The sequence below is a fragment of the Streptomyces sp. NPDC051677 genome (genome assembly GCF_044453465.1).
Lineage (GTDB): Bacteria > Actinomycetota > Actinomycetes > Streptomycetales > Streptomycetaceae > Streptomyces.
In genome coordinates, this window is the sequence record NZ_JBITCT010000001.1 from 2,732 (window position 1) to 59,209 (window position 56,478).

A 56,478-nucleotide genomic window follows, 5' to 3' on the forward strand; every position below is an offset into this window, starting at 1 on the left:
CCTGCCAGTCGTCCCCGCCGCGCCCAACGCATCCGCCGTCCCGACCGCGCCCGCGGCGCCCGTCGCATCCGCCGCGCCAGTCGCACGCACCCTGCCAGTCGTCCCCGCCGCGCCCAACGCATCCGCCGTCCCGACCGCGCCCGCGGCGCCCGTCGCATCCGCCGCGCCAGTCGCACGCACCCTGCCGACCGCACCCGCCGCGCCCAACGCATCCGCCGCGCCGACCGCATCCGCGGTGCCCATCGGATCCGACGGTCCGGCCGCCCGCGTCGCGCCGCAGTGGCACCGCACCCTTGAGCACGCGGGGCACGCCGGGTGCGACGGTCGTGAGGGGTGGACACGGACGCCCGGACGCTCCGCCGACGCCCTCCAACTCCCGCTCCAGCTTCCGCTTCAGCTCCCCTTCCAGCCCGTCCGCGAGCGGGGACGGACATGAGCACCGTGCCCGGTCGGGCTCCGGTGCTGACACTCGACACGCTCGTACGCCTGAAGCGCGGACCGGCCGGCGCGTCCGGCGCCGCCCCCGAACCCGTGCACCGGCTGGCCGTGCCCGACGGCATGACGGCCCCCTTGGGCTGTGACGCCGTCTCCGTGCCGGCCCATCTCGGCCCGCTGCTCATGCCGCGTCTGCCGCGCGTGGGCTGTGTCTACGCCGACGACGCGCACTGGTGGTGGCTGGTCCCCGCCGACTCCGACTACGCCCTGGAGTGGCCCGCCCCCGCTCGCTACGCCACGGGCGCGGTCCTCCCGGACTCCCCGCGCCGCCCTGGCCTCATCCACCGACCGGACGGCACGCTTCCCTACACCCCGCCGATCCCCCTCTACCTGGCCCTGTGCCGCCTCACGGGCACGACGCCCATCTGGTCGCGGCCCATCAGCGCATAGTCCCCGCCTGCCTGTGGGACAGTCCGGCGCACCGTCCCCGGCGCACGCCCGCGCGTCCCGGCTTCCCCGTCCCACGCCCTGCCCTCACGCGGCTCGTCCCGCGATAGTGGCCGTCGTCCACGACCACTTGGGGAGGCCGACGGTGGGGCAGGCGCGGCGGGCGGAGAGCGCGGATGAGGCAGACAAGGACCAGAAGGCAGAGCAGGCAGAGCAGGGAGAGAAGGCAGCGAAAGCGGAGCACGCGGGAACGGCGGAGAAGGCCGGCAAGCCGCAGAGTTCCGACGAGCGTGACGTGTCCGAGTCGGAGCGGCTGCTGTTCGGCGGCCCGCTCCGCTACGACATGGGGTGGAACCAGCACCGGGACGCCTTCCTGGAGCTGAACTTCCGCGCCATGATCATCCGGCTGCCCTCCCTGCTCTCCACGAGTCTCAGGCTGGCCCGTCAGGCCGACCCGCGCGCCGCCCGGATCGTGCTGGCCGCGGAGGCGGGCCGGGGCGTGACGCAGGCGGTGAGCCTGCTCGCGGTGAACAGCGTGCTGGGCCGGCTGGTCACCGGCGGCTCGATCGAGGACCGGCTGCGCGACGCCGCTCCCGCGTTGGTCGCGATGGCCGTCGTACTCCTCTTCGGGGCGCTGTTGCGGGCCGCGTCGACGTATGCCACCGGGCGGCTGGAGCCCAAGGTGGAACGGGTGGCCACCGAGTTGTACCTGGAACGGGCGGCCGGGGTGGAGCTGGCCGCGATCGAGGACCACGCCTTCCACAAGCTGCTGGACACCGCGCAGTACGGCGCCCGGTCCGCCTGCCGGATGATCACGTACGGCACGCGCGTGGTGAACGCGCTGATCTCGCTGGCCGCCGCGGCCGGCGTGCTCACTGTGCTGCACCCGCTGCTGCTGCCGCTGCTGGTCACGATGACGCTGCCCAGCGCCTGGAGCGCGCTGACCAACGCCCGGCGCCGCTACGAGTCGTTCCACACCTGGGTGCAGCACGCGCGCGCGGGTCATCTCATCGCGAGTCTGCTCACCGAGCCCGCGGCGGCGCCCGAGATCCGTGTGCACGGCGTCGGCCCGTTCCTGCTGCGGCACTTCCGCTCGATGTCGGAGACCGCGGAGGCCGAACAGGCCCGGCTGGCCCGGCTCGCCGCCCGCACCGGTCTGATCGCGGCCGCCTGGACGGGTCTCGCGACCGTGGCGACCTACGCCACCCTCGGCGCCCTGCTGCTCACCGGGACGATGGCCCTGGCGGTCGCGGGCACCGCGGTGATCGCGATCCGCAGCGGCTCCGCGAGCCTGAACACCCTCGTGCTGGAGGTCAACCAGCTGCACGAGGAGGCCCTGTTCGTGGGCGACCTGCAACGGCTGTACGTCGAAGCAGCCGAACGGGCGATCCCGGAGGGCGGCGCGGCCCTGCCGGAGGAGCCGCGCGAGATCCGCTTCGAGAACGTCACGTTCGGCTACCCGGGCGAGTCGGCGCGCCCCGCCCTCGACGACGTGACCCTCACGCTCCCCCTCGGCCGGATCATCGCGCTCGTCGGCGAGAACGGCTCCGGCAAGACGACCCTGGTGAAGCTGCTGGCCGGGCTGTACAAGCCGGATCGGGGGCGGATCCTGTGGGACGGCGTGGACGCGGCGGGCGCGGACCGGCGCCAGCTGGCCGAGCGGGTCGCGATGGTGGCGCAGGACTTCAAGCGGTGGCCGTTCACGGCCCGGGTCAACGTGGCCATCGGCCGCAGCGCCGCGGCGCTCACCGAGGAGCGGCTGTCCGCGTCGGTCGCCGAGGCGGGCGCGCAGGAGGTGGTCGCGGATCTGCCGCGCGGTCTGGACACCCTGCTGGCCCGGCATTTCAGCGGCGGGCACGAGCTGTCCGGCGGCCAGTGGCAGCGTCTCGGCATCGCGCGGGCGGCCTACCGGCGCGGGCGCATCCTGATCGTGGACGAGCCGACGGCGGCGCTGGACGCCCGGGCCGAGCTGGAGGTGTTCGAGAAGATCCGCGCGCTGGCCGGCAGCGGTCAGACGGTCGTCCTGATCACGCATCGGCTGGCGTCGGTCCGGCACGCGGACCTGGTGCACGTCCTGGACCAGGGCAAGCTGGTGGAGTCGGGGACCCCGGACGAGCTGCTGGCGGGCGGGGGCGTCTACGCCGAGCTGTACGCGCTGCAGGCCGAGCAGTTCACGGCGCGGGTGCCCGTGCCCGCGCCGTCGCAGGCGGGCTGACGGTTCACCGTGCGGGGTCGCCGCCCCGGACGACCACCAGGAAGGTGTCCGTGGCGAGGTCCATGACGACCTCGGCGGGCAGCCCCTCCATGCGTCGTGCGTGCGCGAACTCCTCCGCAGGCCACGACCCGCGCGGCCCGCCCGCGGGAAAGCGTTCGAGCACGGTTCGCCCGTTCACCATCTCGCACCTCCGATAAGCGTCTCAGCGTCGTGACTTGTAGGAGTTAACGCTCATCGGACCGCGAAGGCCTCGCTCAGTTGCGGTACTGAGACGTAGTTGACACGGGTCCGGCACGGACCGTGAGGATTCGGTCACTTTGCGAACGCACCGGACACTGTACGTGGCTGGTCGTGTACGAGTCTCGTCTTACGTGTCGTACTCCTGGATGCGTCCGCCGTGGCTGCGGTCGAGGAGTGCGGGCATCCGGCGCTCCAGCTCCCGCAGGACCTCCGGTACGTCGATCGTCAGCAGCTCGCGGTCGCGCATCAGGACGCGTCCTTCGACGATCGTGGTGCGGACGTCGGAGGAGCGGGCGCTGTGGACCAGGGTCGCGGCGAGGTCGTGCACGGGCTGGGTGTGCGGTCCGGTGAGGTCGACGAGGACGAGGTCGGCGCGCCGGCCGGGGGCGACGGCGCCCACCCGGTCGTCGAGTCCGACGGCCTTCGCGCTCTGCAGGGTGGCGTGGTGGAGGGCCTGGCGGGAGGTGAGCCAGCGGGGGTCGCCGGTGGTCGACTTCTGGAGGAGGGCGGTGAGGGCCATGGACTCCCACACGTCGAGGGAGTTGTTGGAGGCGGCGCCGTCGGTGGCGAGTCCGACGGGGACGCCGATCTCGCGCAGGGCGCGGACGGGGGTGGTGGTGGGCCAGGCGAACTTGAGATAGCCGCGGGGAGCGCTCGCCACGGCCGTACGCCCGCGCGCGCGGGCGAGGACGGGAAGGTCGCGTTCCAGGATGCCGGTGCCGTGGGCGATGAGGACGTCCGTGTCGAGGATGCCGGTGCGCTCCAGGACCTCGACGGGGGTGACGCCGTGCCGGGCGAGGCTGGTGTCGGTCTGGTCGCGGTTCTCGGCGGCGTGCAGGTGGACGGGCAGGCCGTGTTCCCGGGCGAGTTCGGCGGTGGCCGCGAGATCGGCGTCGGTCACGGTGTAGGGCGCGTGCGGGGCGAGGGCGGTGGTGATGCGGCCGTCGGCGCCGCCGCGGTGGCGCAGCGCGAACTCCAGGGACTGCGCCCGGCCTTGAGGCCCCTGGGAGGAGAAGTACGCCTGGCCCAGGTGTGCGCGGATCCCGCACTCGGCGACGACGGCGGCGACCGCGTCCATCGCGAAGTAGTGGTCGGCGAAGCAGGTGACGCCGGCGCGGATCATCTCCGCGCAGGCCAGCCGCGCGCCCAGTTCGACGTCCTTCGCGGTGAGGTTGGACTCGACGGGCCAGACGACGTCGTTGAACCACTCCTCGGTGGGGAGATCCTCGGCGAGGCCGCGCAGGGCGACCATCGGCGCGTGCGTATGGCAGTTGATCAGCCCGGGCATCGCGACCTGTCCGCGCGCGTCGATGCGTTCACGGGCCGAAAGCCCGGCCGCCTCGGCGGCGCTCGTGACGGCGTCCACAGCCCCGTCCCGGACGACGATCGCGGCGTCCTTTCGGAAGGCGACGCGTTCCTCGCCGCCGGGTCGGTCGGGCTCGTCATGCACGAGCACGGTGCAGCCGGCGATGACGAGGTCGGCTGCGCCGACGGCAGGAGAAGGCGTCATTGCGTCAACGTACGACGGTGTCGTGCCGTGGCGTGAGCCGTGGCGCGCATCTTGTCCCGGACCTGTCGCAGGCCCCGGCCGACGGGCACCCTGGCGCCACGACACCTCCTGGAGGGAGCCCGGCATGCTCCTCGGCACCTGGAACCTCGAGAACCTGTACCGGCCCGGCAGTGGGTTCGGCCCGAAGGACAAGGCCGCCTACGAGGCGAAGCTCGCCGCGCTCGCCGCCGTCCTGACCGTGCTCGACCCGGGTCTGCTCGGCGTGCAGGAGGTCGGGGAGCCGGAGGCGCTGACGGACCTGCTGGAGACGGTGGGCGGCGCCTGGCATGCCGCGCTCTCGGCGCACCCCGACGGCCGGGGCATCCGCGTCGGCGTCATCAGCCGTACGCCCCTGGAGGTGCTGGCCGACACGCGCGCGTACCCGGCGCAGCTGCGCCCGGTGCAGACGGACGACTCGGGGGCGGCCTCGGACGGGACGGGCCGCGGCTTGCTGGCGGTGGAGACGGTCACGGCGACGGGGCCGCTGCGGGTGGCGGTGGCCCATCTGAAGTCGAAGCTGCTGACGTATCCAGGGGATCGTTTCTTCCCGCGTGACGAGGGCGAACGGGCCCGCTACGGCGCCTACGCCCTCTACCGGCGGGCCGCCGAGGCGGCGGCGCTGCGCGCGCTCGCCGACGACCTGTTGGCCGGTGACGGCCGCGAGCGGGACGTGGCGGTGCTGGGCGACCTCAACGACGAGGTGCAGGCGGCGACCACGCAGATCGTGCTCGGCCCGCCCGGTTCGGAGATCGGCACTCCCGGTTTCGAGGCCCCCGACAAGGGCGACGCGGACCGCCTGTGGGACGTGGCGCCGCTGATCCCCGCCGACCGGCGCTACTCACGCGTCGACTCCGGCCGCCGCGAACTGATCGACCACATCCTGACCAGCCACCGCCTCACCCACCGTCTGTCGGCGGCGGGAACGGGTTCGGGGGCGCGGGAGGAGCTGCGGCTTCCGTCGGTGGGCCCGGACCCGGCGACCCGCAGGAACGAGCCGGGGTCGGACCACGCGCCGGTGTGGGTGCGGATCGACTGACGGGGGGCGAGGGGCGGGCGGGACCGGGGCTATACGGCCATCGGCAGGACCGGCGGGGGCAAGGGCAGGCCCACCCGCTGCGTTCGTGCGGCGAGTTCGGCGAGGAGCTCGGCGAGTCGTTCGCGGTGGCGGGGGGTGAGGCGTCCGGTGTCGTCGAGGTGGACGGCGCAGGCGGTGGTGGTGTCGACGAGGCGTTCGAGGAGGGCGGCGACCTCGTCGGCGCCCTCGGTGTGCCGGGCGAGGGCGGGCAGTTCGTGCGCGGCGAGGGCGATGGCGGTGCGGGCCTCGGCGAGGGTGCGGTAGGCCTCGCGGCGCAGGGTCCAGCGGGCGGCGCGGTCGTCGAAGCCGCCGTCGGAGCCGTCGTCGGAGCCGTCGTCGGAGCCGTCGAGGACGTGGGTGAGGTAGGCGTGTGCGGCGTCGGCGGCCGTGGCGAGCCGGGCGCGGACCTGGCCGCCCCGCTCCCCCGGCATCGGCAGATGGCCGACGATCAGGACGATCGCGCAGGCCAGCAGGGTCTCCGTGATCCGGCTGACGGAGGCCTGGGGTTCCCCGCCGACCATCACCAGCGACAGCACGAGCACGGTGGCGACGGCCGTCTGGGCCGCGAAGTGCCGGGTGGAGACGGGGATCAGCGCACCGCACAGGGCGACCAGCGCCACGAGCCCCTCCGGGCGGGGCAGCACGGCGGCGAACCCGGCGAACAGCAGCGCCCCGAACACGGTCCCCGCGGCCCGGCACAGCACCCGCGACACCAGGGGCCCGAGGTCGGGCTTGACCAGGAAGACGGCGGTGGCCGGCAGCCAGTACCAGTGCGTGTGCTGCCCGTACCAGTGGGAGTGGTGCAGGGCCTGCGCGACGGCGGCGCTGGCCCCGAAGGACAGGCCGACCCGCAGCCCGTACTCCCGCCCGCCCGGACCGAACGCAGTGCGCAGCAGGTCGCGGGCGCCGCGCCGACGGGTGTGCAGGTCGCCCCCGTCGCCCTGGTCGAAGGCGTCGGCGGCGTGCAGCAGGGCGTCGTCGAGGGCGCGCAGCGCGGGCGCGGACCGGGAGGGCGCGGGCAGCGGCCCGGTGTGCGTGTTCTCCCGTACGGCGGCGGCGAGCCGTCGGGGCCCGGCCGAGGCCCGCTCGGCGACGGGCTCCCCGTTCCAGGCGAGCGCGGTCGCGGCCTCGGCCAGGGGCAGCGCGGCGGCGTACTGGGCGTGCAGCCGCCGCTCGGCCGCGGAGCTGGCGTAGCGCCGCAGCCGGGGTCCGGCGAGGGCGTCCTGGGCGTGGTCGAGGGCGGCGGTGAGCGCGGCGCGGCGGTCGGTGGCGTGCTCCGCGCCGACGGCGTCGAGCAGTTCGGCGACGGCGTCGTAGACACCGGCCACCGCGTCCCGTTCCCCGTCGAACCGGAAGTCGCCGGTCATGGCCCCGGGCGTGGGCAGCACGAGCCGCAGCGCGAGCAGCCATCCGGCCCCGGCGAGGAACGCGAGGGCGAGCAGCCGGCCCGGTTCCGGCACCGGCATCCCGGCCCCGATCGCCGCGGCGACCAGCAACTGCGTGCCCGCCCCGGAGGCGACGGGCCCGACGGCGCTCATTCCGCCGGCGACGAGCCCGAGACCGGTGAGGACGAGCGTCAGCGCGACGGCCCCGAGGTGGCCCCCGGCGTACGTCCCGACGAGCAGCCCTCCCGCTCCCACGAGCGCGGGCGCCCCGAGTCGCCGGACGGACGCCCGTCGGCTGCCGGGCCGGTCGTTGATCCCGGCGAGCATGGCGGCGATGGCGGCGACGACCCCGAGAGACGTCCGCCCGACGTGCACCGCGACCAGCAGAAGAGGCCCCGCGGCCAACGCCCCTCGCGTGACCGCGCTCCAGGGCACGGGCCCACGCTGGGCCCGCAGAGCGTGGGCCAGCCAGGGCGGCAGAGCGGTGGAGGCGCGAGAGCGAAGGGAGGCGGACGAGCGCGGGGACACGAAGCTCCTGTCGTGACGAGGGCGGGGGTGTGCCTTCGGGCGACGGTGGCCGGGGCGGTCGGGGCGGTCGGGGCATTGGTCAGCTGTGGTGAGCTGCGGTGTCCACGCTACGGGGCGGTCTTGGAGAGGTTGGGACGGTTGCGTTTCAGCGAGGTGACGTCCGACCCGAATCCCGCTTTCTTTATGAACGCAAGGCCGGAAGAGCCGGAAGAAGGCGGATCCCGCTTGACCATGTGCCGTTGCCGAAGGGTCATGCCCCGGCGTCCGTCAGCTGCGTCACGGCGAAGTTCAGATGCTGGATGTGCCCCGCCTTGATCCACGTCTCCGCGTTGCCCGAGCCCCGGGACGAGGTCCACAGCGGCGCGATCCGTCTCCGTACGAGGGGATCGAGCGCCTCGTAGGCAGTCCAGGCGTCCCGCCGCGTCGGCAGGACCGGTACATAGATCGGCTCGACCATCGCGGCTCCCCCTCGCCCCGCCGAATGCCCTGTCGCCCCTGGTCACAGGGTGATTGGGCATTCTTGGTAACGAAAGAGTGCATTTCCTGCCAGAAGCGAACGACGGCCCTGCTACCACAGGTTCTGGTGACGGTGACGGGTCGGCGGGTGGTCCAGTTCCTCGGCCGCGGAGAGGAGAGCGCCGGGCGCGGCCGCGCGGAGGCGGTTGCGGGCGGTCGAGCGGAACACGGACAGGGCGGCGCGCGCACGGGACTCGTACGGGCCGTCGACCTGGGCGTTCAAGGACCGGGGATAGGTGTACGCGCAGAACGTGTGCGTCAGCCGGACGGGGCACGGGCGACGCCGCTCGCGCCGCGCACGGGTCAGTTCCTGCGCGCTGTAGCGGAGGGCGACGAGACGGTGGCCGGTGTCCAGGTTCAGGCTCTCGGCCGGCCAATGAGCAGGGTTGACGCGGTGTCGGGGGCGGACGTGGTGGACGGTTCGGGACATGGCAGACCTCCGGGGCCCGCCGGGACTTCCGGCGTGGCCCATAAGAAGTCCGCCGCCGTGAAACGGCCCAGACGCTTGCTCCGCACGGGAGGAAGCCTGGCGAAGGCGGCGCGGGACTGTCCAACGGTTATCCGTCGCGAGGCGATTGCCAGTGGCGCGCGCCTCGCCCTGCGGCCCCGCCTGCCCCGTCTACCCCGTCCGCCCCGTCCGCCCCGTCCGCCCCGTCCGCCCCGTCCGCCCCGTCTGCCCCGTCTGCCCCGTCTGCCCCTGCGGATGCTTCACCCCTCGCCCCCTCCCCGCTCCCCTCGCTTCACGGCTCTGTGCTACTCGGGGCGCCACACGCGCCGTTTCGGTACCGGCTTTGCGAAGCTTCCCGCGCGGCTGGTCGTCAGGCCCAGTCCCACCAGTGCCTCCGCCAGCTTCACCGCCGCCCCGACGCCGTCGACGACCGGAAGACCGAGTTTGTCTCCCACCGCCTGCTGCAGCCCCGTCATGCCGGCGCAGCCGAGCACCAGTACTTCGGCCCCGGCTTCCCGGGCCCGCTCGGCGGCCGCGAGGAAGGCCGCCTCCGTGCGGTCGGCGTCGCCCAGGTCGAGAACGCCGAGACCGGTGCCGACGACGGCTGCGCAGTTGCGGCCCACCCCGGCCAGTTCCAGGCTGTCCTCGATCTGGCCGCAGGACCGTTCCAGGGTGGTGACGACGCCGTAGCGGCGGCCCAGCAGACAGGCCAGATGGGCCGCGGCCTCGGTGATGTCGACGACGGGCACGTCGACCAGCTCCCGCACGCCTTCGCGGCCGTGCTCGCCGAAGCCGGCCATGACGACGGCGTCGTAGGGCGGGCCGTCGTAGGTGCGCAGACGATCGATGACGGCCGCGGCCGAGAGATAGCTGTCGAGCCAGCCCTCGGCCGACTCGGGTCCCCAGTCGGGGGTCAGGCCGATCACGGCGGTGCCCGGGCCTGCCGCGGCCCGGGCACCTCGCACGATCTCCTCGGTCATCTCCTGCGTGGTGTTGCAGTTGGTGACGACGATCCGTACGTTCCGCACGCTTCTCAGACCTCCACGGGCTTGTCGGGAGCGGCCGCCGAGGACCCCGCCGTCCGCTCGCTGCGGCACAGCAGCAGGTACAGGCCGGCCCCGAGGGCCGTCCCGATGAACCAGGAGTACGGAGCCACGTCGCTGAACGTCTTCACCAGCGCGAGCACCGCCGCGACCGCCGCGGAGGGCAGGAACGCCCACAGCGCCTTGGGGTTGACGCCCTTGCGGTAGTAGTAGCGGGAGCCGGGGGTGGCGTCGAACAGCTCGTTGGCGTCGACGCGGCCGCGCTTGACCCAGTAGTAGTCGACCATGATCACGCCGAACAGGGGGCCGAGGAACGCCCCGAGACCGCCGAGGAAGTAGTTGACGACGGTCGGGTTGGAGAAGAGGTTCCAGGGGGTGACGACGAGCGCGGCGACGGTGCTGATCATGCCGCCGACCTTGAAGCTGATCTTCTGCGGCCAGACGTTGGCGAGGTCGTACGCCGGCGACACGAAGTTGGCGACGATGTTGACGCCCATGGTGGCGATGGCGAAGGTGAGCGCGCCCAGGACCAGCACCCAGGTGTTGCCGACCTTGGCGACCAGTTCCGCCGGGTCGGTGATGGCCTCGCCGAACACCTCCAGCGAGCCGGCGGTGACGATCACGGAGACGACCACGAACGCCGTCGAGTTGAGCGGCAGCCCCCAGAAGTTGCCGCGGCGGACCGTCTTGTAGTCAGGAGCGAAGCGGGAGAAGTCACAGAAGTTCAGCATCAGCGTGCCGTACGTGGCGAGGATCAGTCCGATCGCGCCGAACCACTGCCGCCACTGCTCGCCCACGGAGACAGGGTGCGGGGTGGAGGTGAGCGAGATGGTCCAGCCGGCCTTGGCCAGGACCCAGATCGCCAGCGCGATCATCACCAGCCAGATAGCCGGGCCGCAGAAGTCCTGGAACTTGCGCACCGACTCCATGCCCTGGCTGATGATCAGCGCCTGGATCAGCCACAGGGACAGGAAGGAGACCCAGCCGAGGGCGTCGAGGCCCAGGAAGGAGCTGTGCGTCCAGGACTCCAGGCCCGGCCAGGCCGCCAGCAGCATCACGTTGACGGCGACGGAGGCGAGGTAGGTCTGGATGCCGTACCACATGATGGCGATCACGGCGCGGATGAGGGCCGGGATGTTGGCGCCCCAGACGCCGAAGCTGATGCGGCTGACCACCGGGAAGGGCACACCGTGGCGCTGGCCGATCTTCCCCATCCAGTTCATGCCGACGTAGATGAGCACGAAGCCGACGAGCAGGGACGTGAAGATCTGCCACACGTTCATGCCGAGGACCAGCAGGCCGGCGGCGAAGGTGTAGTTGCCGAGGTTGTGGACGTCCGACATCCACATGGCGAAGAGGTCGAAGACCTTCCAGTTTCGCTGCTCGGCGGGCGCGAGGTCTTCGTTGGTGAGCCGGGGGTCGGGGACGAACGCTGGTGCGCCGGTGGCTTCGGCGCTGTCGGCGAGGGACACGGGGCCTCCATGGGCAAGGGGACGGAGGAGGACTACTGGGCCGATCGTTTGGTATACCAAACTGCCGACATGGTCCCGCCGTCAAGCGTTCTGACCGATGTCCTTCCTGTTACACCTCCGTAAAAGCCCCCTCCCATCGGAGAGGATGGGCCCATGACGAAGATCGAACCGATCGGAGCGGTGCGCGAGCGCGTCCTGGTAACCCTGCGACAGGAGATCATCTCCGGTCGACTGCGTCCCGGCGACCGGCTCGTCGAACGAGAGCTGGCCGACCGGTTCGGCGTCTCCAGGGTCCCCGTCCGGGAGGCCATCCGGGCCCTGGTCGCCGAGGGCTTCGTCCTGTTCGAGACCCCCCGCCGCACCGTCGTACGGCGACTGAGCCCCACGGACGTGAAGGAACTCTTCGAACTGCGCGAGGCGTTGGAGGTGTACGCGGCCGGACTGGCCGCCGCCCGCGCCACCCCGGAAGACCTCGCGGACCTACGGGAACTCCTGTCGAGCGCGGCCCACGCCACCGAGGCCGGGGACGCCGAAGCGATCACCGACATCAACACGCGCTTCCACGACCGCCTCCTCGCCATGGCCGGCAACACCCTGCTGATCTCCGTCATGGAACCCGTCGGCGGCCGCCTGCAATGGCTCACCCGACGCAACGAGGAATGGCCCCAACTCCTCACCGAACACCAGGAGCTCTACGACGCCATCGCCTCCGGCGACCCCGAGCGCGCCCGCGCCCACGCCCTGAACCACGTCCAGGCCAACTACCGCTCCACCGTGCGGCACCTCTTCGGAACGCCGGCCGACCCCGCGCCCGCACAACCGTCCGCAGCACAGCCATCAGCCCAACCTTCCGCCCAGCCTTCCGCCCAATCCTCCGCCTAGACTCTGCCGACGCTTCGGACAGGTGTCCGACAGGGGGAGACAGTTCTACGCCTCCACCGCGACCGGAGAGTTCTCCCGCTGCCGGTGGAGCGTCACCACCGACCGGGACGGCTCCCACCCGGTCTCGGCACGGCCGCTCGCCGCGGCCCGCATCGTCTGACCCTGGCGGCGTCAGCGCCGGGCGTACCCGTCGGTGGCCGCGACCAGCGCCTCCGCCACGCCCGGCGCCCCCGCATCGTGGCCCGCCTCGTCAACGACCACCAACTCGCAGCCCGGCCAGGCGTGATGGAGCCGCCAGACGGTGCCGAGGAGGTTGCCGAAGTCGAGGCTGCCCTGCACAAGAGTGCCCGGGACGCCGTCGAGGAGGTGCGCGTCACGCAGCACGGCGCCCTCGCCGGCCAGGAAGTGACCGTTGCCCCAGTAGTGGGTGACGGTGCGGGCGAAGCCCATCCGGAACACCGGGTCCTCGAACCGCTCGACGGACCGCGGCGGCGCCGGAATCGTCGCCGTCTCCCAGTCCGTCCACGCCCGCGCCGCCCGCTCCCGCACCCCGGGATCGGGCGATTCGAGCAGCCTGTTGTATGCAGCCGCCAGGTTGCCGATCCGCGCCTCACCCTCCGGCAGCCCCGCCGAGAACCCCTCGAACGCCTCCGGGAACACCTTCCCCAACCCCCTGGTCAACAGCTCCACTTCGGCATCGGACCCCGTGGCGACCCCCGTCAGCACCAGCTCGCTCACCACCCCGGGATGCGTCTGCGCATACCGCAGCCCCAGCACCGACCCCCACGACACACCCCACACCAGCCACCGCCCGATCCCCAACCACCGCCGCAGCGACTCCAGATCGGCGAGGAGGTGAGCCGTCGTGTTGACGCTCATATCGGTGCCGTATGCACTTGCGTGCGGTGTGGACCGCCCACACCCGCGCTGGTCCAGCAGCACGATCCGGTACGCGGCCGGGTCGAAGAGCCGCCGGAAGTACGGCGCACTCCCGGAACCCGGCCCACCGTGCAACACCAGCGCAGGCTTGCCCCGCGGGTTCCCACAGGTCTCCCAGTACACGCGATTGCCGTCCCCGACGTCGAGCATGCCGTGGTCGTACGGTTCGATCTCCGGATACAGGCCCATCGAGGCACCGTACGATCCGCCGCGGCCTACGTCGCCCCGATTTCGCCCGTCGTCCCAGCCAGCCCCGCCGCCCCAGCCGCCGTGCGCAGCACGTCCCGCAGCATCTCGGGGGTGAGCCGGCCCGTGAACGTGTTGCGCTGGCTGACATGGAAGCAGCCGAAAACATCCAGGTCGGGGCCGTCGTCCGGGCCGGCGAGCGGCACCCGGGTCCCGTGCGCGAAGGCAGGTCGCGGTCGGGGCACCGCCCAGCCCGCCTCCGCGAACGCGGGCAGCGCGGCCTGCCAGCCGAACGCGCCGAGCACCACGACCGCGCGCAACGTCGGCCGCAGCAGCCGCAGCTCCTGCCCCAGCCAGGACCGGCAGGTGTCCCGCTCCCCCGGGGTGGGCTTGTTGGCGGGCGGCGCGCAGTGCACGGGCGAGGTGACGCGCACGCCGTACAGCTCCAGCCCGTCGTCGACGGAGACGGAGGTGGGCTGCGAGGCGAGTCCCACGTCGTACAAGGCCTGGTAGAGCACGTCCCCGGAACGGTCACCGGTGAACATACGGCCCGTACGGTTCCCGCCGTGCGCGGCCGGAGCGAGCCCGACGATCAGCAACCGGGCGTCGGACGGCCCGAACCCGGGCACGGGCCGCCCCCAGTACGACCAGTCGGCGAAGGCCGCCCGCTTCGTACGAGCCACCTCCTCACGCCACTCCACCAACCGAGGACACGCCCCACAGCCCACGACCCGCCGGTCCAGCTCGACGAGGGCAGCGCGGGCGGTTCCGGGGGTGCGGGCGGCGAGGCCGGAATCGGAGGCGGCGTCGGGGCCGGAGGGAGCGTCGGGGGCGGCCATGTCCCCCACGGTACGACTCCACCGAACACATCATCCTGGGGAGGGGCCCCTCCCCCCTCCCCCCTCCCCCTCCCCGCCCTCCCCCTTCCCCGCCTACTCCTCCACCGGCACAGCCCTCACCCAGATCCGGTCTTCCGTCAGGTACCGGTCCACCCTCAGGCCTGCCTCCGCCAAGGCCTGCTCGAACTGGTCCTTGGTGAGTGCGCGGGTCCGAAAGGTCTGTGTCCATACCGCGTCGGGGAACTCGTACTCCGCACGCACGGAGCTGACGCCGTTCTCGACGGGGCCGGCCGAGGACATCCGTACGGTGAAGCCGCTCGGGTCGACGCGTTCGCGTGGCAGGTTGGTGTGGTAATCCTCTCCTTCCCGTTGGATCAGCAGGAATCCGCCCTTGGCTATGTGGCGGGCGCAGGCGCGCAGCATCCTTTTCCGTATCTCGTCGTCGCCGTTGTGCACGAGGAATGATGCGAGCATCACCACGTCGAATGTTTCGCCGAGGTCGAGGTCTTCGATCGGGCTGCATATGGTGCGCGCCCTGTGGACGCGCTCCAGCATGTCGGCGGATTCGTCGACCGCTGTGACGGTGAAGCCTCGCTCCAGCAGGGCGTGGGTCACTCGGCCGACTCCGCTGCCCAGCTCCAGGATGTGGGCGCCGGTGGGCACTGCCGCGGAGATGATGTCGGGCTCGTCCTTCACCGGGAGGCGCGAGTAGAACTCGACCGCGCAGCCGTCCGGGGTGATCGCGCCGGGGCCTGTTCCTTCGTATCCCTCTCGCATGTGTCGTCGCATGCCCGTTCAACGGGTGGGCTGTGTTGGGGCGTTCCCTGTGCGGGCGGGTTCACTCGTTCGAGGGGTAGGCGTCTGTTCGGGCAACCTCGGAGGCGACTGGTCCGGCTCTTCCCGAAGGCCTCTCGTCGGCTTCGGGCCTCCTGTGGAGAACGTCGGTGCCGAAGAGTACGTTGCAGGGAGGAGTGGTGATCGGGATGCGTACGGGCAGTGAGCCGGCGACGGCGCGCAGTGCACTGAGGATGCGGCTGTGGCTGTCTCTGTGGGGGCTGGCCTGGACGATCTTCGGGACGGCCGCGTTCACTCTGGCGGGGCGTCCGGGGTGGGCGGCGGCGTGCGGGGTGCTGTGGCTGGTGATCACCGTCGATCTGACGATGATCGTCAGGCATATCCGGCAGGGCCCGCATTATCAGCCGGGGCGGGACATCCCGCCGTACCGGCCGCCCGAGCACCGTCACCCCTGACGAGTCCACCCTGACGAGCTCAGCCCCTGACGAGTGCCCGTCGTTCCGTCGGGGTCGTCCTCAGGTCTCGAACCGGGCTGCTTTGAGGTACTGCGGGTTGGGGTCGAGTGCTGCGGCCAGCCGGAAGTGGCGCTTGGCCTGGTCGCCGCGGCCCTGCCGCTCGTAGGTGCGGGCGAGCGCGAAGTGTGCGAACGCGTTGTCCGGCTCGCGCTCCAGGACGACGGTGAACTCCAGCTCGGCGGGGCGTAGTTGTGCGGCGGCGAAGAAGGCGCGCGCGCGTAGCAGCCGGGCGGCGGTGTTCTCGGGGTGCGCGGCGATGACTTGGTCGAGCAGCTTCACCGCGCCCCGCGGGTCCCGTGCGGCGAGGAGTTGCTCCGCGGCACGGAAGTCGATGACGTGTGTCTCCGGAGTACGTCCGGTCGAACCTGCGGTATCGGGCACGGAAAAATCCTTCCCTTGCTCGGAGGGTTCAACGCGCGGAGCGCGGACCGCTATTCCGGGGCGTTCTCGCGTGGCGTGTGCGCTCTGCGCAGGAGGTCGGCCCATACGTCCTGCACGCGCCGTCGCAGCTCCGGGAGCGGTACGTCGTTGTCGATCACGATGTCGGCGATCTCCCGGCGTTTCTCGCGGGTCGCCTGGGCGGCCATGCGTGCGCGTGCGTCGTCCTCGGTCATGCCGCGCAGTCGGACGAGCCGGTCGAGTTGGGTGTCGGGGTCGGCGTCGACGACGACCACGACGTCGTACAGGGGGGCGAGGCTGTTCTCGGTGAGGAGGGGGACGTCGTGGACGACGACGGCGTCTTCGGGTGCGGTCGTCTCCAGTTCGCGGGAGCGGGCGCCGACGAGGGGGTGCACGATCGAGTTGAGGCGCGCGAGTTTTTCGGGGTCGGCGAAGACGATCGAGCCGAGCCGGGGGCGGTCGAGGCTGCCGTCCGGGGCGAGGATGTCCGTGCCGAAGGCGTCGACGATCGCCGCGAGGCCGGGGGTGTGGGGCGCGACCACTTCGCGTGCGATGCGGTCCGCGTCGATGAGTACGGCCCCGCATTCGACGAGCAGCCGGGACACCTCGCTCTTGCCGGCTCCGATCCCGCCGGTCAGGCCCACCTTCAGCATGAGCGGAAGCTTAGGGCCTGCCGGTGACATTGCACCCGGCAGGCCCCTTGTGCGCTGTGGGGGTGGTCAGCCCTCGCCTTCGCGTTCTGCGAGGAACCGTTCGAATTCGAGGCCGATCTCGTCGGCGGAGGGGATGTCGACGGGTTCGGCGAGCATGTTGCCGCGGGTTTCGGCGCCGGCGGCGGCGTCGTACTGGTGTTCAAGGCCTTGGACGAGGGAGGTGAGCTCGTCGTCGCCCTCCTGGATCTGGCGCTCGATCTCGGTCTGCGTGCGGTGGGCGTCCGTGCGCAGGGCGTGGGCGATGCCCGGCAGGACGAGGCCGGTCGCCGCCGTGATGGCCTCCAGGACGGTCAGGGCCGCGTCCGGGTAGGTCGAGCGGGCGATGTAGTGGGGGACGTGCGCGGCGACGCCCAGGATGTCGTGGCCGGCCTCCATGAGGCGGTACTCGACGAGGGCTTCGGCGCTGCCGGGGACCTGTGCTTCGTCGAAGGGGCTGCGGTGGCCCGGCATGAGGTCCGTGCGGTTGCCGTGGGGGGTGAGGCCCACGGGGCGGGTGTGGGGGACGCCCATGGGGATGCCGTGGAAGTTCACCGACAGGCGGACGCCGAGGCGTTCCACGATCTGTTTGACGGCGACGGCGAAGCGTTCCCACTCCACGTCCGGTTCGGGGCCGGACAGCAGCAGGAAGGGTGCTCCGGTGGTGTCCTGCACGAGTCGCACTTCGATGGCCGGCTCTTCGTATTCGGTCCACCGGTCGCGTTTGAAGGTCAGCAGCGGGCGGCGGGCGCGGTAGTCCACGAGCCGGTCGTGGTCGAAGCGGGCGACGAGTTGGTGGGGCAGCGAGTCGAGCAGCCGGTCGACGATCTGGTCGCCGGTCTCGCCCGCGTCGATGTATCCGTCGAAGTGGTAGAGCATGACAAGTCCGGCCGACTCCTGTGCGAGTGCCATGTCGACGACTGCCAGGCCTTTCGGCTCCCATGCGTACAAACCCTGCGGATCAAGCACTGGACCGCTCCTCCTCGTGTTCGTACTGCACAACGCCCGCGCGGGCGTGGGCATTCCCGCCGGAGGTCCTTGATCAGTCGGCTCTTGTGCTGTGCTCCAGGGCCACGCTGAGGGCCCGCACCTCGAAAGGTGCGGGCCCTCAGTCAGGATGAGCTATGAGCTGCTGCCAGGCAGAGCTACTGCTCGGTGGGCGTCAGCTCTGCCCACCGGCCAGCTTCTCCCGCAGCGCGGCGAGCGCCTCGTCCGAGGCCAGCGCGCCGGAGGTGTCGGCGCCCTCGGAGGAGTAGGAGCCGCCGCCGGCCGCGGCCGGAGCCGCACCCGCGGTGTCGCCGCCCTCGGCAGCGGCCTTCTCGTCCGCCTCGCGGGACTTGATGACCTGCGCCTGGTGCTGCTCGAAGCGCTGCTGCGCCTCGGCGTACTGGTGCTCCCACGCCTCGCGCTGGGTCTCGTAGCCCTCGAGCCAGTCGTTGGTCTCGGGGTCGAAGCCCTCGGGGTAGATGTAGTTGCCCTGGTCGTCGTAGGACGCGGCCATGCCGTACAGGGTCGGGTCGAACTCGACCGAGGCCGGGTCGGCGCCGAAGGACTCGTTGGCCTGCTTCAGCGAGAGGCTGATGCGACGGCGCTCGAGGTCGATGTCGATGACCTTGACGAAGATCTCGTCGTTGACCTGGACGACCTGCTCCGGGATCTCCACGTGGCGCTCGGCCAGCTCGGAGATGTGGACCAGACCCTCGATGCCCTCGTCCACGCGGACGAACGCACCGAACGGAACCAGCTTGGTGACCTTACCCGGGACGACCTGACCGATCTGGTGGGTCCGGGCGAACTGCTGCCACGGGTCTTCCTGGGTCGCCTTCAGCGACAGGGAGACGCGCTCGCGGTCCATGTCGACGTCGAGGACCTCGACCGTGACCTCCTGGCCGACCTCGACGACCTCGGAGGGGTGGTCGATGTGCTTCCAGGACAGCTCGGAGACGTGGACCAGACCGTCGACGCCACCCAGGTCCACGAAGGCACCGAAGTTGACGATCGAGGAGACCACACCGGAGCGGACCTGACCCTTCTGGAGGGTCGTGAGGAACGTCTGGCGGACCTCGGACTGGGTCTGCTCCAGCCAGGCGCGGCGGGACAGGACCACGTTGTTGCGGTTCTTGTCCAGCTCGATGATCTTCGCCTCGAGCTCCTTGCCCACGTAGGGCTGGAGGTCGCGGACGCGGCGCATCTCGACGAGGGAGGCCGGAAGGAAGCCACGGAGGCCGATGTCGAGGATGAGACCACCCTTGACGACCTCGATGACGGTACCGGTGACGATGCCGTCCTCTTCCTTGATCTTCTCGATCGTGCCCCAGGCACGCTCGTACTGAGCGCGCTTCTTGGACAGGATGAGGCGGCCTTCCTTGTCCTCCTTCTGGAGGACGAGGGCCTCGATCTCATCGCCCACGGCGACGACCTCGTTGGGGTCGACGTCGTGCTTGATGGAGAGCTCACGGCTCGGGATAACGCCTTCGGTCTTGTAACCGATGTCGAGCAGGACCTCGTCCCGGTCGACCTTCACGATGACGCCGTCGACGATGTCGCCGTCGTTGAAGTACTTGATCGTTTCGTCGATCGCGGCGAGGAAGGCTTCCTCGTTACCGATGTCGTTGACCGCAACCTGCGGGGTGGTGGCGGTGGTCTCGGTGCTGCTCGTCATGTGGGAAAGGGCTCCGGTTACGGACAGAAAGTCGTAGGTACTGCTACGCCGGGAGCCCGTGATCGCTCTGAAGAAGCCGGACAGCTTAGGAAGCGCCCCACCAGGAAACTGGTGATGGCACCTCGAGAACCGAGGGGACATACAACAGATGCGAGCGCAGCCTGCTACGTCTGAGGTGCGCAGGCCCGCAGCGCAACTTGTAGCATACGGGGGCAGCCGGGCAGGGTCAATGCGCGAAGCCGCACACCCGGGGCGGATCGCCGCATAACCGGCACACAACCTTTCTCCCGAGGCCACGCAGGCCGCAGGAAGTCCCTTCGGTGACACACGTGGCACCGTCGGGCGGGTTGCACGGAAGAGTACGACGAGGGAGCCGATCATCCAAGAGCCCGCATCGTCCGAGACGGCCTTCGAGCCGGAAGCCACCCGACGTGATGCCGACGTCGCCGAGAGTTCCCGGGCCAACCGGGGCTGGTGGGACCGCAACGCGGACGAATACCAGATCGAGCACGGCACCTTCCTCGGCGACGACCGCTTCGTGTGGGGTCCCGAGGGCCTGGACGAGGTGGAGGCGGAGCTGCTCGGCCCGCCGGAGGAGCTGAAGGGGAAGGCCGTCCTGGAGATCGGCGCCGGCGCCGCCCAGTGCGCGCGCTGGCTGGCCGCGCAGGGTGCGCATCCGGTGGCCCTGGACCTCTCCCACCGCCAGCTTCAGCACGCGTTGCGCATCGGTGGCGCGTTTCCGCTGGTGTGCGCCGACGCGGGCGCGCTGCCCTTCGCGGACGGCTCCTTCGATCTGGCCTGCTCGGCTTACGGGGCGCTGCCCTTCGTGGCCGATCCGGTGCTGGTTCTGAGGGAGGTGCGGCGGGTGCTGCGTCCGGGCGGCCGTTTCGTGTTCTCGGTGACCCATCCGATCCGCTGGGCGTTCCCGGACGAGCCGGGTCCCGAGGGCCTGTCGGTGTCGTCCTCGTACTTCGACCGCACTCCGTACGTCGAGCAGGACGAGGAGGGCCGGGCGGTGTACGTGGAGCACCATCGGACGCTCGGCGACCGTGTCCGTGACGTCGTGGCGGGGGGTTTCCGGCTGATGGACCTGGTCGAGCCGGAGTGGCCGGCCTGGAACTCGTCGGAGTGGGGCGGCTGGTCCCCGCTGCGCGGGAACCTGATCCCGGGGACGGCCGTCTTCGTCTGCGAGCGGGACTAGGACCTGTCCCAGGGCGGCCGACCTGTCCGAGGGCGGCCGTCCTGGGCGGCGTTCACGTGGCGTTCTCTTACGCACGCGCGCGTGTGAGGTGTTTTCGGCGGCGTACGACACTAGGGGCGTGATCTCCCGTGACGACGCTCTCGACGCGCTGCCCGTGCGGGCGGCGCTGCCCGCTCTGAACGACGCTCTGGACGGGCACGGCGCCGCGGTGCTGGCCGCGCCGCCCGGTACCGGCAAGACGACGCTGGTGCCGCTCGCGCTGGCCGGGCTGCTGGGTGCGGGTCCTGTGCGGCGGGTGGTGGTGGCCGAGCCGCGGCGGATCGCGGCGCGGGCGGCGGCCCGGCGGATGGCGTGGCTGCTGGGCGAGAAGGTCGGGGAGAGCGTCGGGTACACCGTGCGCGGGGAGCGGGTCGTGGGGCCACGCGCGCGCGTGGAGGTCGTCACGACCGGTGTGCTGTTGCAGCGTCTGCAGCGCGACCAGGAGTTGACGGGCGTCGACGTGGTGGTGCTGGACGAGTGTCATGAGCGGCATCTCGACGCGGACACGTCGGCCGCCTTCCTGTGGGACGTGCGTGAGACGCTGCGGCCCGAGCTGCGGCTGGTGGCGGCGTCGGCGACGACGGACACGGCCGGGTGGGCGCGGCTGCTGGGCGGGGCGCCGGTGGTGGAGGCCCACGGGACGTCGTACGACGTGGAGGTGGTCTGGGCGCCGCCGGCCCGTGCGGTTCGGCCGCCGCACGGGATGCGGGTGGATCCGGCGCTGCTGGCTCATGTGGCGTCGGTGGTGCGGCGGGCGCTGGCCGAGCGGTCGGGGGACGTGCTGTGTTTCCTGCCGGGTGTCGGGGAGATCGTGCGGGTGGCGGGGCAGCTCGGGGAGCTGGGCGGAGTGGAGGTGCTCCAGGTGCACGGGCGGGCGCCTACGGCTGTGCAGGACGCGGTGCTGGCGCCGGCGCCGGGGCGCAGGGTGGTGCTGGCGACGTCGGTGGCGGAGTCGTCGCTGACGGTTCCCGGGGTGCGGGTGGTCGTCGACTCGGGGCTGGCGCGGGAGCCGCGGGTGGATCATGCGCGTGGGTTGAGCGCGCTGACGACCGTGCGGGCGTCGCAGGCGGCGGGGCGGCAGCGGGCGGGGCGGGCCGGGCGGGAGGCGCCGGGTGCGGTGTACCGGTGTTGGGCGGAGGCGGAGGACGCCCGCCTGTCGCCGTTCCCGGCTCCGGAGATCAAGGTGGCCGACCTGGCCGCGTTCGCCCTTCAGGCGGCGTGCTGGGGCGATCCGGACGCGTCGGGGCTGGCGTTGCTGGATCCGCCGCCGGGCGGGGCGATGGCGGCGGCGAGGTCGCTGCTGACGGCGATCGGGGCGGTGGACTTCGCCGGTCGGGCCACGGGGCGGGGAGCGCGGTTGGCGCGGCTGGGGCTGCACCCCCGGCTGGGGCGGGCCTTGCTGGACGGGGCCGCGTCGGTGGGTGTCGAGCGGGCTGTCGAGGTGGTCGCCTTGTTGAGCGAGGACGCTCCTCGGGAGTACGGGGATGATCTGGCGGCTGCTCTGCGGGCCGCGCGGCGTGGGGGTGACGCCTACTCGGGGCGGTGGCGGGCCGAGGTGCGGCGGCTGCGGTCCGTCGTCGCGGGCGTTTGCGGGCCGCCTGCCGGGGTTTCTCGGCCGCCCGGCGGTGGCCCTCGTCCGGTGGACGGGAACGTCGAGGGCCTTGTCGTCGCTCTCGCCTTCCCCGAGCGGGTCGCCAAGCTCGACGGTGGTTCCTACCTGATGGCGTCCGGGACGCGGGCCGAGGTTCGTGAGGGGACCGGGCTGCGGGGTGCGGCCTGGCTCGCTGTCGCCGTCGCCGACCGGCCCGTGGGGAAGGGGCACGCGCGTGTGCAGCTCGCGGCGGCGGTGGACGAGGAGGTCGCCCGGCTGGCTGCCGGGGTGCTGCTCGACGAGCGCGACGAGGTGCACTGGGCCGACGGGGACGTCGTGGCGCGGCGGGTGGAGCGGCTGGGGGCGGTGGAGCTGGCGGTGCGGCCGTTGCGGGACGCAGGCGCGGGGCTGGTCCGCGGTGCGCTGCTCGAGGGGCTGGAGCGGGACGGGCTGGGGTTGCTGCGGTGGTCGCCCGACGCGCAGGCGCTGCGGCAGCGGTTGGCGTTTTTGCGGTTGCGGCTCGGGGAGCCGTGGCCCGACGTCTCGGACGCGTCGTTGTACGCGCGCGTGGACGAATGGCTGGAGCCCGAGCTGGGGCGGGCCCGGCGGCGGAGCGATCTGGGGCGGATCGACGCCGGCGCGGCGCTGGGGCGGCTGTTGCCCTGGGCCTCCGGCGAGGCGGGCCGGCTGGACGAGCTGGCGCCGGAGCGGATCACCGTGCCCAGTGGGTCCAGGATCCGGATCGACTACGCCGACCCGGAGCGGCCTGTGCTCGCGGTGAAGCTCCAGGAGATGTTCGGGCTTCAGGAGTCGCCGCGGGTGGCGGGGGTGCCGTTGGTCGTGCATCTGCTCTCTCCGGCGGGGCGGCCGGCGGCCGTCACCGCCGACCTCGCCTCGTTCTGGAGGGACGGCTACCAGGGGGTGCGGGCGGAGTTGCGCGGCCGGTATCCGAAGCATCCGTGGCCGGAGGATCCGGCCGGGGCCGAGCCGACCCGGTTCACCAACGCGCGGCTCAGGCGGTGACCGATGCCGGCTGGGCGGGTTCGGCGGGGGCGGGCCGGGCCGGGCGGCGGGAGCGGGCCTCCAGGTAGAGGGAGAGGGACAGCAGCAGGATGCCCAGCAGGAGGAAGCTCCAGGGCAGATAGGACGTCAGCAGCAGGACCAGGGTGCGGTTGGACTTGACGACGGAGAGCGTGTGGTCGGCGAAGTCGTCGCGCATCTTCACGTGTCCGGCGAACGCCGTGACTTTCGCGCGGCCGCCGAGGAGGGAGCCGCCGCGGAGTTCCTCCTGGTGGTTCTCCTCGGCGTAGACGGGTGCTCCGGTGACCGGTTCGACCCAGAACTTGCGGACGGTGGTGTACCAGCGGGTGGTGCCGGTCTTTGCGACGGTCTCGGGGGTGATGCCGGCGACGGGCATCGTCTTGGGCAGGGCGACCTTGGTCCAGGGGACGGTCTGTTCGAAGTAGTAGACCTTCAGGCCGCGGAAGGTCTGGGTGCCCTTGTAGTGGATGGGGGCGCTGGTGCGGGTCTGCGCGTCGAAGTACTCGTAGTCGCGTTTCTGTGTCAGGAAGGGCCATTTGAACTCGATGCCCTGGCGGCGGACGGGGTCGCCGTCGACGCTTTCGCCGGTGGCGTGCACGGGTTCCTGGGTGTGGGCGTCGAAGATGTAGCGCTCGGGGACCTTGGAGACCATCTTGCCGTCGGGGCCCTGGACGTAGGAGAGGCCGTCCCAGACGACGACGTCGCGGCCGGCGGTCTTCTCGATCTTCTCGGAGGCCTCCACGTCGCCCTTGAGGGTCTGCACGATGGTGACCTTGGGGACGGTGCGGGCGGTCATGGTGCCGTAGTCGAGGAGGGTGGCGTTCTTCGCCTCCACGACCATGGTCTGGTATTCGTTCGCGGGGATCTTGGCCAGGCGCGGGAAGGCGTACCAGCGCAGCAGCGGGGACAGTGCCGCGCAGAACACGGCGAGGGCGAGCAGGATCAGGCTGGCCTTGCGGCGCATCTCGGCCTCCCTCCGGGGCGGTTACGGGTGTGTGGGCACCGTCGTCAGCAGGGGTTTCGGGGAGGTCTTGCCGGTCGGTGTGCCCAGTGCGGTGAGCGTGAGGACCAGGGCGAGCGCGACGGCGAGGCCGGTCGCGGCGGCGATCAGGGCACGCATACGGGCCTCCCGGAGCTGACAGGTCGTCAGGTGCGGCACCGTAGCAACGGGCGGGCGAGAAGAGAACACGTCGCACACGACGACGGCGCCCCTTCGGGAGGAGGGGCGCCGTCGTCGCGCGAAAGGTGCTGCGGAGGGGGTGTTACGCGGTGGGCGTCGTGGACTCCGACTCGCTGGGCGTGGGGCTCGGGGTCGAGGTCGTGGACGGCGCGGCCGTGACGGTCAGTTCGACCGTGAGGGTCGCTCCGCCGGTGGTGGTGATGCGCAGCAGGTAGGTGCCGGCGTTGTCGTCCGCGTACAGCTTGGGCAGTTGCAGCAGGCCGTTTGCGTCCGTCTGCAGGTCCAGGGTGCGCACGGGGTTGCCGGCGGTGTCCTTGAAGTAGGGGCCCGTGTCGTCGGCGGTCGGGTCGGCGGCCGACTTGATCAGGGTGGCGGTGGCGGCGACCTTGTCCGCGACGGCGCCCTTGTAGGTTGCCTTCACCTCGACCTGGTCGGCGAACTCGCCGCCGGCGGTGCAGGTCAGCGCCGTCTGGCTGGTGCGGGCGAGGGCGTCGGCGGCGCGGGCGGTGACGGTGGCCTTGTAGTCGAGGGCGGAGAGGGCGCGGCCGACGACCGTGGCGCGGACGGTGAAGTCGCCGGTCTTCTCGCCCGCCTTGAGCGCGGGGGCGAGGGCGATGCCCTTGCTGTCGGTGGCGATGGTGGCGACGTCCTCGCCGCCGGTGAAGGTGGCGTCGGTGTCGCCGACGATGGTGAAGCGGACCCTGACCTTGGCGACGGCCTTGCCGGCCGCGGTCTCCGCGCGCGTGCTGATGCGGTCGGTGTAGGTGTCGCCCGCCATGGCGGTGAGCGTCGCCGTGCCCGCGTCCTCGATGTGGTCGACCGTGTCGGTCGGCGTGGGCGTCGGCGTCGGGGTGCCGGGCTTGGAGGGCGTGCTGGGCTTGCCCGGGGTCGACGGCTTGCCGGGCTTCGTCGGCGTGCCGGGCGTCGACGGGGTGGCCGGCGAGGCGGGCGTGGTGTTCGGGCCGTCGTCGCTGCGGCCGCTCGGCAGGGTGCCGGTGCCGTTGGGGATCTCGTGCGTGCCCCTGCGGTAGTACTCCAGCCACGACAGGACGGTGTTGAGGTAGTCCGTCGAGTTGTTGTAGCTGAGGATCGCGCTGCGCATCCCGGCCGTGGTGGACATGTCCCAGCCGTAGCGGCACAGGTAGTGGCCGGCGGCGAGCGCGGCGTCGTAGATGTTGTTGGGGTCCTTCTTGCCGTCGCCGTTGCCGTCGCGGCCCGCCCACGCCCAGGTGGAGGGGATGAACTGCATGGGGCCGACGGCGCGGTCGTAGGTGCTGTCGCCGTCGTAGGCGCCGTTGTCGGTGTCGCTGATGTTGGCGAAGCCGACGCCGTTGAGGACCGGGCCGAGGATCGGTGAGACGGTCGTGCCGTCGGCGGTGACGTTGCCGCCGCGGGCCTGGCCCGACTCGACCTTGCCGATGGCGGCGAGGAGCTGCCAGGGCAGGTTGCAGCCCGGCTTGGACTGCGCCAGTTCCGTCTCGGCCTTCTTGTAGGCGTCCAGGACGGTCGCGGGTATGCCGGCCTCGGTGCTGCCGGTGGCGGCCGGCGTGGTCGGCGTGGTCACGGTGGGTGCGGGGTTGGGGCTGTTCAGCGGCGGCAGGTCCGTGTAGTACGGCGAGTTGCCGGTGGCGCTGTCGCCCGTGCCGGCGCCCGTGCCGGGGTCGGCGGACGGGGCGTCGGCGGCGGTCTGTCTGCCGTGCCCGTCGGCCGTGACGTCCGGTGCCTGGGACGCGGCCAGAGCAGCGACCGCCAGTGCGGCCACGGTCGTGTTGACCGCCCCTTTGCGCAGTCTCGTGCCGATATGCGCCGACATGAAGTGAAACCCTCCCGTGGACGCCGAACGCCCGTCTCTCCGTCTGTCCTGCTGTGGCGGCTGCTGCCGTTGTTGTCGCTGACCCCGTTGTCGCTGGTGTCACTGGTGTGACGGTCAACCCGCCCCGGGGGTTGCACTCGTGGGCGGTTTGCCCTGCTCTGTTGCCCTGTTCGACGCGCCTTCCGGGCGCGGCGACCCAGGCGACCCTACGACAACTTCTTTTGCACCGGCACCCGTTCGGGCGTCGTTTTCACCGGGTGGTCATATGCCGTTCGGCCGGGAACCGTGCCCCGCATACTGGACGTCGTCGATCGCGGGGCCGGCCGGCCCGCCAAGGTCCGCCCCCGGGAGCCGCGTTGCCGTTCACCCTGAGTCATGCGGCGGCTGTGCTGCCCGCCGTGCGCGCCGACGGCTCCGGTCGTGGACGGCTGGCGCCGGCGGTCCTCGTGGCGGGTTCCTTCGCTCCCGACATGACCTATTACGCGGCGAGTGTCCTGTCCGGGGCCATGGAGTTCGGTGACGTCACGCACTCCTTCGCCGGTGTGTTCACGGTCGACGTGCTCGTCGCGTGGGCGCTGGTGGGGCTCTGGCTGCTGGTGCGCGAACCGCTGGTGGCGCTGATGCCGCGCGACCGGCAGGGCCGGACGGCCGCCCTGACCCGCTGCGGAGCGCCACGCGCGCGGGTGGGGCCGTCCGTCGTCCTGTGGTGGTACGTCTCGGCGGCGCTCGGCGCGCTGACGCACGTGGTGTGGGACGCGTTCACGCACCTCGACCGCTGGGGCATGCGGCTGCTCCCCGTCCTCGGCGAGACGTTCGCCGGGTCACCGCTGTACTGGTACCTGCAGTACGGGGGTTCGGCCGTGGCCGCGGTCGTGATCGCCGTGTTCCTGACGCACGCGCTGCGCCGGGCGCCCGGCGGCGAGCCGGTCGGGGTCGCGGTGTTGTCGGCGCGGGACCGGTGGTGGGCCGCTGCGGTGATCGGCGGCTGTGCGCTGGGCGCCGCGGTGCGGCGGGCGACGCGGTGGTGGCAGTACTGGGGGCCGCGGGAGGCGAAGCCGTGGGAGCTCATCCCGACGGTGTGCTTCGGGGCGGGCGCGGGGCTGGTGCTCGGGGTGCTGCTGTACGCCCTCGGGGCGCGGCTGTGGCGTCCGGTCGGTCCGGTCGCCCGGGATGTCCTGGCCGGGCGACCGGAGTCGGCGGGGGTCAGCGGGGAGCGGAGCCGTCCGGGCGTTCGGTGAAGGGTGTCGCGGTCGCGACGAAGACGGGGACGACGGCGATACGGCGGGCCGGCCGGGGTCTGCGGAGCCGGCCGAGGGCGCTGCGGGCGAGAGCCAGGCAGCCGCGCACCTCCTCTGCCCACCGGCGCCAGGTGTCGCCGCGGGGCACGAGCCGCAGCACCCTTTCGGGGATGAGGCGGGCGGCGGCTTCGCGGAGGGCCGTGGCGGGCGTCGTGGGGACGCGGGGAGTGGCGGCGCCGGGCGCGAGGGCGGGGCGCGGTCGTGTCCAGGCGGCCGTGCCGGGGACGAGCTGCGCGTCCGCGGTTGCCGTGGCGTGCACGCGTGCGTGGGCCTTGCGGCGGTGAAGCAGGCGTATACCCATGGCGGCATCCTGGCGGGCCGAGGCGGGCAGAGCCCTGTTCTCGGGGGCCACGCGAGTGACGGGCCCTACGACCGACCGGCCGGGCGCTGACCGGAAGGCACACCGACAGCGGGGCCCGGCTCGGGGCAGGCCGGGGCGTCGGCGGGCAGGCGGGGGCGGGCCGAGGCGGGCAGAGGCGTGTTCTCGGGGACCACGCGGGTGACGGGCCCTACGACCGACCGGCCAGGCGCTGACCGGAAGGCATACAGACAGCGGGGCCCGGCTCGGGGCAGGCCCGGGCGGGGGCGGGCAGGCGGGGGCGGGCCGAGGCGGGCAGAGGCGTGTTCTCGGGGACCACGCGGGTGACGGGCCCGACAAGCGACCCGCCGGGCGCTGACCGGAAGGCACACCGACAGCGGGGCCCGGCTCGGGGCAGGCCCGGGCGTCGGCGGGCAGGCGGGGGCGGGCCGGGGCGCGGGCGGGGTGGGCTGTGCGGCTCAGGGCTGACGGGTGGCGGCCGCGTCCACCCGTGCGGTCCCTGCGGCACGGGTGGGCGCGGATTGCGTGGCTCGGGGTCCCGCAGGCTGACGGTCTGGGCCGGGGGGCCATCGCCCTGTCGGCGGTGCCGAACCCCTCGTCCGACCGCCGGAGGCTAGTGCGCCGCCGACTCCCAGTCCGTGCCCGCGCCGACCGAGACGCCCAGGGGGACGTTGAGGTGGACGGCGTCGGCCATCTCGCGGCGGACCAGTTCCTCCGCCGCCGCGCGCTCGCCGGGGGCGATCTCCAGGACGATTTCGTCGTGGACCTGGAGCAGCATGCGGGACTTGAGGTCCGCAGCCTGCAGGGCGGCGTCCACCTTCAGCATGGCGATCTTGACGATGTCGGCCGCCGTGCCCTGGATCGGCGCGTTGAGGGCCATCCGCTCGGCGGCCTCGCGGCGCTGACGGTTGTCGCTGTTGAGGTCGGGCAGGTAGCGGCGGCGGCCGAACAGCGTCGCCGTGTAGCCGGTGGCCCGTGCCTCGTCGACCGCGCGGCGCAGGTAGTCCCGGACGCCGCCGAAGCGCTCGAAGTAGGCGTCCATCAGGGCCCGGGCCTCGCCGGCGTCGATGTTCAGCTGCTGGGACAGGCCGAACGCGGACAGGCCGTAGGCCAGGCCGTAGGACATGGCCTTGATCTTGCGGCGCATCTCCGCGTCGACCGCGCCCGGCTCGACGGCGAACACCTGGGAGGCGGCCGTGGTGTGCAGGTCCTCGCCGGAGGTGAACGCCTCGATGAGGCCCTCGTCCTCGGAGAGGTGGGCCATCACGCGCAGTTCGATCTGGCTGTAGTCGGCCGTCATCAGCGACTCGAAGCCCTCGCCGACGACGAAGCCGCGGCGGATCGCCCGGCCCTCGTCCGTGCGGACGGGAATGTTCTGCAGGTTCGGGTCCGTGGACGACAGGCGGCCGGTCGCGGCGACCGTCTGGTTGAACGTGGTGTGGATGCGGCCGTCGGCGGCGATCGTCTTGATCAGGCCCTCGACGGTGACGCGGAGCTTCGCCTGCTCGCGGTGGCGGAGCATGATGACCGGCAGCTCGTTGTCGGTCTGACCGGCGAGCCAGGCCAGGGCGTCGGCGTCGGTGGTGTAGCCGGTCTTGGTCTTCTTCGTCTTCGGCAGGCCCAGCTCGCCGAAGAGGACCTCCTGGAGCTGCTTGGGCGAGCCCAGGTTGAACTCGTGCCCGGCCGCCGCGTGCGCCTCCTTCACCGCCTGCTGGACGGCGCCCGCGAACATCTGCTCCATGGCCTCCAGGTGGGCGCGGTCGGCGGCGATGCCGTGCCGCTCCATGCGGGCCAGGAGGGCGGAGGTGGGCAGCTCCATGTCGCCCAGCAGGTCGGCCGCGCCGACCTCTTCCAGACGGGAGCGGAAGGCCTCGCCGAGGTCGACGATCGTGCGGGCCTGCACCATGAGGGCCTCGGCCTCGGCGCCGTCGTCCGCGCCGAAGGCGAGCTGGCCGTCGGCCGCGGCGGCCGGGGCCAGTTCACGGCCCAGGTACTCCAGGGACAGCGCGTCCAGGTCGAAGGAGCGGCGGCCCGGCTTGACCAGGTAGGCGGCCAGCGCCGTGTCCATGGAGATGCCGGTGACGGACCAGCCGTGCTCGGCGAAGACGCGCATGGCGCCCTTGGCGTTGTGGAGGACCTTGGGGCGGTCCGCGGCGGCCAGCCAGGCCGCCCACGCGTTCTCGTCCGTCTCGTCTAGCTCCGCCGGGTCGAACCAGGCGGCCGCTCCGCCGGCCGCGGCGAGCGCGACCTCGGCGACCGAGCCGGCGCCCAGCGCCCAGGTGTCGACGGTGGCGACGCCGAGGGTCTCGGCGCCGTGCGCGGAAAGCCAGCCCGCCAGCTCGCCGGTGCCCAGGACGGTGCCGTCCAGCTCGACGCCGCCGGTGACCACCGGGGCCGCCTCGGCCTCCGCGCTGCCCGGGTCGACGGCGAGGAGCCGCTCGCGCAGCGAGGGGTTCCTGATCTCCAGGGTGTCCAGGATCATCGCGACGGCCGTGCGGTCGTACGGGGCGCGCTCCAGGGTGCCGACCGCCTTGGGCAGCTCGACGGTGCGGACCATCTCGGTGAGGCGGCGGTTGAGCTTGACGGCCTCCAGGTGGTCGCGCAGGTTCTGCCCGGCCTTGCCCTTGACCTCCTCGACGCGCTCGACGAGCTCGACGAACGAACCGAACTGGTTGATCCACTTCGCGGCGGTCTTCTCGCCGACGCCGGGGATGCCCGGGAGGTTGTCGGAGGGGTCGCCGCGCAGGGCCGCGAAGTCGGGGTACTGGGCGGGCGTCAACCCGTACTTCTCGACGACCTTCTCCGGCGTGAAGCGGGTCAGCTCGGAGACGCCTTTCGTCGGGTACAGGACTGTGGTGTGCTCGGACACCAGCTGGAAGGAGTCCCGGTCGCCGGTGACGATGAGCACCTCGAAGCCGGCGGCCTCGGCCTGGGTGGCGAGCGTGGCGATGACGTCGTCGGCCTCGAAGCCGTCGATCGCGAAGCGTGAGACGTGCATCGCGTCGAGCAGCTCGCCGATCAGCTCGACCTGCCCCTTGAACTCGTCGGGCGTCTTGGAGCGGTTCGCCTTGTACTCGGTGAACTCCTCGGAGCGCCACGTCTTGCGGGAGACGTCGAAGGCGACCGCGAAGTGCGTGGGCGCTTCGTCACGCAGGGTGTTGGCCAGCATCGACGCGAAGCCGTAGATCGCGTTCGTCGGCTGGCCCGTCGCGGTGGTGAAGTTCTCCGCGGGCAGCGCGAAGAACGCGCGGTAGGCCAGGGAGTGCCCGTCCATGAGCATCAGGCGCGGGCGGCTCTCGCCGGAGGGGGTGTCGGTCTTCTTCGCTGCTGTCTCTGCCACGCCCCCGATCCTGCCACGCCCCACTGACACTCGGCCCCGAGCCGTCCCCGAGGGGGCGTCCCGCACGTGAACGCCGTCACCGCCTCGTGCGAGGATCGTGGAGGTGTACGACACACGTGTGCGGCACAGGTGAGCGAAGGAGAGCGTGCGATGGCAACGAAGCCGCCCAAGGCTGATCCGGTTCAGGACGCGCCGCAGGTCGCCGAGCCGAAGCACGCGGCGGCGGGCCTGCCGGCCGTCGGACACTCCCTGCGCATCGCGCAGCAGCAGATGGGTGTGAAGCGCACCGCGCTGACCTTGCTGCGCGTGAACCAGAAGGACGGCTTCGACTGCCCGGGCTGCGCCTGGCCGGAGCCGGAGCACCGGCACGCCGCGGAGTTCTGCGAGAACGGCGCGAAGGCGGTCGCCGAGGAGGCGACGCTGCGCCGGGTCACCCCCGAGTTCTTCGCCGCGCACCCCGTCGCCGACCTCGCCGGCCGCAGCGGCTACTGGCTGGGCCAGCAGGGGCGGCTCACGCACCCCATGTACCTGCCCGAGGGCGGCGAGCGCTACGAGCCGGTCACCTGGGAGCGCGCCTTCGACATCATCGCCGAGGAGGCGGCCGCGCTCGCCTCTCCCGACGAGGCCGTCTTCTACACCTCGGGCCGCACCAGCAACGAGGCCGCGTTCCTGTACCAGCTCTTCGCACGCGAGCTGGGCACGAACAACCTGCCGGACTGCTCCAACATGTGCCACGAGTCCTCCGGCTCGGCCCTGTCGGAGACCATCGGCATCGGCAAGGGCAGCGTCCTGCTGGAGGACCTCTACAAGGCCGACCTGATCATCGTCGCCGGGCAGAACCCGGGCACGAACCACCCGCGGATGCTGTCCGCGCTGGAGCAGGCCAAGGCGGGCGGGGCGAAGATCATCAGTGTGAACCCGCTGCCCGAGGCGGGTCTGGAGCGGTTCAAGAACCCGCAGACCGCGCAGGGCATGGTCAAGGGCGCCGCGCTCACGGACCTGTTCCTGCAGATCCGCATCGGCGGCGACCAGGCTCTCTTCCGTCTCCTCAACAAGCTCGTCCTGGAGACCGAGGGCGCGCTCGACGAGGCGTTCATCGGCGAACACACGCACGGTTTCGAGGAGTTCGCCGAGGCCGCCCGTGCCGCCGACTGGGACGAGACGCTCACCGCGACCGGTCTCACGCGCGCGCAGATCGAGGAAACGCTGGGCATGGTGCTCGCCTCGAAGCGCACCATCGTCTGCTGGGCGATGGGCCTCACCCAGCACAAGCACTCCGTGCCGACGATCCGAGAGGTCGTCAACTTCCTGCTGCTGCGCGGCAACATCGGCCGGCCGGGCGCGGGCGTGTGCCCGGTGCGCGGTCACTCCAACGTGCAGGGCGACCGCACCATGGGCATCTTCGAGCGGCCCGCGCCGGCCTTCCTGGACGCTTTGGAGAAGGAGTTCGGCTTCGCGCCCCCGCGTGAGCACGGCTTCGACGTCGTCCGCGCGATCCGCGCGCTGCGCGACGGCGAGGCGAAGCTGTTCTTCGCCATGGGCGGCAACTTCGTGTCGGCCTCCCCCGACACCGACGTCACCGAGGCGGCCATGCGGCGCGCCCGCCTCACGGTGCACGTGTCGACGAAGCTGAACCGCTCGCACGTCGTCACGGGCGCGCGTGCCCTGATCCTGCCGACCCTGGGCCGGACCGAGCGCGATGTGCAGGTCGGCCCGAACGGGAAGGGCACGGAGCAGTTCGTGACCGTCGAGGACTCCATGGGCATGGTGCACGCCTCGCGTGGGCGTCTGGCCCCGGCGAGCGCCCATCTGCTGTCGGAGCCGGCCATCGTGTGCCGCCTGGCCCGGCGGGTGCTGGGCGAGGACAGCAAGGTGCCGTGGGAGGAGTTCGAGATGGACTACGGGGCGATCCGTGACCGCATCGCGCGCGTGATCCCCGGCTTCGAGGACTTCAACGCGCGCGTGGCCCACCCGGGCGGCTTCACCCTCCCGCACGCCCCGCGCGACGAGCGTCGCTTCCCGACCGCCACCGGGAAGGCCAACTTCACCGCCGCGCCGGTCGAGTACCCGAAGCTGCCCGAGGGCCGTCTGCTGCTGCAGACGCTGCGCTCGCACGACCAGTACAACACCACGATCTACGGTCTGGACGACCGTTACCGGGGCATCAAGAGCGGCCGCCGGGTCGTCCTGGTCAACGCCGAGGACGCGCGCGCGTTCGGGCTCGCCGAGGGGTCGTACGTGGACCTGGTGAGCGAGTGGAAGGACGGTGTGGAGCGGCGGGCCCCCGGTTTCCGCGTCGTGTTCTATCCGACGACCCGGGGGTGTGCGGCCGCCTACTACCCGGAGACCAACGTCCTGGTCCCGCTGGACGCCACCGCGGACACCAGCAACACCCCGGCCAGCAAGTCCGTCGTCGTCCGTCTGGAACAATCATCCACCGACTGAGCGTTTGCTCAGTCGGTGGACTGTGATCGACGAACGGAGCCGGCCCCATGGGCGAGCAGCAGCACGTGAACTTCCCGCAAGAGGTCATCGACGAGTACGCGGCACTCGGCGTCGACCTGGCGGCCCTGTTCTCCGCCGGCCACCTGGGCACCCGCATGGGCGTGCAGATCGTCGAAGCGTCCGCGGACCGGGTCGTCGGCACCATGCCCGTCGAGGGGAACACCCAGCCCTACGGGCTGCTGCACGGCGGCGCTTCCGCGGTCCTCGCCGAGACCCTCGGCTCGGTCGGCTCCATGCTCCACGCCGGCAGCTCCAAGATAGCCGTCGGCGTCGACCTGAACTGCACCCACCACCGAGGCGTGCGCTCCGGCCTGGTCACCGGCGTGGCCACGCCCGTGCACCGCGGGCGCTCCACGGCGACGTACGAGATCGTGATCAGTGACGAGGAGGGGCGGCGGGTGTGCACCGCGCGGCTGACCTGTCTGCTGCGGGACGTGACGGCCGGCGACGCGGCGCACATCCGCACGGCGGACTGACGACCGCAGTGCCCCAACAGGCCACGCGCGCACGGCCGTTGCTCCCGCCGCCCCGGCCGCCTGGCCTCGGGGCGGCACCACGGAAGGGCCCCCACGGGCGACCGGCCACGGAGTAGGCGGCCGGCACGGGATGAAGACCCGCGAGGCCCCGGGCGGCGCCTGCGAGGGCCTTGCCGAGGCCGTCGGCGCCGTACAGACCGGCAGCGTGCACGGTGACCGTGCGGGCCTGGTGCACAAAGCGGGGTTCGTCGAACGCGGCGAGGGCTTCGAGGCCCTGGCCGCCCGCACCTACCGGTTCCGCGCGGACGGTCCGGGCATGGGCCGACGGCCGCGAGCGGCGTCGGCCCCGCGGAGCCCGGCGAGGGCGCCGACACCGGCGCGTGGGACGCCCCCGCACCCGCCCGCCGTCCGCCCGCCGCTACGCCGCTCACCGGTCGGCCGCCCGCGCCGCCCTCGCCGCACTGCTGCTCCTCGCGGGCGGCGGCTACCTGTATGCGACCCGGCCCCACGACGCCGGGCCGCCCACGCCCGCACCGCCGCTCCCGTCCCAGGTGGTCGACGTCAGCCATCTCGGCGAGATCGCCTTACCGCCCGGCGCCGGACCGCACACCTTCGCCTTCGAGGTGCTGCCGACCGCGGACGCCGGCCCGCCGGTCACCGTGACGCGGCTGAGCCAGCCGTACGCAGGAATGTCCCTGACCTCGGCCCCGACAGCGCCTTTCCGGACAAAAGCGGGTACCACCCGCAAGATCGCCATCACCATGCATGTGACGGAATGCGGGAAAGTGCCGGAGAACGCCGGACTCCCTTTCCTGGACGTAACTCTACGTAATGCGCGCGCAATACGAGTCCACAGTTTCACCCTGGGGGCACGCTATGCGCAGGACCTCTCCGAGGCCCTGAAGGTCGCCTGCAGCAACAGTTCCGCGTCATTACCAAAACGCCTGAGACGCCTGAACCCATCCGGGTTCATCCTGCGCGTTCTCACCATGCGGACAGGGCGAATCGGCCTGAATTCCGCTGTTCCACCCGCCAAGTACCGCTCTGCATTACCTCGTGTCATAACAAGAGCGTCACAGCCTTGGTCAGACCCTCCTCCCCGTTACCTCCACCCGCTTAGAGTCACGCCCAGTCACCGCGCGGCCGGAATACCCCTTCGGACCGACGCTCGACTCGGCCTCTTCCAGGGGGGAGGGCCGCCCAGGGAAAGGACTGGAACGTGCGTCAACGTTCGCTCATCGCCATCACCGCCGCGCTGTCCGCGGGAGCACTCACCCTCACCGCCTGCGGCTCGCGCGACAGCGACGACAAGGGCTCCGACAGCGGCGGCACCACCGTCACCATCGGCGTCGACGCCCCGCTGACCGGCGACCTGTCCGCCATGGGCCTCGGCATCAAGAACTCCGCCGACCTGGCGGTCAAGAACGCCAACAAGCAGAAGTACGTCGACGGCATCACCTTCAAACTCGTCTCCAAGGACGACCAGAAGCAGCCCTCCCAGGGCCAGCAGAACGCCACCGCCCTCGTCGCCGACAAGTCCGTCATCGGCGTGGTCGGCCCGCTGAACTCCTCCGTCGCCGAGTCGATGCAGAAGGTCTTCGACGACGCCAAGCTCGTCGAGATCTCCCCCGCCAACACCGGTGTCTCCCTCACCCAGGGCGCCGACTGGCAGACCACCAAGAAGCGCACCTACAAGTCGTACTTCCGCACCGCGACCACGGACGCCGTCCAGGGCCCGTTCGCCGCCCAGTACGTCTTCAACGACGCCAAGAAGAAGAAGATCTTCGTCATCGACGACAAGAAGTCCTACGGCGCAGGCCTGGCCGGCACCTTCAGCGAGGAGTTCAAGAAGCTCGGCGGCACGATCGTCGGCACCGAGCACATCAACCCCGACAGCAAGGACTTCTCCGCGGTCGCCACCAAGGTGAAGAACTCCGGCGCCGAGGCCGTCTACTACGGCGGCGAGTACCCGCAGGCCGGCCCGCTCAGCAAGCAGATCAAGGCCGTCGGCGCCAAGATCCCGCTGGTCGGCGGCGACGGCATCAACTCCGCCGACTACATCCCGCTCGCCGGCCCCAGCGGCACCGGCGACCTCGCCACCTCCGTCGGCGCCCCCGTCGAGGAACTCCCCTCCGCCAAGCAGTTCATCGCCGACTACAAGGCCGCCGGCTACAAGGACGCCTACTCCGCATACGGCGGCTACTCCTACGACTCCGCCTGGGCCATCATCGAGGCCGTCAAGAAGGTCGTCGCCGACAACGGCGGCAAGCTCCCCGACGACGCCCGCGCCAAGGTCACCGCCGCCGTCCAGAACGTCTCCTTCGACGGCGTGACCGGCAAGGTCTCCTTCGACGAATACGGCGACGCCACCAACAAGCAGCTCACCGTCTACGCCGTCGAGAACGGTGCCTGGAAGGCCGTCAAGTCCGGCACCTTCACCGGCTGACCCACACCCGCACCACAGCTGAGCCGCGCGGGGCGCTGTTCCACAGGCGCCCCGCGCGGACTCACATCCGGCCCCCCGTCGAAACATCCGAACCGTCTCGGAGGACATGCGGTGAACGAACTGCCGCAGCAGCTGGTCAACGGCCTGCTACTGGGATCCATGTACGGCCTGGTCGCCATCGGCTACACAATGGTCTATGGCATCGTCCAGCTCATCAACTTCGCCCACGGCGAGATCTTCATGACCGGAGCGTTCGGCGCTCTCACGGTCTATGCCTACATCCTGCCCGACGGCACATCCATGGCGATCGCCCTCCCCCTGATGCTCGTCGGAGCCGTCATGGTCTCCGTCACCATCGCCGTAGGAGCGGAACGCTTCGCCTACCGCCCCCTCCGCAGCGCACCACGCCTCGCCCCCCTCATCACCGCCATCGGCCTCTCCCTCGCCCTCCAGCAAGCCGTATGGGCCTGGTACCCCGAAGCCAAGTCCGCCCGCGTCTTCCCCCAGATCGACGGCGGCCCCTTCAACATCGGCGACATCACCATCCAGACCGGCGACATCTTCCTGCTCATCGCCGCCCCCATCAGCATGGCCATCCTCGGCTACTTCGTCATGAAGACCCGCACCGGACGCGGCATGCAGGCCACCGCCCAGGACCCCGACACCGCCAAGCTCATGGGCGTCAACACCGACCGCATCATCGTGATCGCCTTCGCCCTCGGCGCCACCTTCGCCGCCGTCGGCGCCGTCGCCTACGGCCTGAAGTACGGCGAGATCAGCTTCACCATGGGCTTCATCCTCGGCCTCAAAGCCTTCACCGCAGCCGTCCTCGGTGGCATCGGCAACATCTACGGAGCCATGATCGGCGGCGTCGTCCTCGGCATCGCCGAGACCATCGCCACCGCCTACATCGCCGACATCCCCGGCATGGACAAGTTCGGCAGCCAGTCCTGGGCCGACGTCTGGGCCTTCGTACTCCTCATCCTCGTGCTCCTCCTGCGGCCCCAGGGCCTGCTCGGCGAGCGCGTCGCTGACAGGGCGTGACACCGATGACGACACAGACCACCACAGCCGACGCACTCGGCACGACCACCGCCACCCGAGCCGGCCTCATCGGCGTCCCCGAGAACACCGGCCGCGCCCTCGCCGCCGGCGGCGGCATCCTCACCATCATCTCCACCTTCCTCGCCTGGACCTGGACCGCCGCCTTCCCCGGCGACCTCACCGTCTACGGCTACCCCGGCGGCCTCCAGGTCCTCGTCCTCATCGGCGGCGCCCTCACCACCCTCTTCGCCCTCGCCTCCTACGACATCAAGGGCCTTCGCTGGCTCGTCCCCGCCGGCGCCGACGGCGCCCTCAAGTTCGCCGCCCTCGCCACCTTCGCCACCAGCTGGTTCACGGTCATCGCGATCAGCGTCGACCTCGGCGGCATCGTCAACCTCGAAGCCGGCGGCTACATCGTCGCCATAGCGAGCCTCACCGCCCTCCTCGGCGCCCTCGCCCTGCCCTTCGAACACCCCCAGCCCGACCCCATCGACCCCGACGACACATCGTGGGAACACACCAAGCACAAGGCCGCCCACCAATGGGCCACCGTCAAGGCCGCCTTCGGCTCCGGCACCGCCCGCCCCGTCGGCAAACTCCCCGCCTACGCCGAAATCCTCATCATCGTCGCCGTCCTCGCCCTCGCCCTCACCGTCTTCACCTACGGCATCGGCACCGAGTACGACGAACTCTTCATCGGCTTCCTCATCACCACCGGCTTCGGCTTCGCCGCACTCAACAAGTCCGGCCTCGTCGCCCAAGCCAGCCAGATCACCGCACGCCACCAGAACATCACCATCTGCGGCGCCTTCATCACCGCCGCCCTGTTCCCCTTCACCCAGACCGACGACCAGTACGCGACCCTCGGCGTCTACATCCTCATCTTCGCCACCGTCGCCCTCGGCCTGAACATCGTCGTCGGCCTCGCCGGCCTCCTCGACCTCGGCTACGTCGCCTTCCTCGGCGTCGGCGCCTACGCCGCAGCCATGGTCTCCGGCTCCCCCAGCTCCCCCTTCGACGTGCACTTCCCCTTCTGGGCAGCCGCACTCGTCGGCGCCGGCGCCTCCCTCGTCTTCGGCGTCCTCATCGGCGCCCCCACCCTGCGACTGCGCGGCGACTACCTCGCCATCGTCACCCTCGGCTTCGGCGAGATCTTCCGCATCACCGCCAACAACCTCGACGGCACCTCCGGCCCCGACATCACCAACGGCTCCAACGGCATCGCCTCCATCCCGAACCTCGACGTCCTCGGATTCGACTTCGGAGCCGTCCACGACATCGCCGGCTACAGCATCGGCCGCTTCGCCAACTACTTCTTCCTGATGCTGATCATCACCGCCGTCGTCGTCCTCGTCTTCCGCCGCAGCGGCGACTCCCGCATCGGCCGCGCCTGGGTCGCCATCCGCGAAGACGAGACCGCAGCCCTCGCCATGGGCATCAACGGCTTCCGCGTCAAACTCATCGCCTTCGCCGTCGGCGCCTCCCTCGCAGGACTCGCAGGCACCGTCCAAGCCCACGTGACCTACACCGTCACCCCCGAGCAGTACCTCTTCGCCGGCCCCATCCCGCCCAACTCCGCCTTCCTCCTCGCCGCCGTCGTCCTCGGCGGCATGGGCACCATCGGCGGACCCCTCATCGGCGCCTCACTGCTCTTCCTCATCCCCAACAAACTCCAGTTCCTCGGCGACTACCAGCTCTTCGCCTTCGGCCTCGCACTCATCCTGCTGATGCGCTTCCGCCCCGAGGGACTCATCCCCAACCGGCGCCGCCAGCTCGAGTTCCACGAGGAGGCGGAAGCACCCACCGTCCTCACGAAGGCAGGGGCCTGACCACCATGACCACCGACACCACCACCAAGCCCGCCCCCGTCGGCGAAACGGTGCTCGACGCCCGCGGCGTCACCATGCGCTTCGGCGGCCTCACCGCCGTCCGAAACGTCGACCTCACCGTCAACAGCGGGGAGATCGTCGGCCTCATCGGCCCCAACGGCGCAGGCAAGACCACCTTCTTCAACTGCCTCACCGGCCTCTACATCCCCACCGAAGGCGAAGTCCGCTTCAAGGGCAACGTCCTGCCCCCCAAGTCCTTCAAGGTCACCGCCGCCGGCATCGCCCGCACCTTCCAGAACATCCGCCTGTTCGCCAACATGACCGTCCTGGAAAACGTGCTGGTGGGCCGTCACACGCGGACCAAGGAGGGCTTCTGGTCGGCCGTCCTGCGCCTCCCCGCCTTCCACAAGGCAGAAGCCGCCTCCCGCGAACGAGCCATGGAACTCCTGGAGTTCGTCGGCCTCGACAAGAAAGCCGACCACCTCGCACGCAACCTGCCCTACGGCGAACAGCGCAAGCTCGAGATCGCCCGCGCACTCGCCAGCGAGCCGGGCCTCCTCCTCCTCGACGAGCCCACGGCCGGCATGAACCCGCAGGAGACCCGCGCCACGGAGGAGCTCGTCTTCGCCATCCGCGACAAGGGCATCGCCGTCCTCGTCATCGAGCACGACATGCGCTTCATCTTCAACCTCTGCGACCGCGTCGCCGTACTCGTCCAAGGCGAAAAACTCGTCGAAGGCGACAGCGCGACCGTGCAGGGCGACGAACGAGTCGTCGCCGCCTACCTCGGCGAACCCTTCGAAAACGCCCCCGGCGACGAAGAAATCGCCGAAGTCGAGGCCGCCGAAGCGAACGCCGAGAGCGCCGACACCCCGACGGACGCCGCGCCCGGCAAGGAGAACGACCGATGACCGCACTGCTCGAAGTCGAAGACCTCCGAGTCGCCTACGGCAAGATCGAAGCCGTCAAAGGCATCTCGTTCAAGGTCGAGGCCGGCGAGGTCGTCACCCTCATCGGCACCAACGGCGCCGGCAAGACGACGACCCTGCGCACCCTGTCAGGCCTGCTGAAGCCCGTCGGCGGCCAGATCAAGTTCAACGGCAAGTCGCTGAAGAAGATCCCCGCACACGACATCGTCTCCCTCGGACTCGCCCACTCCCCCGAGGGGCGGCACATCTTCCCCCGCATGACCATCGAGGACAACCTCCGCCTCGGCGCCTTCCTCCGCAACGACAAGCCGGGCATCGACAAGGACATCCAGCGCGCCTACGACCTCTTCCCCATCCTGGGAGAGCGCCGCAAGCAGGCCGCGGGCACCCTCTCCGGCGGCGAGCAGCAGATGCTGGCCATGGGCCGCGCGCTCATGTCCCAGCCGAAACTGCTCATGCTGGACGAGCCCTCCATGGGCCTGTCCCCCATCATGATGCAGAAGATCATGGCCACCATCGCCGAGCTCAAGTCCCAGGGCATGACCATCCTGCTCATCGAGCAGAACGCCCAGGCCGCCCTGTCACTCGCCGACCACGGCCACGTCATGGAGATCGGCAAGATCGTGCTCTCCGGCACCGGCCAGGACCTCCTGCACGACGAGTCCGTCCGCAAGGCGTACCTCGGCGAGGACTGAGTCACACCGGTCCTCCCACGGCAACGAGGCCCGCGCCCCTTCTCCGGGCGCGGGCCTCGTCGTGCGTACGGCGGGTGGATCAGCCCTTGTTCGACTTCTTCTCGTCGGCGTCCTGGATGACGGCCTCGGCGACCTGCTGCATCGACATACGGCGGTCCATCGACGTCTTCTGGATCCACCGGAACGCCGCCGGCTCCGTCAGGCCGTACTCCGTCTGGAGGATCGACTTCGCCCGGTCGACCAGCTTGCGGGTCTCCAGGCGCAGCGTGAGGTCCGCGACCTCGTTCTCCAGCTCACGCAGCTCCGTGAAGCGGGACACGGCCATCTCGATCGCCGGTACGACGTCGCTCTTGCTGAACGGCTTCACCAGGTACGCCATCGCACCGGCGTCCCGGGCGCGCTCCACGAGGTCGCGCTGCGAGAAGGCGGTGAGCATCAGGACGGGGGCGATGCGCTCCTCGGCGATCTTCTCGGCCGCCGAGATGCCGTCCAGCTTGGGCATCTTCACATCGAGGATGACCAGGTCCGGCTTGTGCTCGCGGGCGAGCTCGATGGCCTGCTCACCGTCACCGGCCTCACCGACGACGCTGTAGCCCTCTTCTTCGAGCATCTCTTTGAGGTCGAGCCGGATCAGGGCCTCGTCCTCGGCGATGACGACACGGGTCGTCAGCGGAGGCACGTGCGACTTGTCGTCGTCGGGCGCGTCTACGGGCTGGGGCGACTCGGGGGCGGTCACGGGGGCTCCTCGTTCAGGGCAGGGGTACTGCTGACAAGAGCCTACCTAGCTGCGGTAAGGTGGGGGCACGGCGGGTGGTCGCCTGCCTTCGTTTTAGAGGAAGCCCCGGTAGTCCAGCGGAAGAGACACGGTGCTCAAACCACCGACAGCGTGGGTTCGAATCCCACCCGGGGCACTTTTCCTTCGATTCAAAGGTTGATCTTCGAAAGCGGACGTTCCCATTCTCGTGAACGTCCGCTTTTTGCTGCGTGTCGTCGCGATCTTCCGCCCAAAGTAGCGGCATGGAACAACACAGCCCTTCGATTCGCGCCCAAGCAGTCACGCTCATGCGACAGGGTGTCACCAATCGCGTCGTCGCGGAGCAGCTGAACATTCCGCGTGGAACAGTCGGCTGGTGGCGCAGCGAAGACCGCAGGGCACATGGTGAGACGTACGAAGAGCCGACGGACTGCCCCAAGTGCACGGGCCGCCCGTTTGACCAGACGGCTTACGCCTACCTGTTGGGCCTCTATCTCGGCGACGGCCACATCGTCTCAAAACCCAAGCAGCACCACCTGTCCATCTTTTGCAACGCGACGCAGATCGGCTTGATCGCCGCCGCCGAAGAAGCAATGCGCAAGGTGATGCCGCTCCCCAGCGTCAGCCAGCGCCATAAAACGGGCTGCGTCGAGGTGAAGTCGTACACCAAGCACTGGACCTGCATGTTCCCGCAGCACGGCCCCGGCAAGAAGCACGAGCGCCTCATCGCACTCGAGCCCTGGCAACAAGCCATCATCGACGCGTACCCCTGGGAGTTCCTCCGCGGCCTCATCCACTCCGACGGATGCCGCATCACCAACTGGACGACTCGTGTAGTCGCCGGTGAGCGCAAGCGCTATGAATACCCGCGGTACTTCTTCACCAACGTCTCCGACGACATCCGGCGGCTCTTCACCGACACCCTCGACAAGCTGGACATCGGGTGGACGCAATGCACGCGCCACGGGAACCCCTACAACATCTCCGTCGCCAAGAAAGCGCACGTAGCCCTACTCGACGCCCACGTAGGCCCCAAGCACTGACCGGGCCAACCCCTACTTGGGGCTGTCGTCCTCCCCGATGTGGTGCACCCGCACCAGGTTCGTCGCGCCCGACACCCCCGGAGGCGAACCTGCCGTGATCACCACCACGTCGCCCTTCTCGCAGCGGCCGTACTTCAACAACAACTCGTCCACCTGGTCGACCATCGCGTCCGTCGAGTCCGCGAGCGGGCCGAGGAACGTCTCGACGCCCCACGTCAGGTTCAGCTGCGACCGCGTCGCCGGTTCCGGGGTGAAGGCGAGGAGCGGGATCGGGGAGCGGTAGCGGGACAGGCGGCGTACCGTGTCGCCGCTCTGGGTGAAGGCGACGAGGAACTTCGCGCCGAGGAAGTCGCCGATCTCGGCCGCCGCGCGGGCGACCGCGCCGCCCTGGGTGCGGGGCTTGTTCGAGTCCGTCAGCGGGGGCAGGCCCTTGGCGAGGATGTCCTCTTCCGCCGCTTCGACGATCTTGGCCATGGTGCGGACCGTCTGGATGGCGTACTTGCCCACGCTGGTCTCGCCGGACAGCATCACTGCGTCCGTGCCGTCGATGACCGCGTTGGCGACATCGCTCGCCTCGGCGCGGGTCGGGCGGGAGTTCTCGATCATGGAGTCGAGCATCTGGGTGGCGACGATCACCGGTTTGGCGTTGCGCTTGGCCAGTTTGATGGCGCGCTTCTGGACGATGGGGACCTGTTCGAGCGGCATCTCGACGCCGAGGTCGCCGCGGGCGACCATGATCCCGTCGAACGCGGCCACGATCTCGTCGATGTTCTCGACGGCCTGGGGCTTCTCCACCTTGGCGATGACGGGCAGCCGGCGCCCTTCCTCGTCCATGATGCGGTGGACGTCGAGGATGTCCCGTCCGCTCCTCACGAACGAGAGTGCGATGACGTCGAACCCTGTGCGGAGTGCCCAGCGCAGGTCGTCTTCGTCCTTCTTCGACAGGGCGGGGACGGAGACGGCCACTCCGGGCAGGTTGAGGCCCTTGTGGTCGGAGATGACGCCGCCTTCCACCACGCGGGTGTGGACGAGGGGGCCGTCGACGTCGGTGACCTGCAGGCAGACCTTGCCGTCGTCGACGAGGATGTGCTCGCCGGGTGTGACGTCTTCGGCGAGGCCGGCGTAGGTGGTTCCGCAGCGTGTGCCGTCGCCGGCGACGCCGTCCTCGACGGTGATGGTGAAGGGGTCGCCGCGTTCAAGGAGTACGGGGCCTTCTGCGAAGTGGCCGAGGCGGATCTTCGGTCCTTGAAGGTCGGCGAGGATGCCGACGCTGTGGCCGGTTTCGTCGGAGGCCTTGCGGACGCGGTGGTAGCGCTCCTCGTGTTCGGCGTGGGTGCCGTGGCTGAGGTTGAAGCGGGCGACGTCCATTCCGGCGTCGACCAGGGCTTTGAGCTGGTCGTATGAGTCGGTGGCGGGGCCCAGTGTGCAGACGATTTTTGCTCGGCGCATGTTTCGAGCTTATGTCTTACCGGTGGGTAGGGAATTGGTGGCACATGTCTGCTCAACAACCTTTGTGTGAAGGGTTATTGACAACTAATAAATTGTGCACGCCTCCGCTCCTATGAGCATTCTGTCGAATGGGTGAATGCGTCGAATTCGCGGGCGGTGGATTCACAGGCGGGGTGGGTTCATCGTGAACTGTGCTCTCACTTCGGCGTGGACCTGGATGCGCTGGGGTTCCAGGTCGAGCGGGTCGGGTGCCGGTTCTCCTTTCGCCATGACGGCCGATCGGGTCATGCGGGCGCCGTAGGCGGCCTGGGGTCGTAGGCCGGAGGCTCCGGCTCCGGTGTCGGCCAGTTCGATCAGTGCGGCCACCGTGGTGCCCAGGGCTTCCGCGTATTCCTTGGCTCGCTGTACGGCTTCGTGTACGGCCTGCTGTCGGGCCCGGCGGTGGACCGGTGAGTCGGTGCGCAGTGCCCACCAAGGGCCGTCGACCCGGGTCAGGTCCAGGTCGGCGAGGCGGGTGGTGAGTTCGCCGAGGGCGGTGAAGTCGGTGAGTTCGGCGGTGAGGTGGACGGTGCCGTGGTAGGTGCGGATGCGTTCGCCTCGGCCGCGTTGGCCGAGTTCGGGGGTGATGGACACCGCGCCGGTGGAGACGTTGTCGACTGCGTCGCCGTACGACTTGACGAGGTCCAGGGCCGTGGCGTTGCGGTGGGTGAGGTCGTCGAGGGTGGTGCGGCGGTCGCGGCCGCGGGCGGTGACGGTGACGCCGATGCGGGCGATCTCGGGGTCGACTTCGAGTTCGGCCTCGCCGCGGACCACGAGGAGGGGGGCGTCGGGGGTGCCGTACGGGGGAATGTGCGGGGAGGTCATACGTCCCAGGTTGTCATGGCTTTCCCTGTTGAGGGGCGCGAGTTGACCTCTCTGGTCACCAGATCGCAACCTCCTGGACCTGTTGCGGTCGGTCGTGGGCGGGTCAGAATCTACGCGCGTTGTTGACCATTCCCCGAGGAGTACGAGACATGCCGTTGAACCGTCGGAAGTTCCTGAAGAAGTCCGCCGTGACCGGGGCGGGGGTGGCGATCGCGGGTGCGGCTGCGGCTCCGTCGGCGCAGGCTGCTGAGGCGGGTAAGCCGGCGAGGCCGGTCAGGCAGCCGAGGCGGTATGCGCTGACGGTGCTGGGGACGACGGACCTGCACGGTCATGTCTTCAGCTGGGACTACTTCAAGGACGCGGAGTACAAGGACGCCGCGGGCAACGCGCAGGGGCTGGCGCGTATCTCTACGCTGGTGAACCGGATCCGTGCGGAGAAGGGGCGGGAGAACGTCCTGCTGCTGGATGCGGGCGACACGATTCAGGGCACGCCGCTGACGTACTACTACGCGAAGGTGGACCCGATCACCGCCAAGGGCGGTCCGGTGCATCCGATGGCGCAGGCGATGAACGCGATCGGGTACGACGCGGCGGCGCTGGGCAACCACGAGTTCAACTACGGCATCGAGACGCTGCGGAAGTTCGAGTCGCAGTTGCGTTTTCCGCTGCTGGGCGCGAACGCGGTGGATGCGAAGACGCTGAGGCCGGCGTTCCCTCCGTATGTCATCAAGACGTTCTGTGTGAAGGGTGCGCCGCCGGTGAAGGTCGCGGTGCTGGGTCTGACGAATCCGGGTATCGCGATCTGGGACAAGGCCTATGTGCAGGGCAAGCTGGCGTTTCCGGGGCTGGAGGAGCAGGCGGCGAAGTGGGTGCCGAAGCTGAAGTCGTTGGGTGCGGATGTCGTCATCGTGTCGGCGCACTCGGGCTCGTCGGGCACGTCGTCGTACGGTGACCAGTTGCCGTATGTGGAGAACTCGGCGGCGTTGGTGGCGCAGCAGGTGCCGGACATCGACGCGATTCTGGTTGGGCATGCGCATGTGGAGATTCCCGAGCTGAAGGTCACGAACACGAAGACCGGGAGGACGGTCGTGCTGTCGGAGCCGCTGGCGTATGCGGAGCGGCTGTCGGTGTTCGACGTCGGGTTGGTGTTCCAGAAGGGGAAGTGGGTCGTCGAGGCTGTTTCGTCGAAGGTGTTGAACTCCAACACGGTGGCGGACGACCCGAAGATCACGAAGTTGCTGGGTGATGAGCACGCGAAGGTCGTGGCGTATGTCAACCAGGTGGTGGGTACGGCGACGGAGACGTTGACGACGGTCGAGGCGCGGTACAAGGACGCTCCGATCATCGACCTGATCACGAAGGTGCAGGAGGACGTCGTCAGGGCGGCGCTGGCCGGTACGTCGTATGCGTCGCTGCCGGTGATCGCGCAGGCTTCGCCGTTCTCGCGGACGTCGGAGATTCCGGCCGGGAAGGTGACGATCCGGGATCTGTCGGGCCTGTACGTGTATGACAACACGCTGGTGGCGAAGTTGCTGACGGGTGCGCAGGTGCGTGCGTACCTGGAGTACTCGGCGCAGTACTTCGTGCAGACGGCGGTGGATGCGGTGGTCGACACGGAGAAGCTGACGAACGCGGCGGGGCGTCCGGACTACAACTACGACTATGTGTCGGGTCTGGCGTACGACATCGACATCGCGCAGGCGGTGGGTTCGCGGATCAGGAATCTGACGTACAACGGTGTGGCGTTGGATGATGCGCAGCAGTTCGTGCTGGCGGTGAACAATTATCGGGCCAATGGCGGTGGGGCGTTCCCGCATGTGGCGTCGGCGCAGGAGTTGTGGTCGGAGTCGACGGAGATCCGTACGCGGATCTCGGAGTGGGTGACGGCGAAGGGTGTGCTGGACCCGAAGGACTTCGCGTCGGTCGGCTGGAAGCTGACGCGGGACGGTACGCCGGTGTTCTAGTGCAGGACCGTTTGTTTCCAGAGGGCCGTCGCTTCGGGGGCGGCCCCTGGTGCGGTGAGTAGCAACGGGGTGTTGTAGGGCGGGAGTCGGGGGATTGCCACGGCTCCCGCTTCTGTTGCGATGAGCAGGGGTGGGAGGCCGTCGACGGGGTGGAATTCGCCGATGGCGGCTGCGGTGGCGCGGCCGGCCGCGACCTGGGCGAGGGAGAGGGCGGTGGAGCCCATGACGCGTACGGTGCAGTGGCGGTCGGCGAGTTGTCGTAGGAGGTCGTCCATGCCGGGCCAGTGGGCGTGGGCGGCCCATTCGGTGAGGAAGACGTGGCCGGTGAGGGTGGTGTGGTCGGCCGCGTGGATGGGGTGGCCGTTGAGGTGGGCGCCGCCGCCGCGGGTGGCGGTGAAGATCTCGTGTCGCCAGGGGTCGGCTACGACGCCGAGCAGGGGTTCGCCCTGGGGGGTGGCGAGGCCGAGGGAGAAGGAGCACCAGCCGAGGCTGTGGGCGTAGTTGGTGGTGCCGTCCACGGGGTCGATGAGCCAGTGTGGGGCGCCGGCGGCGCCTTGGTGGACGCCGTGTTCCTCGCCTTCGATGCCGTAGGCGGGGAACTCGCGGCGCAGGACGGTGCGGACGTGGGTTTCGATGGCTTCGTCGGTGGCGGTGACGATGTCGGCGGGGCCGGCTTTTTCGCGTACGTCGCTTGCGTCGTCGGGGGTGCGTGGGCGGCGGATGCGTTCCGAGGCCCATGCGGCGAGTTCTGTCGCGATGGTCAGTTCGCGGTCCATGTGCTGTCCACCGCCGCCGTCGTTGTGTCGTGCCGACCGTTCGGGGTCATCGTACGGGTCAGTCCCTGAGGCGTACGAAGGTGCCGCGTCGTGTGCCGGTGGTGGTGTCGATGCTGGTTGTGTCGATGGTGGGGGTGTGGAGGGTGGGGGCGCCTGCCTGGCGGGGTACGGAGGGTTCGAGGCCGAAGGTGGTGAAGGCGGTGCGGGTGGGGAGGGGGTAGGTCTCTTTGGCGGTGAGGGTGTTGAGGATGGTGGCGCTGCGCCAGGCGGCGAGGCCGAGGTCGGGGGCTCCTACTCCGTGGGTGTGGCGTTCGGCGTTCTGGACGTAGACGTTGCAGCCGGTGGCGGTGATGGAGGGGTCGAGGACGAGGCGGAAGTGTTCGTCGATGCGGGGGCGTTCGCTGTTGTCGCGGCGGATGTAGGGGTCGAGTCCGGCGAGGATGCGGTCGAGGGGGCGTTCGCGGTGGCCGGTGGCGAGGACGACGGCGTCGGTGGTGAGGCGGGTGCGGGTGTTCTGCTGGATGTGTTCGAGGTGGAGTTCGATTTTGGTGGTGGCGATGCGGCCGGCGGTGCGGACGCGGACGCCGGGGGTGAGGACGGCGTCGGGCCAGGCGTTGTGGAGGGTGCGGCGGTAGAGCTCGTCGTGGATGGCGGCGAGGGTGTCGGCGTCGATGCCTTTGTGGAGTTGCCATTGGGCGCCGGCGATGCGGTCGCGGGTGTTCTCGGGGAGGGCGTGGAAGTAGCGGGTGTAGTCGGGGGTGAAGTGTTCGAGGCCGAGTTTGGAGTACTCCATGGGGGCGAACGCGTCGGTGCGGCCGATCCAGTGGAGTTGTTCGCGGCCGGTGGGGCGGTGGCGGAGGAGGTCGAGGAAGATCTCGGCGCCGGACTGTCCGGAGCCGACGACGGTGATGTGGCCGGCGGTGAGGAGGGTGTCGCGGTGGGCGAGGTAGTCGGTGGCGTGGATGACGGGGACGCCGGGGGTGTCGACGAGGGGGCGTAGGGCGTCGGGGATGTGGGGTTCGGTGCCGATGCCGAGGACGATGTTTCTGGTGTGGGTGCGGCCGAGGGCTTCGGCTTCGCCGTCGGTGTCGAGCTGGGTGAAGTCGACTTCGAAGAGGTCGCGTTCGGGGTTCCAGCGGACGGCGTCGGCGTGGTGGCGGAAGTGGAGGCCGGGGAGGTTGTCGGCGACCCAGCGGCAGTAGGTGTCGTATTCGGCGCGGTGGGTGTGGAAGCGCTCGGCGAAGTAGAAGGGGTAGAGGCGGTGGTGGGCTTTGAGGTAGTTGAGGAAGCTCCAGGGGCTGGTGGGGTCGGCGAGGGTGACGAGGTCGGCGAGGAAGGGGACCTGGATGCGGGCGCCGTCGATGAGGAGGCCGGGGTGCCAGTCGAAGCGGGGGCGTTGTTCGTAGAAGACGGTGTCGAGTTCGGTGAGGGGCTGGGCGAGGGCGGCGAGGGAGAGGTTGCAGGGTCCGATGCCGATGCCGACGAGGTCGCGGGGGGTGTCGGTGGCGGGGTGTGGGGGCGTGGTGGGGGGCGGCGTGGTCATGCGGGGGTGTTTCCTTCCACCAGTTTCAGGAGGGCGGCCAGGTCGTCGGGCCGGGTGTGGGGGTTGAGGAGGGTGGTCTTGAGCCAGAGTCGTCCGTCGAGGTGGGCGCGGCCGAGGACGGCATGGCCGTCGGTGAGGAGGCGGCGGCGTATTTCGGCGACGGTGGTGTCGGTGGCGCCGGTGGGGCGGAAGAGGACGGTGCTGATGGTGGGTGGGGCGTGGAGTTCGAGGCGGGGGTGTGCGGTGATGAGGTCGGCGAGGTGGTGGGCGTGGGCGCAGACCTGGTCGACGAGGGCGCCGAGGCCGGTGCGGCCGAGGGTTTTGAGGGTGACGGCGATCTTGAGGGCGTCGGGGCGGCGGGTGGTGCGCAGGGAGCGGCCGAGGAGGTCGGGGAGGCCGGCTTCGGTGTCGTCGTCGGCGTTGAGGTAGTCGGCGTGGTGGTTCAGGGCGGTGAGGTCGCGGTGGTCGCGGACGGCGAGGAGTCCGGCGGCGACGGGTTGCCAGCCGAGTTTGTGCAGGTCGAGGGTGATGGTGTCGGCGGCGCTCAGGCCGGTGAGTTTGTGCCGGTGGCGGTCGCTGAAGAGGAGGCCTGCGCCGTAGGCGGCGTCGATGTGCAGACGGGCGCGGTGGGTGCGGCAGACGGCGGCGATCTCGGGAAGGGGGTCGATGAGGCCGGCGTCGGTGGTGCCTGCGGTGGCGGTGACGAGGTGGGGGCCGGGGAGGGCGGTGAGGGCGTCGTCGAGTGCGGCGGGGTCGAGGGTGCCGGCGGGTGCGAGGACGGTCACCGGGTCGGGCAGGCCGAGGAGCCAGGCGGCGCGGGGGAGGGAGTGGTGGGAGTTGGCTCCGCGGATCAGGCGGACGGTGGGGCCGAGGGTCTCGCGGGCGAGGAGAAGGGCCAGTTGGTTGGATTCGGTGCCGCCGGTCGTCACCAGGGCGTCGGGGGCGGGGGCGGGTGGGGTGTCCGCGTAGACCTCTTGTGCGAGTGAGCGTGTCACCAGGGTCTCCAGCTCCGAGGCCGCCGGCGCCTGGTCCCAGGAATCGAGGGAGGGGTTGAGGGCGGAGGCGGCGAGGTCGGCGGCGGCGGCGACGGCGAGGGGCGGGCAGTGGAGGTGGGCGGCGCAGAGGGGATCGGCGGGGTCGGCGGAGCCCTCGGCGAGGGCGCGGACGAGGGCGGGCAGGGCGCCGGGGTCGCCGTGTTCGGGGAGGACGTCTCCCGCCGCGTCCCGCACGCGTGCGGCGACGGCGTGCGGTCCGCCTGCGGGCAGTGGTCCGCCGCGGGTGCGGGCGCCGGCGTCGAGGGCGTCGAGGACGGCTGCGAGCAACGGCCGTAGGGCGTGGGGACCTTCGGGGCCTGAGGCGAGGGGCGGCATGCTCATGGGACTCCTCCGGGGCGCGGGGCGGATGTCCGCAGGGGGGAGTTCCAGCTTGTCGGGGATGTCGACGCCGCGCCCGAAAAGCCCGGGAATCGGAACCCGAAAGAGGGTACGGGGCTTGTGGCTCCCGTACCCTCTTTCGGCCTGATCGGCCTCGTGCGGCGCCGGGTGCTACGCCTGTCGTACGCGCAGTGCGCGGGCCAGGTCGTCGAGTTGGTCGGTGAGTTTGCGGCGCAAAGCCGGGATGGGGTCGGCGTCGGTGAGGCAGGCCTCGCCCAGGCTCAGGGTGTCGGCGTCGACGGCGTGGGCGGGGAAGGCCCAGCGTCCCGCGGCGTCGGCGATGGCGGGGCCGCGGCGGGCGGCGAGAGCGACGGCGTCCCGGTAGAAGCGGGGCACGTACCCGCTGAGGAGGTCGGCCTGTTCGGGCTGCCAGAAGCCCTGGGCGGTGGCGGTGAAGAGGTAGTTGGACAGGTCGTCGCCCTCGAACATGGCGGCCCAGGCGGTGGCTTTGGCCTCGGTGTCGGGGAGGGCGGCGCGGCAGCGGGCGGCGCCTTCCTGGCCGGTGGCGGAGGGGTCGCGGTCGAGTTCGGCGGCGATGGCGTTCTCGTCGGTGGCGCCGAGGACGGCGAGCCGGGCGAGGACGCGCCAGCGCAGATCGGGGTCGAGTTCGGGTCCGCCGGGGACGGTGCCGTCGGCGAGCCAGGCGGCGATGGTGTCGGGGTGGGCGGCGACGTCGATGAAGTGGCGTACGGCGATGAGGCGCAGGCCGGGGTGGTCGCCGTCCTCGGTGCGGCGGATGAGGTCGCGGCAGAGGGCGGAGAGGGTGGCGAGGGCGGTGGGGCGTTCTTCGGGGGTGAGATAGCGGTCGGCGACCTGCGTGGAGGCGAAGGCGAGGACGCCTTGGACGAGGGCGAGGTCGGTTTCCTGCGGGAGGTGGGCGCGGGCGGCGTCGAGGTAGGCGGTGGGGGCGAGTTCGCCGTCGCGGACGGCGTCGCGCAGGGCGTTCCAGACGACGGCGCGGGTGAGCGGGTCGGGCAGGCCGGCGAGGCCGGTGCGGAGGGTTTCGAAGGAGGCCGGGTCGAAGCGGATCTTGGTGTAGGTGAGGTCGCGGTCGTTGAGGAGGAGCAGGGCGGGGCGCTTGCCGATGGGCTGGGGTGTGCTCTGCGGGATGTCGACGTCGAGGCGTTCGCGCAGGGTGAGCCGGCCGTCGTCGCCGAGGTCGAGGTCGTAGAGGCCGACGGCGATGCGGTGGGGGCGGCTGCCCTTGTGGACGACGGTGAGGGTGTGGTCGCCGTTGGAGCCGCTGAGGGTGGGGGTGAGGGTGTCGACGCCGGTGGTGCGCAGCCAGGCGTCGGCCCAGGCGTGGACGTCGCGGTCGGTGTGGGCGGCGAGGGAGTCGATGAAGTCGGCGAGGGTGGCGTTGGCGAACTTGTGGCGGGCGAAGTGGGTGTTGATGCCGGCCAGGAAGTCCTTCTCGCCGAGCCAGGTCACCAGTTGGCGCAGGGCGGAGGCGCCCTTGGCGTAGGAGATGCCGTCGAAGTTGAGGAGGGCGGAGGCGGTGTCGTCGACGTTCTCGGGGGCGACGGGGTGGGTGGAGGGGCGCTGGTCGGCGTCGTAGCCCCAGGCCTTGCGGACGACGCCGAAGTCGGTCCAGGTGTCGGTGAAGCGGGTGGCCTCGGTGAGGGTCTGGTAGCCCATGTACTCGGCGAAGGACTCGTTGAGCCAGATGTCGTCCCACCAGGTGAGGGTGACGAGGTCGCCGAACCACATGTGGGCCATCTCGTGGGCGATGACCATGGCGCGGGTCTGGCGTTCGGTGTCGGTGACGGCGGAGCGGTAGACGAACTCGTCGCGGAAGGTGACGAGGCCGGGGTTCTCCATGGCGCCGGCGTTGAACTCGGGGACGAACGCCTGGTCGTAGGAGTCGAAGGGGTAGGGCTCCTCGAACTTCTCGTGGTAGCGGTCGAAGCACTGGCGGGTGATGTCGAGGAGTTCGTCGGCGTCGGCTTCGAGGTGGGGGGCGAGGGAGCGGCGGCAGTGGATGCCGAAGGGCAGGCCGCGGTGTTCGGTGCGCACGGAGTGCCAGGGTCCGGCGGCGACGGCGACGAGGTAGGTGGGGATCAGCGGGGTGGGGGCGGCCTGCCAGCGGCCTTCGCCGAGGTGTTCGGTGATGCCGTTGGCGAGGACGGTCCACTCTTCGGGGGCCTTCACCGACAGGTCGAAGACGGCCTTGAGGTCGGGCTGGTCGAAGGCGGCGAAGACGCGCTGGACGTCTTCCATGAAGAGCTGGGTGTAGAGGTAGGTCTCGCCGTCGGTGGGGTCGGTGAAGCGGTGCATGCCCTCGCCGGTGCGGGAGTAGCGCATGCTGGCCCTGACGCGCAGTTCGTGCTCGCCGGCGGCGAGGTCGTTCAGCGGGAGCCGGTTGTCGTCCAGGGTCTCCGGGTCGAGGGGCTTTCCGTCGAGGGTGACGGAGTGCAGTGCGGTGGGCCTGACCTCGACGAAGGTGTCCCCGTGGGCGCGTGCGGCGAACCGGATGACGGTGACGGACTCGAAGGTGTCGTCGCCGGTCGTCAGGTCGAGCTCGATGGTGTAGCGGTGGACGTCGAGGAGCTTGGCACGGCTTAGCGCTTCGTCGCGCGTCAGTACGGACATGCACGACATGCTGCCTGATACCGCAGGCCGGGCACAGGGGCGGATCGGTACGCGCCCTATGTCCCTTCTCGCGCCGGGGCGCTGTCGCGTCGCGTGAGGGCCCCGGCGTGGCGACGGTGCGTGACCGCGGTGCGTGCGGGGCGTGCTGTGCGTGCTCGCGGTGTGTGCTCGCGGTGCGTGCGGACACCCTCACGCACGGCGTCCGCACGGCCCGGGCTCAGCTCGACGGGGCGGTGGAGCCGTTGACGGTGTCCTCGGCGATGCGCTCGTGGTGGCGGATCACCTCGGCGATGATGAAGTTGAGGAACTTCTCGGCGAACGCGGGGTCGAGCTTGGCGCTCTCGGCGAGGGCGCGCAGCCGGGTGATCTGGCGGGCCTCGCGGGCCTGGTCGGCGGGCGGCAGCTGGTGGCGGGCCTTGAGGTGGCCGACCTGCTGGGTGGCCTTGAAGCGTTCGGCGAGCATGTGGACGACGGCGGCGTCGATGTTGTCGATGCTGTCGCGGAGCCGGGCGAGCTCCTCACGGACGGCGGGGTCGACGTCGCCGGCTGCGGGGCCGGGGGTGTTGCTGGAGGTCATGGGCGATCACCCTAGTGCGCCGGGTCCTCGTACAGTGGAACCGGGTGTACTGGGGTGCACGGCCTCTTGGGGGTGCGGGCGTGGCGGACGGCGGACCGGTCGAGCACGGTTATCCGCATCTGGAGACGGTACGGACGGCCGTCACGGCGTTGTACCGGCGGTTGTCGTACGACACCATCCACCAGTTCGCGACCAGTGTGGCGCCGGTGGACGTGGCGTTCTGCGACACCGACGATCTGCATCTGGGGGCGCAGCGGGTGGCCCGTGAGCTGGTGCGGCACTTCCGGTTGCCGGACGCCCGGATGATTGTGGCGTTCCGGGAGATGGAGCATGCGGCGAACGTCGAGCTCACGGCGGGTCCCGAGTACTTCGTGGAGCTGAACGACCGGTTCCGCGGGCATCGGCGGGACATCGGCGCGGCGCTGGCGCACGAGATCATGCACGTCTATCTGCATCGGGTGGGGCTGTCGTTCCCGGGCACGCGCGACAACGAGATCCTCACCGACACGGCGACGACGTATCTGGGGGCGGGCTGGCTGCTGCTGGACGCGTACCGGGAGGACGGGGCGTCCTCGCAGAAGCTGGGGTATCTGACGCCGGAGGAGTTCGGGTACGTGCTGGCGAAGCGGTCGCTGGTGTTCGGTGAGGATCCGTCGGTGTGGTTCACCAGTGCGCAGGCGTACACGGCGTACGGGCGGGGCATGGAGCGGGCTCTGCATGACGCGCGGCAGCCTCCGCTGACGGCGGCGGGCTGGGCGGGCCGGCGTCGCTACGCCCGCGACCGCCGGCACGCCCAGGACCACCGGTCCGCGGCGGCCCCGGACACCGCGTACGCCTTCGCTCCGGATCCGCCGGGTCCGTTGCGGGTGACGTTCCCGTGTCCGACCTGCCATCAGCGGATCCGGGTGCCGGTGCGGGGGCGGGTCCGGGCACGGTGCGGCCTGTGCCGCACGGTGCTGGAGTGCGACACGTAACGGTGCCGGGGGTGCGATGCGCAGCGGTGCCGGAGTGTGACACGTAGCGGTGCTGGGTGCGACACGTAGGGATGCCGGGGTGCGATGCGCAAGGGTGCCGGGGTGCGACACGTAGCGGTGCCGGGGTGCGATGCGTAGGGATGCCGGGGTGCGATGCGCAAGGGTGCCGGGGTGCGACACGTAGCGGTGCCGGGGTGCGATGCGTAGGGATGCCGGGGTGCGATGCGCAAGGGTGCCGGGGTGCGATGCGTAGGGAACGCCGGGGTGCGATGCGCAAGGGTGCCGCAGTGCGATGCGTAGGGAATGCTGGGGTGCGATGCGCAAGGGTGCCGGGGTGCGACACGTAGCGGTGCTGGGTGCGATGCGTAGGAGCGGGTGAGGGGCGGATGGCTATGCGCCGTACACCGCGCCGGGCGCCTCCGCCTCGGTCAGCAGTTTCCGTACGGCCGTCCCCGCCTCCGCCGGGTCCCAGCGTGCCCCCTTGTCGGCGGTGGGGCCGGCGCGCCAGCCGTCCATGACGGTGATCCGGCCGGCCTCCGCCTCGAAGACGCGGCCGGTGACGCCCTCGCTCGCCGTGGAGCCGAGCCAGACGACGAGCGGGGAGACGTTGTCGGGGGCCATGGCGTCGAAGCCGGTTTCCGGGGCGGCCATGGTCTCGGCGAAGGTCCGTTCCGTCATCCGGGTGCGGGCGGCGGGCGCGATGGCGTTGGCCTGGACGCCGTAGCGGGCGAGTTCGGCGGCCGCGACGAGCGTGAGCGCGACGATCCCGGCCTTCGCCGCGCTGTAGTTGCCCTGGCCGACCGAGCCCAGCAGCCCGGCGCCGCTGCTGGTGTTGACGATCCGGGCGGCCGGTGTGCGGCCCGCCTTGGCCTCGGCGCGCCAGTGCGCGGCGGCGTGCTTCAGGGTGAGGAAGTGGCCCTTGAGGTGGACGCGCACGACCGCGTCCCAGTCGTCCTCGTCCAGGTTGACCAGCATCCGGTCGCGCAGGAAGCCGGCGTTGTTGACGAGGGTGTCGAGCCGGCCGTACGTCTTGAGGGCGGTCGCCACGAGGGACGCGGCGCCCTCGGGGGCAGCGATGTCCCCTCCGTGCGCGACGGCCTCGCCGCCGGCCGCACGGATCTCCTGGGCCACGCGGGCGGCGGGGCTGTCGGCGTCCGGTTTCCCGTCCAGTCCGACCCCCAGGTCGTTGACGACCAGGCGGGCGCCCTGCGCCGCGAAGGCGAGCGCGTGCGCGCGCCCGAGGCCGCGTCCCGCGCCGGTGACGACGACGACCCGCCCGTCGCAGATTCCGCTCATCTCATGTCTCCTTGTTGGCAGTTGCGGCGTCGAGGAAGGCGGGCCGCTCCCCTCCCCCGTGCACGAGCAGGCTCGCCCCGCTGATGTAGGCGGCCGCGTCGGAGGCGAGGAAGACGGTTGCGGCTCCGACGTCGGACGGTGTGGCCAGCCGACCGAGCGGCACCGTGCGGGCGACGGCGTCGACGCCGTCCGCGCCGCCGTAGTGGAG

48 protein-coding genes, 1 tRNA gene and 1 pseudogene (1 of these 50 running past the window's edge) are annotated in these 56,478 nt (G+C 70.9%); 21 read left to right on the top strand and 29 right to left on the bottom strand.

Annotation, left to right across the window (positions count from 1 at the left end):
- From ACIBAF_RS00020 to ACIBAF_RS00030, 3 genes and pseudogenes are all read left to right on the top strand, one after another.
- Window positions 1–436: pseudogene (locus ACIBAF_RS00020) on the top strand (hypothetical protein); the annotation flags it as partial.
- Window positions 433–885: a hypothetical protein gene (locus ACIBAF_RS00025; protein ID WP_399460802.1), complete on the top strand. Its 453-nt coding sequence runs from the start codon at window positions 433–435 to the stop codon at window positions 883–885. The pseudogene ACIBAF_RS00020 and the gene ACIBAF_RS00025, both read left to right, overlap by 4 nt.
- A 340-nt stretch (window positions 886–1,225) precedes the next feature.
- Complete coding sequence (locus ACIBAF_RS00030; RefSeq protein ID WP_399461315.1) at window positions 1,226–3,097, top strand: ABC transporter ATP-binding protein; 1,872 nt, start codon at window positions 1,226–1,228, stop codon at window positions 3,095–3,097.
- Between the two features lie 4 nt (window positions 3,098–3,101).
- Here ACIBAF_RS00030 and ACIBAF_RS00035 read toward each other — a convergent pair whose 3' ends face one another.
- Window positions 3,102–3,278 (bottom strand): hypothetical protein, encoded by a 177-nt coding sequence (locus ACIBAF_RS00035; RefSeq protein ID WP_399460803.1) that lies wholly within the window; start codon window positions 3,276–3,278, stop codon window positions 3,102–3,104.
- Between the two features lie 186 nt (window positions 3,279–3,464).
- Entirely contained in the window at window positions 3,465–4,847 is a 1,383-nt protein-coding gene (locus ACIBAF_RS00040) for an amidohydrolase (RefSeq protein ID WP_399460804.1), read from the bottom strand.
- A 124-nt stretch (window positions 4,848–4,971) separates the two neighbouring features.
- Between ACIBAF_RS00040 and ACIBAF_RS00045 the strand changes: the two genes are divergently transcribed.
- Window positions 4,972–5,922: an endonuclease/exonuclease/phosphatase family protein gene (locus ACIBAF_RS00045; RefSeq protein WP_399460805.1), complete on the top strand. Its 951-nt coding sequence runs from the start codon at window positions 4,972–4,974 to the stop codon at window positions 5,920–5,922.
- Between the two features lie 29 nt (window positions 5,923–5,951).
- Here the strand turns inward: ACIBAF_RS00045 and ACIBAF_RS00050 are convergent, their stop codons facing one another.
- The 5 genes from ACIBAF_RS00050 to ACIBAF_RS00070 all read right to left on the bottom strand — a co-directional run bounded on the left by ACIBAF_RS00050 (window position 5,952) and on the right by ACIBAF_RS00070 (window position 11,353).
- A complete protein-coding gene (locus tag ACIBAF_RS00050) occupies window positions 5,952–7,874 on the bottom strand; it encodes an FUSC family protein (protein ID WP_399460806.1) in 1,923 nt (640 codons plus the stop codon).
- A gap of 250 nt (window positions 7,875–8,124) precedes the next feature.
- On the bottom strand, window positions 8,125–8,331 hold the full coding sequence (locus ACIBAF_RS00055) for a hypothetical protein (protein ID WP_399460807.1): 207 nt from the start codon (window positions 8,329–8,331) through the stop codon (window positions 8,125–8,127).
- Window positions 8,332–8,442: 111 nt separating this feature from the next.
- Complete coding sequence (locus ACIBAF_RS00060; protein ID WP_399460808.1) at window positions 8,443–8,820, bottom strand: hypothetical protein; 378 nt, start codon at window positions 8,818–8,820, stop codon at window positions 8,443–8,445.
- Between the two features lie 323 nt (window positions 8,821–9,143).
- On the bottom strand, window positions 9,144–9,866 hold the full coding sequence (locus ACIBAF_RS00065) for an aspartate/glutamate racemase family protein (protein ID WP_399460809.1): 723 nt from the start codon (window positions 9,864–9,866) through the stop codon (window positions 9,144–9,146).
- Between the two features lie 5 nt (window positions 9,867–9,871).
- Complete coding sequence (locus ACIBAF_RS00070) at window positions 9,872–11,353, bottom strand: NCS1 family nucleobase:cation symporter-1 (protein WP_399460810.1); 1,482 nt, start codon at window positions 11,351–11,353, stop codon at window positions 9,872–9,874.
- A 153-nt stretch (window positions 11,354–11,506) separates the two neighbouring features.
- Here ACIBAF_RS00070 and ACIBAF_RS00075 point away from each other — a divergent pair, with 153 nt between their 5' ends.
- On the top strand, window positions 11,507–12,235 hold the full coding sequence (locus ACIBAF_RS00075; protein ID WP_399460811.1) for an FCD domain-containing protein: 729 nt from the start codon (window positions 11,507–11,509) through the stop codon (window positions 12,233–12,235).
- A gap of 22 nt (window positions 12,236–12,257) precedes the next feature.
- On the top strand, window positions 12,258–12,395 hold the full coding sequence (locus tag ACIBAF_RS00080) for a hypothetical protein (RefSeq protein ID WP_399460812.1): 138 nt from the start codon (window positions 12,258–12,260) through the stop codon (window positions 12,393–12,395).
- Between the two features lie 11 nt (window positions 12,396–12,406).
- On the opposite strand, the gene pip is transcribed toward ACIBAF_RS00080, so the two are convergent.
- The 3 genes from pip to ACIBAF_RS00095 all read right to left on the bottom strand — a co-directional run bounded on the left by pip (window position 12,407) and on the right by ACIBAF_RS00095 (window position 14,976).
- Window positions 12,407–13,363: a prolyl aminopeptidase gene (gene pip / locus ACIBAF_RS00085; protein WP_399460813.1), complete on the bottom strand. Its 957-nt coding sequence runs from the start codon at window positions 13,361–13,363 to the stop codon at window positions 12,407–12,409.
- 26 nt (window positions 13,364–13,389) lie between these two features.
- A complete protein-coding gene (locus tag ACIBAF_RS00090; RefSeq protein WP_399460814.1) occupies window positions 13,390–14,199 on the bottom strand; it encodes a uracil-DNA glycosylase in 810 nt (269 codons plus the stop codon).
- Window positions 14,200–14,292: 93 nt separating this feature from the next.
- A complete protein-coding gene (locus tag ACIBAF_RS00095; RefSeq protein ID WP_399460815.1) occupies window positions 14,293–14,976 on the bottom strand; it encodes a class I SAM-dependent methyltransferase in 684 nt (227 codons plus the stop codon).
- 206 nt (window positions 14,977–15,182) lie between these two features.
- On the opposite strand from ACIBAF_RS00095, the gene ACIBAF_RS00100 reads away from it, so the two are divergent.
- Window positions 15,183–15,449 carry a DUF6343 family protein gene (locus ACIBAF_RS00100; protein ID WP_399460816.1) on the top strand — a complete coding sequence of 89 codons (267 nt, stop codon included), beginning with the start codon at window positions 15,183–15,185 and terminating at the stop codon, window positions 15,447–15,449.
- Between the two features lie 60 nt (window positions 15,450–15,509).
- On the opposite strand, the gene ACIBAF_RS00105 is transcribed toward ACIBAF_RS00100, so the two are convergent.
- From ACIBAF_RS00105 to rpsA, 4 genes are all read right to left on the bottom strand, one after another.
- On the bottom strand, window positions 15,510–15,890 hold the full coding sequence (locus ACIBAF_RS00105; RefSeq protein ID WP_079663016.1) for a M48 family metallopeptidase: 381 nt from the start codon (window positions 15,888–15,890) through the stop codon (window positions 15,510–15,512).
- A gap of 50 nt (window positions 15,891–15,940) precedes the next feature.
- The gene (gene coaE / locus ACIBAF_RS00110; protein ID WP_399460817.1) at window positions 15,941–16,561 is read right to left on the bottom strand and encodes a dephospho-CoA kinase; all 621 of its coding nucleotides are present in this window, start codon (window positions 16,559–16,561) and stop codon (window positions 15,941–15,943) included.
- 66 nt (window positions 16,562–16,627) lie between these two features.
- Complete coding sequence (locus ACIBAF_RS00115) at window positions 16,628–17,566, bottom strand: PAC2 family protein (RefSeq protein WP_399460818.1); 939 nt, start codon at window positions 17,564–17,566, stop codon at window positions 16,628–16,630.
- Between the two features lie 193 nt (window positions 17,567–17,759).
- On the bottom strand, window positions 17,760–19,259 hold the full coding sequence (gene rpsA / locus ACIBAF_RS00120; RefSeq protein ID WP_399460819.1) for a 30S ribosomal protein S1: 1,500 nt from the start codon (window positions 19,257–19,259) through the stop codon (window positions 17,760–17,762).
- 376 nt (window positions 19,260–19,635) lie between these two features.
- On the opposite strand from rpsA, the gene ACIBAF_RS00125 reads away from it, so the two are divergent.
- Together ACIBAF_RS00125 and hrpB are read left to right on the top strand one after the other, a co-directional pair.
- Complete coding sequence (locus tag ACIBAF_RS00125) at window positions 19,636–20,460, top strand: class I SAM-dependent methyltransferase (protein WP_399461316.1); 825 nt, start codon at window positions 19,636–19,638, stop codon at window positions 20,458–20,460.
- Between the two features lie 121 nt (window positions 20,461–20,581).
- Window positions 20,582–23,113 carry an ATP-dependent helicase HrpB gene (gene hrpB / locus ACIBAF_RS00130; protein ID WP_399461317.1) on the top strand — a complete coding sequence of 844 codons (2,532 nt, stop codon included), beginning with the start codon at window positions 20,582–20,584 and terminating at the stop codon, window positions 23,111–23,113.
- On the opposite strand, the gene ACIBAF_RS00135 is transcribed toward hrpB, so the two are convergent.
- The 3 genes from ACIBAF_RS00135 to ACIBAF_RS00145 form a co-directional block, all read right to left on the bottom strand.
- Complete coding sequence (locus ACIBAF_RS00135) at window positions 23,103–24,095, bottom strand: DUF3068 domain-containing protein (RefSeq protein ID WP_399460820.1); 993 nt, start codon at window positions 24,093–24,095, stop codon at window positions 23,103–23,105. The two genes, hrpB and ACIBAF_RS00135, sit on opposite strands and share 11 nt — an antisense overlap.
- A gap of 21 nt (window positions 24,096–24,116) precedes the next feature.
- Window positions 24,117–24,251 carry an SPW_0924 family protein gene (locus tag ACIBAF_RS00140; protein WP_399460821.1) on the bottom strand — a complete coding sequence of 45 codons (135 nt, stop codon included), beginning with the start codon at window positions 24,249–24,251 and terminating at the stop codon, window positions 24,117–24,119.
- A gap of 142 nt (window positions 24,252–24,393) precedes the next feature.
- Window positions 24,394–26,124 (bottom strand): lytic transglycosylase domain-containing protein, encoded by a 1,731-nt coding sequence (locus ACIBAF_RS00145; RefSeq protein ID WP_399460822.1) that lies wholly within the window; start codon window positions 26,122–26,124, stop codon window positions 24,394–24,396.
- 356 nt (window positions 26,125–26,480) lie between these two features.
- On the opposite strand from ACIBAF_RS00145, the gene ACIBAF_RS00150 reads away from it, so the two are divergent.
- Complete coding sequence (locus ACIBAF_RS00150; RefSeq protein ID WP_399460823.1) at window positions 26,481–27,362, top strand: DUF4184 family protein; 882 nt, start codon at window positions 26,481–26,483, stop codon at window positions 27,360–27,362.
- Here ACIBAF_RS00150 and ACIBAF_RS00155 read toward each other — a convergent pair.
- Together ACIBAF_RS00155 and polA are read right to left on the bottom strand one after the other, a co-directional pair.
- Window positions 27,328–27,723 carry a hypothetical protein gene (locus tag ACIBAF_RS00155; protein WP_399460824.1) on the bottom strand — a complete coding sequence of 132 codons (396 nt, stop codon included), beginning with the start codon at window positions 27,721–27,723 and terminating at the stop codon, window positions 27,328–27,330. The genes ACIBAF_RS00150 and ACIBAF_RS00155 overlap by 35 nt on opposite strands.
- A 631-nt stretch (window positions 27,724–28,354) precedes the next feature.
- Window positions 28,355–31,081, bottom strand: coding sequence for a DNA polymerase I (polA, locus tag ACIBAF_RS00160; RefSeq protein ID WP_399460825.1), 2,727 nt, complete (start codon window positions 31,079–31,081; stop codon window positions 28,355–28,357).
- Window positions 31,082–31,231: 150 nt separating this feature from the next.
- On the opposite strand from polA, the gene ACIBAF_RS00165 reads away from it, so the two are divergent.
- From ACIBAF_RS00165 to ACIBAF_RS00195, 7 genes are all read left to right on the top strand, one after another.
- Window positions 31,232–33,526 (top strand): FdhF/YdeP family oxidoreductase, encoded by a 2,295-nt coding sequence (locus ACIBAF_RS00165; RefSeq protein WP_399460826.1) that lies wholly within the window; start codon window positions 31,232–31,234, stop codon window positions 33,524–33,526.
- Between the two features lie 47 nt (window positions 33,527–33,573).
- The gene (locus ACIBAF_RS00170; protein WP_399460827.1) at window positions 33,574–34,062 is read left to right on the top strand and encodes a hotdog fold thioesterase; all 489 of its coding nucleotides are present in this window, start codon (window positions 33,574–33,576) and stop codon (window positions 34,060–34,062) included.
- A gap of 1,219 nt (window positions 34,063–35,281) precedes the next feature.
- Window positions 35,282–36,508: a branched-chain amino acid ABC transporter substrate-binding protein gene (locus tag ACIBAF_RS00175; protein WP_399460828.1), complete on the top strand. Its 1,227-nt coding sequence runs from the start codon at window positions 35,282–35,284 to the stop codon at window positions 36,506–36,508.
- A 111-nt stretch (window positions 36,509–36,619) separates the two neighbouring features.
- Window positions 36,620–37,552, top strand: coding sequence for a branched-chain amino acid ABC transporter permease (locus ACIBAF_RS00180; protein WP_399460829.1), 933 nt, complete (start codon window positions 36,620–36,622; stop codon window positions 37,550–37,552).
- A 5-nt stretch (window positions 37,553–37,557) separates the two neighbouring features.
- Window positions 37,558–39,381: a branched-chain amino acid ABC transporter permease gene (locus ACIBAF_RS00185; protein WP_399460830.1), complete on the top strand. Its 1,824-nt coding sequence runs from the start codon at window positions 37,558–37,560 to the stop codon at window positions 39,379–39,381.
- 5 nt (window positions 39,382–39,386) lie between these two features.
- Window positions 39,387–40,292 (top strand): ABC transporter ATP-binding protein, encoded by a 906-nt coding sequence (locus tag ACIBAF_RS00190; RefSeq protein ID WP_399460831.1) that lies wholly within the window; start codon window positions 39,387–39,389, stop codon window positions 40,290–40,292.
- Complete coding sequence (locus tag ACIBAF_RS00195; RefSeq protein ID WP_399460832.1) at window positions 40,289–41,005, top strand: ABC transporter ATP-binding protein; 717 nt, start codon at window positions 40,289–40,291, stop codon at window positions 41,003–41,005. Before ACIBAF_RS00190 ends, ACIBAF_RS00195 begins: the two co-directional genes overlap by 4 nt.
- A 79-nt stretch (window positions 41,006–41,084) precedes the next feature.
- Here ACIBAF_RS00195 and ACIBAF_RS00200 read toward each other — a convergent pair whose 3' ends face one another.
- Entirely contained in the window at window positions 41,085–41,741 is a 657-nt protein-coding gene (locus tag ACIBAF_RS00200; protein WP_399460833.1) for an ANTAR domain-containing response regulator, read from the bottom strand.
- 102 nt (window positions 41,742–41,843) lie between these two features.
- On the opposite strand from ACIBAF_RS00200, the gene ACIBAF_RS00205 reads away from it, so the two are divergent.
- Both ACIBAF_RS00205 and ACIBAF_RS00210 read left to right on the top strand, forming a co-directional pair.
- Window positions 41,844–41,916: transfer RNA gene (locus tag ACIBAF_RS00205), tRNA-Leu, on the top strand.
- A 106-nt stretch (window positions 41,917–42,022) separates the two neighbouring features.
- The gene (locus ACIBAF_RS00210; RefSeq protein WP_399460834.1) at window positions 42,023–42,802 is read left to right on the top strand and encodes a helix-turn-helix domain-containing protein; all 780 of its coding nucleotides are present in this window, start codon (window positions 42,023–42,025) and stop codon (window positions 42,800–42,802) included.
- Window positions 42,803–42,814: 12 nt separating this feature from the next.
- Here ACIBAF_RS00210 and pyk read toward each other — a convergent pair whose 3' ends face one another.
- Together pyk and ACIBAF_RS00220 are read right to left on the bottom strand one after the other, a co-directional pair.
- Window positions 42,815–44,251 (bottom strand): pyruvate kinase, encoded by a 1,437-nt coding sequence (gene pyk, locus ACIBAF_RS00215; protein ID WP_399460835.1) that lies wholly within the window; start codon window positions 44,249–44,251, stop codon window positions 42,815–42,817.
- A gap of 162 nt (window positions 44,252–44,413) precedes the next feature.
- Window positions 44,414–45,115 (bottom strand): SIMPL domain-containing protein, encoded by a 702-nt coding sequence (locus tag ACIBAF_RS00220; RefSeq protein ID WP_399460836.1) that lies wholly within the window; start codon window positions 45,113–45,115, stop codon window positions 44,414–44,416.
- A 149-nt stretch (window positions 45,116–45,264) separates the two neighbouring features.
- Here ACIBAF_RS00220 and ACIBAF_RS00225 point away from each other — a divergent pair, with 149 nt between their 5' ends.
- Complete coding sequence (locus tag ACIBAF_RS00225) at window positions 45,265–47,079, top strand: bifunctional metallophosphatase/5'-nucleotidase (protein WP_399460837.1); 1,815 nt, start codon at window positions 45,265–45,267, stop codon at window positions 47,077–47,079.
- Here the strand turns inward: ACIBAF_RS00225 and ACIBAF_RS00230 are convergent.
- The 5 genes from ACIBAF_RS00230 to ACIBAF_RS00250 form a co-directional block, all read right to left on the bottom strand.
- The gene (locus tag ACIBAF_RS00230; protein ID WP_399460838.1) at window positions 47,076–47,855 is read right to left on the bottom strand and encodes an inositol monophosphatase family protein; all 780 of its coding nucleotides are present in this window, start codon (window positions 47,853–47,855) and stop codon (window positions 47,076–47,078) included. The genes ACIBAF_RS00225 and ACIBAF_RS00230 overlap by 4 nt on opposite strands.
- 58 nt (window positions 47,856–47,913) lie before the next feature.
- Window positions 47,914–49,398 (bottom strand): lysine N(6)-hydroxylase/L-ornithine N(5)-oxygenase family protein, encoded by a 1,485-nt coding sequence (locus ACIBAF_RS00235; protein ID WP_399460839.1) that lies wholly within the window; start codon window positions 49,396–49,398, stop codon window positions 47,914–47,916.
- Window positions 49,395–50,774 carry a pyridoxal phosphate-dependent decarboxylase family protein gene (locus ACIBAF_RS00240; RefSeq protein ID WP_399460840.1) on the bottom strand — a complete coding sequence of 460 codons (1,380 nt, stop codon included), beginning with the start codon at window positions 50,772–50,774 and terminating at the stop codon, window positions 49,395–49,397. The genes ACIBAF_RS00235 and ACIBAF_RS00240 overlap by 4 nt, the downstream gene beginning before the upstream one ends.
- 168 nt (window positions 50,775–50,942) lie before the next feature.
- Window positions 50,943–53,432: an aminopeptidase N gene (gene pepN, locus ACIBAF_RS00245; RefSeq protein ID WP_399460841.1), complete on the bottom strand. Its 2,490-nt coding sequence runs from the start codon at window positions 53,430–53,432 to the stop codon at window positions 50,943–50,945.
- A 208-nt stretch (window positions 53,433–53,640) separates the two neighbouring features.
- Window positions 53,641–54,000, bottom strand: a complete 360-nt coding sequence (locus ACIBAF_RS00250) for a chorismate mutase (protein ID WP_399460842.1) — start codon at window positions 53,998–54,000, stop codon at window positions 53,641–53,643.
- Window positions 54,001–54,080: 80 nt separating this feature from the next.
- Here ACIBAF_RS00250 and ACIBAF_RS00255 point away from each other — a divergent pair, with 80 nt between their 5' ends.
- Window positions 54,081–54,974 (top strand): hypothetical protein, encoded by an 894-nt coding sequence (locus tag ACIBAF_RS00255; RefSeq protein WP_399460843.1) that lies wholly within the window; start codon window positions 54,081–54,083, stop codon window positions 54,972–54,974.
- Between the two features lie 390 nt (window positions 54,975–55,364).
- On the opposite strand, the gene ACIBAF_RS00260 is transcribed toward ACIBAF_RS00255, so the two are convergent.
- Together ACIBAF_RS00260 and ACIBAF_RS00265 are read right to left on the bottom strand one after the other, a co-directional pair.
- A complete protein-coding gene (locus tag ACIBAF_RS00260) occupies window positions 55,365–56,270 on the bottom strand; it encodes an SDR family oxidoreductase (RefSeq protein WP_399460844.1) in 906 nt (301 codons plus the stop codon).
- Window position 56,271: 1 nt separating this feature from the next.
- A protein-coding gene (locus ACIBAF_RS00265) for an SDR family oxidoreductase (protein WP_399460845.1) crosses the window boundary here: on the bottom strand, window positions 56,272–56,478 show its 3' end. The gene runs 534 nt beyond the window's last position; 207 of the gene's 741 nt are visible here — the last part of the coding sequence; its start codon lies beyond the right edge, outside the window; the stop codon is at window positions 56,272–56,274.

Coding starts and splice junctions, on each gene's coding strand:
- ACIBAF_RS00025 (WP_399460802.1), top strand. CDS start 433: ATGAGCACCGTGCCCGGTCGGGCTCCGGTGCTGACACTCGACACGCTC.
- ACIBAF_RS00030 (WP_399461315.1), top strand. CDS start 1,226: ATGGGGTGGAACCAGCACCGGGACGCCTTCCTGGAGCTGAACTTCCGC.
- ACIBAF_RS00035 (WP_399460803.1), bottom strand. CDS start 3,278: ATGGTGAACGGGCGAACCGTGCTCGAACGCTTTCCCGCGGGCGGGCCG.
- ACIBAF_RS00040 (WP_399460804.1), bottom strand. CDS start 4,847: ATGACGCCTTCTCCTGCCGTCGGCGCAGCCGACCTCGTCATCGCCGGC.
- ACIBAF_RS00045 (WP_399460805.1), top strand. CDS start 4,972: ATGCTCCTCGGCACCTGGAACCTCGAGAACCTGTACCGGCCCGGCAGT.
- ACIBAF_RS00055 (WP_399460807.1), bottom strand. CDS start 8,331: ATGGTCGAGCCGATCTATGTACCGGTCCTGCCGACGCGGCGGGACGCC.
- ACIBAF_RS00060 (WP_399460808.1), bottom strand. CDS start 8,820: ATGTCCCGAACCGTCCACCACGTCCGCCCCCGACACCGCGTCAACCCT.
- ACIBAF_RS00075 (WP_399460811.1), top strand. CDS start 11,507: ATGACGAAGATCGAACCGATCGGAGCGGTGCGCGAGCGCGTCCTGGTA.
- pip (WP_399460813.1), bottom strand. CDS start 13,363: ATGGGCCTGTATCCGGAGATCGAACCGTACGACCACGGCATGCTCGAC.
- ACIBAF_RS00090 (WP_399460814.1), bottom strand. CDS start 14,199: ATGGCCGCCCCCGACGCTCCCTCCGGCCCCGACGCCGCCTCCGATTCC.
- ACIBAF_RS00095 (WP_399460815.1), bottom strand. CDS start 14,976: ATGCGAGAGGGATACGAAGGAACAGGCCCCGGCGCGATCACCCCGGAC.
- ACIBAF_RS00100 (WP_399460816.1), top strand. CDS start 15,183: ATGCGTACGGGCAGTGAGCCGGCGACGGCGCGCAGTGCACTGAGGATG.
- coaE (WP_399460817.1), bottom strand. CDS start 16,561: ATGCTGAAGGTGGGCCTGACCGGCGGGATCGGAGCCGGCAAGAGCGAG.
- rpsA (WP_399460819.1), bottom strand. CDS start 19,259: ATGACGAGCAGCACCGAGACCACCGCCACCACCCCGCAGGTTGCGGTC.
- ACIBAF_RS00135 (WP_399460820.1), bottom strand. CDS start 24,095: ATGCGCCGCAAGGCCAGCCTGATCCTGCTCGCCCTCGCCGTGTTCTGC.
- ACIBAF_RS00140 (WP_399460821.1), bottom strand. CDS start 24,251: ATGCGTGCCCTGATCGCCGCCGCGACCGGCCTCGCCGTCGCGCTCGCC.
- ACIBAF_RS00145 (WP_399460822.1), bottom strand. CDS start 26,124: ATGTCGGCGCATATCGGCACGAGACTGCGCAAAGGGGCGGTCAACACG.
- ACIBAF_RS00155 (WP_399460824.1), bottom strand. CDS start 27,723: ATGGGTATACGCCTGCTTCACCGCCGCAAGGCCCACGCACGCGTGCAC.
- ACIBAF_RS00165 (WP_399460826.1), top strand. CDS start 31,232: ATGGCAACGAAGCCGCCCAAGGCTGATCCGGTTCAGGACGCGCCGCAG.
- ACIBAF_RS00170 (WP_399460827.1), top strand. CDS start 33,574: ATGGGCGAGCAGCAGCACGTGAACTTCCCGCAAGAGGTCATCGACGAG.
- ACIBAF_RS00185 (WP_399460830.1), top strand. CDS start 37,558: ATGACGACACAGACCACCACAGCCGACGCACTCGGCACGACCACCGCC.
- ACIBAF_RS00190 (WP_399460831.1), top strand. CDS start 39,387: ATGACCACCGACACCACCACCAAGCCCGCCCCCGTCGGCGAAACGGTG.
- ACIBAF_RS00195 (WP_399460832.1), top strand. CDS start 40,289: ATGACCGCACTGCTCGAAGTCGAAGACCTCCGAGTCGCCTACGGCAAG.
- ACIBAF_RS00210 (WP_399460834.1), top strand. CDS start 42,023: ATGGAACAACACAGCCCTTCGATTCGCGCCCAAGCAGTCACGCTCATG.
- pyk (WP_399460835.1), bottom strand. CDS start 44,251: ATGCGCCGAGCAAAAATCGTCTGCACACTGGGCCCCGCCACCGACTCA.
- ACIBAF_RS00220 (WP_399460836.1), bottom strand. CDS start 45,115: ATGACCTCCCCGCACATTCCCCCGTACGGCACCCCCGACGCCCCCCTC.
- ACIBAF_RS00225 (WP_399460837.1), top strand. CDS start 45,265: ATGCCGTTGAACCGTCGGAAGTTCCTGAAGAAGTCCGCCGTGACCGGG.
- ACIBAF_RS00230 (WP_399460838.1), bottom strand. CDS start 47,855: ATGGACCGCGAACTGACCATCGCGACAGAACTCGCCGCATGGGCCTCG.
- ACIBAF_RS00235 (WP_399460839.1), bottom strand. CDS start 49,398: ATGACCACGCCGCCCCCCACCACGCCCCCACACCCCGCCACCGACACC.
- ACIBAF_RS00240 (WP_399460840.1), bottom strand. CDS start 50,774: ATGAGCATGCCGCCCCTCGCCTCAGGCCCCGAAGGTCCCCACGCCCTA.
- pepN (WP_399460841.1), bottom strand. CDS start 53,432: ATGTCGTGCATGTCCGTACTGACGCGCGACGAAGCGCTAAGCCGTGCC.
- ACIBAF_RS00250 (WP_399460842.1), bottom strand. CDS start 54,000: ATGACCTCCAGCAACACCCCCGGCCCCGCAGCCGGCGACGTCGACCCC.
- ACIBAF_RS00260 (WP_399460844.1), bottom strand. CDS start 56,270: ATGAGCGGAATCTGCGACGGGCGGGTCGTCGTCGTCACCGGCGCGGGA.